At 46.1% G+C, this 48,114-nt stretch carries 40 protein-coding genes; 33 read left to right on the top strand and 7 right to left on the bottom strand.

Translation table 11 applies throughout. The features are described from left to right. Positions 1-347 precede the first annotated feature (347 nt). From A28LD_RS09690 to A28LD_RS09675, 4 genes are all read left to right on the top strand, one after another. Positions 348-989, top strand: coding sequence for a hypothetical protein (locus tag A28LD_RS09690; RefSeq protein WP_158091792.1), 642 nt, complete (start codon positions 348-350; stop codon positions 987-989). Beyond that, entirely contained in the window at positions 977-2,071 is a 1,095-nt protein-coding gene (locus A28LD_RS12025; protein ID WP_007420906.1) for a PepSY-associated TM helix domain-containing protein, read from the top strand. The genes A28LD_RS09690 and A28LD_RS12025 overlap by 13 nt, the downstream gene beginning before the upstream one ends. A gap of 11 nt (positions 2,072-2,082) precedes the next feature. Next, positions 2,083-3,690 (top strand): AbgT family transporter, encoded by a 1,608-nt coding sequence (locus A28LD_RS09680; RefSeq protein WP_007420905.1) that lies wholly within the window; start codon positions 2,083-2,085, stop codon positions 3,688-3,690. Positions 3,691-3,758: 68 nt separating this feature from the next. Next, a complete protein-coding gene (locus A28LD_RS09675) occupies positions 3,759-4,592 on the top strand; it encodes a hypothetical protein (protein ID WP_007420904.1) in 834 nt (277 codons plus the stop codon). On the opposite strand, the gene A28LD_RS09670 is transcribed toward A28LD_RS09675, so the two are convergent. Both A28LD_RS09670 and uvrA read right to left on the bottom strand, forming a co-directional pair. Further along, positions 4,549-5,490: a glutaminase gene (locus tag A28LD_RS09670; RefSeq protein ID WP_007420903.1), complete on the bottom strand. Its 942-nt coding sequence runs from the start codon at positions 5,488-5,490 to the stop codon at positions 4,549-4,551. The two genes, A28LD_RS09675 and A28LD_RS09670, sit on opposite strands and share 44 nt — an antisense overlap. A 3-nt stretch (positions 5,491-5,493) precedes the next feature. Beyond that, on the bottom strand, positions 5,494-8,328 hold the full coding sequence (gene uvrA / locus A28LD_RS09665; protein ID WP_007420902.1) for an excinuclease ABC subunit UvrA: 2,835 nt from the start codon (positions 8,326-8,328) through the stop codon (positions 5,494-5,496). Positions 8,329-8,456: 128 nt separating this feature from the next. On the opposite strand from uvrA, the gene A28LD_RS09660 reads away from it, so the two are divergent. The 3 genes from A28LD_RS09660 (at position 8,457) to A28LD_RS09650 (ending at position 12,050) form a co-directional block, all read left to right on the top strand. Next, complete coding sequence (locus tag A28LD_RS09660; RefSeq protein ID WP_007420901.1) at positions 8,457-9,827, top strand: MFS transporter; 1,371 nt, start codon at positions 8,457-8,459, stop codon at positions 9,825-9,827. Between the two features lie 19 nt (positions 9,828-9,846). Then, positions 9,847-10,431 (top strand): single-stranded DNA-binding protein, encoded by a 585-nt coding sequence (gene ssb, locus A28LD_RS09655; protein ID WP_007420900.1) that lies wholly within the window; start codon positions 9,847-9,849, stop codon positions 10,429-10,431. 164 nt (positions 10,432-10,595) lie between these two features. Beyond that, positions 10,596-12,050 (top strand): NAD-dependent succinate-semialdehyde dehydrogenase, encoded by a 1,455-nt coding sequence (locus A28LD_RS09650; RefSeq protein ID WP_040487215.1) that lies wholly within the window; start codon positions 10,596-10,598, stop codon positions 12,048-12,050. 64 nt (positions 12,051-12,114) lie between these two features. Here the strand turns inward: A28LD_RS09650 and A28LD_RS09645 are convergent, their stop codons facing one another. Continuing rightward, a complete protein-coding gene (locus A28LD_RS09645) occupies positions 12,115-13,332 on the bottom strand; it encodes an adenosine deaminase (protein WP_040487214.1) in 1,218 nt (405 codons plus the stop codon). Positions 13,333-13,645: 313 nt separating this feature from the next. On the opposite strand from A28LD_RS09645, the gene A28LD_RS09640 reads away from it, so the two are divergent. From A28LD_RS09640 to A28LD_RS09560, 17 genes are all read left to right on the top strand, one after another. Further along, entirely contained in the window at positions 13,646-14,266 is a 621-nt protein-coding gene (locus tag A28LD_RS09640) for a thymidine kinase (protein WP_050795165.1), read from the top strand. 2 nt (positions 14,267-14,268) lie between these two features. Further along, complete coding sequence (locus tag A28LD_RS09635) at positions 14,269-15,399, top strand: efflux RND transporter periplasmic adaptor subunit (RefSeq protein ID WP_007420896.1); 1,131 nt, start codon at positions 14,269-14,271, stop codon at positions 15,397-15,399. A 4-nt stretch (positions 15,400-15,403) separates the two neighbouring features. Continuing rightward, positions 15,404-17,362 (top strand): MacB family efflux pump subunit, encoded by a 1,959-nt coding sequence (locus A28LD_RS09630; RefSeq protein WP_007420895.1) that lies wholly within the window; start codon positions 15,404-15,406, stop codon positions 17,360-17,362. 103 nt (positions 17,363-17,465) lie between these two features. Next, positions 17,466-18,530: a dihydroorotase gene (gene pyrC / locus A28LD_RS09625; protein ID WP_007420894.1), complete on the top strand. Its 1,065-nt coding sequence runs from the start codon at positions 17,466-17,468 to the stop codon at positions 18,528-18,530. 390 nt (positions 18,531-18,920) lie between these two features. After that, positions 18,921-19,826 (top strand): hypothetical protein, encoded by a 906-nt coding sequence (locus A28LD_RS09620; protein ID WP_139043565.1) that lies wholly within the window; start codon positions 18,921-18,923, stop codon positions 19,824-19,826. After that, entirely contained in the window at positions 19,823-20,476 is a 654-nt protein-coding gene (locus A28LD_RS09615) for a PilN domain-containing protein (RefSeq protein ID WP_007420892.1), read from the top strand. Before A28LD_RS09620 ends, A28LD_RS09615 begins: the two co-directional genes overlap by 4 nt. Next, positions 20,473-21,138, top strand: coding sequence for a type II secretion system protein GspM (gene gspM, locus A28LD_RS12020; protein ID WP_007420891.1), 666 nt, complete (start codon positions 20,473-20,475; stop codon positions 21,136-21,138). Before A28LD_RS09615 ends, gspM begins: the two co-directional genes overlap by 4 nt. Beyond that, positions 21,125-21,583 carry a hypothetical protein gene (locus tag A28LD_RS09605; RefSeq protein ID WP_139043564.1) on the top strand — a complete coding sequence of 153 codons (459 nt, stop codon included), beginning with the start codon at positions 21,125-21,127 and terminating at the stop codon, positions 21,581-21,583. Before gspM ends, A28LD_RS09605 begins: the two co-directional genes overlap by 14 nt. Continuing rightward, positions 21,580-23,232, top strand: coding sequence for a pilus (MSHA type) biogenesis protein MshL (gene mshL / locus A28LD_RS09600; protein ID WP_007420889.1), 1,653 nt, complete (start codon positions 21,580-21,582; stop codon positions 23,230-23,232). Before A28LD_RS09605 ends, mshL begins: the two co-directional genes overlap by 4 nt. A gap of 74 nt (positions 23,233-23,306) precedes the next feature. Next, positions 23,307-24,218 (top strand): ExeA family protein, encoded by a 912-nt coding sequence (locus A28LD_RS09595; protein WP_007420888.1) that lies wholly within the window; start codon positions 23,307-23,309, stop codon positions 24,216-24,218. Continuing rightward, complete coding sequence (locus A28LD_RS09590) at positions 24,215-25,480, top strand: tetratricopeptide repeat protein (protein ID WP_007420887.1); 1,266 nt, start codon at positions 24,215-24,217, stop codon at positions 25,478-25,480. Before A28LD_RS09595 ends, A28LD_RS09590 begins: the two co-directional genes overlap by 4 nt. Beyond that, positions 25,480-27,267, top strand: coding sequence for a GspE/PulE family protein (locus tag A28LD_RS09585; RefSeq protein WP_007420886.1), 1,788 nt, complete (start codon positions 25,480-25,482; stop codon positions 27,265-27,267). Before A28LD_RS09590 ends, A28LD_RS09585 begins: the two co-directional genes overlap by 1 nt. Next, entirely contained in the window at positions 27,260-28,519 is a 1,260-nt protein-coding gene (locus A28LD_RS09580; protein ID WP_007420885.1) for a type II secretion system F family protein, read from the top strand. The genes A28LD_RS09585 and A28LD_RS09580 overlap by 8 nt, the downstream gene beginning before the upstream one ends. A gap of 18 nt (positions 28,520-28,537) precedes the next feature. After that, entirely contained in the window at positions 28,538-29,089 is a 552-nt protein-coding gene (locus A28LD_RS09575) for a hypothetical protein (RefSeq protein WP_007420884.1), read from the top strand. A gap of 113 nt (positions 29,090-29,202) precedes the next feature. Then, positions 29,203-29,826 carry a prepilin-type N-terminal cleavage/methylation domain-containing protein gene (locus A28LD_RS09570; protein ID WP_007420883.1) on the top strand — a complete coding sequence of 208 codons (624 nt, stop codon included), beginning with the start codon at positions 29,203-29,205 and terminating at the stop codon, positions 29,824-29,826. A 60-nt stretch (positions 29,827-29,886) separates the two neighbouring features. Next, positions 29,887-30,414: a prepilin-type N-terminal cleavage/methylation domain-containing protein gene (locus A28LD_RS12440; protein ID WP_007420882.1), complete on the top strand. Its 528-nt coding sequence runs from the start codon at positions 29,887-29,889 to the stop codon at positions 30,412-30,414. Between the two features lie 167 nt (positions 30,415-30,581). After that, positions 30,582-31,448, top strand: a complete 867-nt coding sequence (locus tag A28LD_RS09560; protein WP_007420881.1) for an MBL fold metallo-hydrolase — start codon at positions 30,582-30,584, stop codon at positions 31,446-31,448. A gap of 82 nt (positions 31,449-31,530) precedes the next feature. On the opposite strand, the gene A28LD_RS09555 is transcribed toward A28LD_RS09560, so the two are convergent. Genes A28LD_RS09555 through A28LD_RS09540 form a run of 4 tightly spaced genes read right to left on the bottom strand, consistent with a single transcriptional unit; the run spans position 31,531 to position 36,382 of the window. Further along, the gene (locus tag A28LD_RS09555) at positions 31,531-34,479 is read right to left on the bottom strand and encodes a DUF6701 domain-containing protein (RefSeq protein WP_007420880.1); all 2,949 of its coding nucleotides are present in this window, start codon (positions 34,477-34,479) and stop codon (positions 31,531-31,533) included. Beyond that, positions 34,466-34,945 carry a pilus assembly PilX family protein gene (locus tag A28LD_RS12010; protein WP_007420879.1) on the bottom strand — a complete coding sequence of 160 codons (480 nt, stop codon included), beginning with the start codon at positions 34,943-34,945 and terminating at the stop codon, positions 34,466-34,468. Before A28LD_RS12010 ends, A28LD_RS09555 begins: the two co-directional genes overlap by 14 nt. Next, entirely contained in the window at positions 34,935-35,786 is an 852-nt protein-coding gene (locus tag A28LD_RS09545; protein ID WP_007420878.1) for a PilW family protein, read from the bottom strand. Before A28LD_RS09545 ends, A28LD_RS12010 begins: the two co-directional genes overlap by 11 nt. Next, positions 35,786-36,382, bottom strand: coding sequence for a type IV pilus modification PilV family protein (locus tag A28LD_RS09540; protein ID WP_007420877.1), 597 nt, complete (start codon positions 36,380-36,382; stop codon positions 35,786-35,788). Before A28LD_RS09540 ends, A28LD_RS09545 begins: the two co-directional genes overlap by 1 nt. A gap of 125 nt (positions 36,383-36,507) precedes the next feature. Between A28LD_RS09540 and A28LD_RS12435 the strand changes: the two genes are divergently transcribed. The 9 genes from A28LD_RS12435 to tldD all read left to right on the top strand — a co-directional run bounded on the left by A28LD_RS12435 (position 36,508) and on the right by tldD (position 48,056). Beyond that, the gene (locus A28LD_RS12435) at positions 36,508-37,077 is read left to right on the top strand and encodes a type II secretion system protein (protein ID WP_007420876.1); all 570 of its coding nucleotides are present in this window, start codon (positions 36,508-36,510) and stop codon (positions 37,075-37,077) included. Between the two features lie 270 nt (positions 37,078-37,347). Next, positions 37,348-38,391 carry a rod shape-determining protein gene (locus A28LD_RS09530; protein ID WP_007420875.1) on the top strand — a complete coding sequence of 348 codons (1,044 nt, stop codon included), beginning with the start codon at positions 37,348-37,350 and terminating at the stop codon, positions 38,389-38,391. A gap of 3 nt (positions 38,392-38,394) precedes the next feature. After that, complete coding sequence (gene mreC / locus A28LD_RS09525) at positions 38,395-39,285, top strand: rod shape-determining protein MreC (RefSeq protein ID WP_007420874.1); 891 nt, start codon at positions 38,395-38,397, stop codon at positions 39,283-39,285. Then, positions 39,282-39,770, top strand: coding sequence for a rod shape-determining protein MreD (mreD, locus tag A28LD_RS09520; protein WP_007420873.1), 489 nt, complete (start codon positions 39,282-39,284; stop codon positions 39,768-39,770). Before mreC ends, mreD begins: the two co-directional genes overlap by 4 nt. After that, positions 39,767-40,348 carry a Maf family protein gene (locus A28LD_RS09515; protein ID WP_007420872.1) on the top strand — a complete coding sequence of 194 codons (582 nt, stop codon included), beginning with the start codon at positions 39,767-39,769 and terminating at the stop codon, positions 40,346-40,348. Before mreD ends, A28LD_RS09515 begins: the two co-directional genes overlap by 4 nt. Positions 40,349-40,354: 6 nt before the next feature. After that, complete coding sequence (rng, locus tag A28LD_RS09510; protein WP_007420871.1) at positions 40,355-41,824, top strand: ribonuclease G; 1,470 nt, start codon at positions 40,355-40,357, stop codon at positions 41,822-41,824. Further along, on the top strand, positions 41,824-45,732 hold the full coding sequence (locus tag A28LD_RS09505) for a YhdP family protein (RefSeq protein ID WP_007420870.1): 3,909 nt from the start codon (positions 41,824-41,826) through the stop codon (positions 45,730-45,732). Before rng ends, A28LD_RS09505 begins: the two co-directional genes overlap by 1 nt. Then, positions 45,725-46,588 (top strand): carbon-nitrogen hydrolase family protein, encoded by an 864-nt coding sequence (locus tag A28LD_RS09500; protein WP_007420869.1) that lies wholly within the window; start codon positions 45,725-45,727, stop codon positions 46,586-46,588. Before A28LD_RS09505 ends, A28LD_RS09500 begins: the two co-directional genes overlap by 8 nt. Continuing rightward, complete coding sequence (tldD, locus tag A28LD_RS09495; RefSeq protein ID WP_443134844.1) at positions 46,584-48,056, top strand: metalloprotease TldD; 1,473 nt, start codon at positions 46,584-46,586, stop codon at positions 48,054-48,056. Before A28LD_RS09500 ends, tldD begins: the two co-directional genes overlap by 5 nt. Positions 48,057-48,114: the final 58 nt, after the last annotated feature.

Below are 48,114 nucleotides of genomic sequence, written 5' to 3'. Positions count from 1 at the left end.
TGGTGTTGTATCTAAGATTCTTGATTAATTTTAGATAACACTTCGACAAGAAGGCGCCTTAGGGCGCCTTTTTTATTGCCTAAACCTTGTATGCGTTTTTTACATTCTCTCTATGCAGCGCTAAGTAACCTTTACAGGTTGCAGCTAGCGATTAGCTTAACAAATATCCGCATAACACGGCTGCACTACCATTTACATCGCCTTCGTGGTAAAAAGAGCCCTCCGCATACCATTAAAAAAACAAATCTAATATGCGCTTTAAAGCACTAAAAAATCGTAAAATTCATCGGTGGTTAACGTTGCTGTTCGGTATCCAGTTAATAATCTGGAGCATTTCCGGTGCCTTTATGGTTGTTTTACAATTGCCCTATATTCATGGTGATCATTTAGTTCGGCAGGCCGATCAGCGAATTTCTAATTTCGAACTTTTAGATAAAATTCCTGAGCTATCTCGAACGCTTCCGCAAGTAACTGAAGCTCGCTTAGTGAATCGATATATTAATGGTGCGTACCAACATATTTTTGTAGTAAGCGAGAGTGCCGGTAAGCGGCTAGTTAATCCTAGTGATTTTACCGATATTTCCATTAGCGAAGATGATATTCGTGAACTAGCAATACGCTCTTACAATGCACCAAACGGTGATTCGCGATCAGAAATAAAATCAGTTGAATTACTCACCGACCAAGCCCCCTCTGAACTTAGCCCAACGCATTTACCTGCCTGGCGAGTGGAATTTTCTGATCGCCGTGCAACAACCTTTTATTTGGCTAAAGACACCGGAGATCTTCTAACTAAGCGGCACAATGCTTGGCGGGTATTCGATTTCATGTGGATGATGCACATCATGGATTATGAGAACCGGTCCGATATCACCACACCTTGGATAAAGTTTTTCTCAATTATGACGCTTCTAATTGCGTTGTCCGGAACCGCTTTGCTAACCCAGAAGTTACTTTCTAGACCATGGAGGCGCATATGGGGAGATTAAGCCCGTTTGCTCGCTCTGAGGGCTATATAAACTCCACGCAACAGAGTTGGCTACAAAAGAGCTTATCAATTTCTGTTTTGAGCAGTTTACATCGTAGAGCTGGATTGATTTTATTTATCCAAGTCATTATTTGGACAGTTTCGGGTTTCTATTTCAGTTGGCAGGGCCGCGAGGCGCTCACTGCAAGCCGATATATGCATACGTTACCGGCAAAGCCTTTGAGTGTGATGGAGAGCTATATCACGCCCGATATGCAGCTAGAACGCCTTGGTGATGTGCGTTCAGTTTCAGTAAAACTTATTGATGATAGGCCTCATATTGAAGCCTATTATGTACCCTCATTGGATTTGGGGCACGAAACGCATCCTAGTACGCGGAATATTCATCGCAATGCCGTTGCATGGTTCGATGGCGAAACAGGCCACAGGTGGCAAACCTCGGCCATTATGGCTCAGCGATTGGCGGTAAACTCATATACGGGTTCCGGTATGTTTAACGGCATAAAAGATATTCATCGCAGTGCTGATTTTCCCGGATGGGCAGGGCCAGGCTTCGAAGTTGAATTCGCCGATAATCTCAATACTCGCGTTTATATTGATCAGGCAAGTGGCACAGTGCTTGGGCATCGTAACGATCCTTGGAAAATAGCTGATTGGATGTATCGGCTGCACTTTATGGATTACAGTGGGAACCGAAACTTTAACAATTTACTGATTATTGCTGCAGGCTTGTTTAGCCTTTGGTTTGTATTAACAGGCATCATCATGTTGGTAAGGGTATGGCGGCAGGGAGCATTTGTTGCCAGAGCGAGTTTACCGTACAATACTGCCCTTCGCTCAAAGCGCATTCCAGCGAATATGATGGCTTCGGATAATGATTCGAATGAATCTACAACCAAAACGCTAGAATCGAAAAATTCTGAGCTGCAAGAAAGTGCTTCGCAAGAACAAGTGCAGCAAGAACTAGAGCAACAAAAAACAGAGCAGAATACTTCAGTGCAGGGCGAATCAGAGTCAACAGAAGAACGCAAAGAAGATCCTGACGAAGATAATAATCCACCAAAAGTGGAACCGAAGAATTAAAGGAGAACGGCATGGCCGCTGCGCAAAATAATCAGAACAAGCAGAATAGCCCGAACAATGGCGAACAACGTGGTTGGTTTACTCGTTTTCTAGATACGGTTGAATGGCTCGGTAACTTACTGCCGCACCCAATTACGTTATTTGCGCTCTTTGCTGTATTCATTGTAGTAGCTAGTGGTATCGCTGCGTTTTTTGGCGTAAGTGCTGCAGATCCGCGCCCTGGTAATGAAGGTGTAATGATTACCGTGAACAGCCTCATGAGTGGTGAGGGTGTGCGTTGGATAGTATCTAATTTAGTAACTAACTTTACCAACTTCCCGCCGTTGGGTGTAGTACTTGTAGCTATATTAGGTGTGGGTGTGGCTGAGCGTTCAGGCATGTTATCGGCAATGATGCGTGGCATGGTAATGGGTGCTTCTCCGCGCATGGTTACCATCGTTGTGGTGTTTGCCGGAGTTATTTCAAATACTGCCTCTGAACTTGGCTATGTGGTTCTCGTGCCACTTGCCGCTATGATATTCCATTCTTTAGGCCGGCATCCGTTAGCTGGCCTCGCAGCTGCATTTGCCGGTGTATCTGCCGGTTATAGTGCTAACCTATTTATCGGTACAGTTGATCCTTTACTAGCTGGCTTCACCACTGAAGCTGCCCAGCTTATCGATCCAGATTATATTGTTGGCCCGGAAATGAATTATTACTTCATGGCCATAAGCACATTCTTAATCGCGGCGCTCGGTGCGATAGTTACCGAGAAAATTGTTGAGCCTAAATTAGGCAAATACAATCCAAGCGATATGGATGAGGATTACGACGATGATGGCTCGGTAAAAATGGAAAAGCTAAGCCGCACCGAAAAGCACGGCTTAGCCTTTGCCGGTTTAACTTTCCTTGGGTTGATTATTCTGCTCGCTATCACCATTGTTCCTGAGTGGGGTGTATTACGTAACCAAGAAACGGGTGGCGTAGCTCGCTCGCCGTTCTTAAATGGTATTGTGGTATTTATCTTTGTAACTTTTGCGATACCTGGTTTCGTGTATGGCTATGTTACCAAAAGCATGCAAAACGATCGTGATGTGATTGAAGCGATGTCGAAAACCATGAGTAGCATGGGCTTGTATATTGTTTTGGTATTCTTTGCAGCCCAATTTGTGGCATTTTTTGGGTGGACTAACTTCGGAACTATCCTAGCGATCAATGGTGCTGCTTTCCTTGAAACTATTAACTTAACTGGGCCATTGGTGTTCGTATTCTTTATCCTGATGTGTGCATTTGTGAACCTAATGCTAGGTTCCGCATCGGCACAGTGGGCAATAACGGCGCCGATATTTGTACCCATGTTAATGTTGATAGGGTTTGCACCAGAGCTAGTTCAAGCGGCTTACCGTATTGGTGATTCGGTAACTAATATCATTACGCCGATGATGAGTTATTTCGGCTTGATTTTAGCGGTAGCAGCACGCTATAAAAAAGATATCGGTATTGGTACCTTGATCTCAATCATGTTGCCATACTCGATGATATTCTTAGTAGGTTGGATAATCTTATTCTATATCTGGGTATTCGCTTTTGGGCTTCCAGTTGGCCCTGGAGCCGCAACCTATTACTCAATAGGGCAATAAACGAATAGGTGAAAGGTAGCTGCGAGAGCATAATCTAATGCTTTCGCAGCTCAAACAGGAACGCAAAGATGCAAATGAAACAATGGTTGTGCATTTTCAGTTTTGCTTTTTTATCTGGTTCTGTGGCTGCGAACGAAGCTTTTGTAGCTCAAACGCAGAAAAGTGAACCTATTGCTATTTATGTAGCTGCTTATGAATTCCCGCCTTACTATTCCGCGCGCATGCCAAAGCACTTTCTTGGCAACCTCGTTGCGGTATTGAATCAACGCCAAAATACTTATGAGTTTTTAATTCGCGAAGTGCGCCCGCAAGAGCGCTACGATGCAATTAGCCCAGAGGGCTGTTGTGATGTTATCTTTTTTGAATCAGAAGTGTGGGGTTGGAAACCGCAAATGAACTATGTTGCCTCCCAGCCAATTATTTATGGTTCTGATCGCTTATACTCACTACAAAGTGAATATTGGCAGCCGCTGCCACACGATAGGGTTGGAGGGGTTGTTGGTTATCATTACAACTTCACAAAATATCAGGTAGATGCTGGTAAATCTGAGCGCGATTTTATGATGTATCGGGCGGATTCTCAGCAAACGGCGCTCACCATGTTGCGAAATCAACGCATTCAGTTTGCTATTCTCACTGATGAGTTTGTTAACTGGCTAAGAGTTGAGCAGCCGCAGTTGGTAAATGGCCTTTACCCTGCACCAGAACCAGATGGTACCTATACAACGCAAATAATTATGAGCCAAACAAGTGCTGTTTCGAAATCTGAACTGATGGCCTTAATCCATGATGTGATCAACGAACCTGAAGTTCTAGCTGAGTTAAAAAGATACTCATTAACACTGGTAACTCAAAATGCTAGTGGTAGACAGACAGCCCCAGGCGCAATGCAAATTGAGTAATCATTTCAACAGCACGAGCTGGGTTGCCAAAGCGATTTAGCGGTGGGCTCCACGCGCATATAACGCCATAATCAGGCACTACCGCAATAATGCCTCCACCTACACCACTCTTAGCTGGCAAACCAACAGTAAAGGCGAATTCACCGGATTGATCGTACATGCCGCTAGTGGAAAGCAGGGCATTAATACGGTGAGCAGATCGCGCATCGCAAACCCGCTGCTCGGTGCCAGGCTGAATTCCTTTATTTGCTAAAAAACCTAAGCTACGCGCCAAATCAACGCAGCTCATGGCAATTGAGCACTGGAAAAAATAGTGATCAAGCACTTCTGGTACACTAGAATCAATGTTACCGAAGCTCTTCATCAAATACGCTAGTGCTGCATTTCGATTACCATGCTCTTTTTCAGAATTCCAAACGTCGTGATCAGCATGAATTGTTTCGTTGCCGCATAGCTGCCGCACATATTGCACGAAAGCAGTTTTGCTAGATGAGTACCGGCTGGTGAGCACATCGGCCACTACAATAGCGCCCGCGTTAATAAATGGATTACGGGGAATGCCATGTTCCCACTCGAGTTGCACAATTGAGTTAAACGCTTGCCCTGAAGGCTCCATGCGCACTCGTTCCCACAGGGTGTCGTCCATGCGATCCATAGCAAGTGCTAAGCCAAATATTTTAGAAATACTTTGAATAGAGAATGGCATGTTAGCATCACCAGCCGTGTGCACCGTGCCATCAAGCTCTACCACAGCAATACCCACATGCTCAGCATCAACTTGGGCAAGCGCCGGAATATAATCCGCTACTTGCCCGCCAGGTGATGCTTTGCGTGCTTCCGCTACCAACTGCTCAAGCAAGCTTGCACAGTTTTTGGGTTGCTGCGGGGTACCTTCCATAAATTACTCCGATTTCGCTAACAGAGGCTTCAAAAAGCGCGCTGTGTGCGAAATTTCTGATTCACAAATTTGCTCTGGTGTACCGGTAGTGAGAATTTCACCACCACCGCTACCGCCTTCGGGGCCGAGATCTACAATCCAATCGGCTGTTTTAATAACATCTAAATTGTGCTCAATGATCACAATAGTGTTGCCGTGATCCCGAAGCCGATGTAACACAGTGAGTAACTGTTGAATATCATGGAAATGCAAGCCGGTAGTTGGCTCATCAAGAATGTATAGCGTTTTACCGGTATCGCGCTTACTGAGTTCTCGCGCCAATTTAACCCGTTGTGCTTCACCGCCTGATAGCGTGGTAGCCGCTTGCCCCAAACGAATATAGGAAAGGCCAACGTCCATCAGCGTTTGTAGCTTGCGTGAAATCGCAGGTATCGCATCGAAGAACTCGCGCGCATCTTCTACTGTGAGAGCCAACACTTCATCAATGGTTTTACCTTTGTATTGGATTTCTAAGGTTTCGCGATTATAGCGCTTACCTTTACACACATCACAAGGCACATACACATCAGGTAAGAAATGCATTTCAACTTTAATAACGCCATCGCCTTGGCAGGCTTCACAGCGGCCACCTTTCACGTTGAAACTAAAGCGGCCTAGCTTATAACCACGCGAACGTGATTCGGGCACACCAGCGAACAACTCGCGAATCGGTGTAAAAATTCCAGTATAGGTAGCCGGGTTCGAGCGCGGTGTGCGGCCGATAGGGCTTTGATCAATATCCACCACTTTATCGAGGAGCTCTAAACCATGCACGCTATCGTGTGGGGCAATCGTGCCTGTAGTGGCGCCGTTGAGTTCACGATGCGCAAGTGGGAACAAGGTGTCGTTCACCAAGGTTGATTTCCCAGAACCAGAAACGCCGGTTACACAGGTCATTAAACCGATGGGGAGTTTGAAATTAACATTTTTTAAGTTGTTTCCGCGGGCGCCCTTCAGTTCCAGCCATTCTTTACCCGGCTTATTCCGTTTCTTCGGAATTTCAATACGCTTGCGGCCAGATAGGTAATCACCGGTTAGTGAGCCCTCACTCGCAACGATATCATCGTAAGTGCCTTGAGCCACAATTTCGCCACCATGAACCCCTGCGCCGGGGCCAATATCAATTACATAATCGGCAGCCCGAATAGCATCTTCATCATGCTCAACTACAAGCACTGAATTACCTAAATCGCGCAAATGGCAAAGGGTAGTAAGCAAACGTTCGTTATCGCGCTGATGTAAACCGATAGAAGGCTCATCGAGCACATACATTACGCCCACTAAACCCGCACCAATTTGGCTGGCCAAACGAATACGCTGAGCCTCACCACCGGATAAGGTTTCTGCGCTGCGAGATAGATTTAAGTAATTTAAGCCAACATTTACTAGAAAGCGTAAGCGATCATTAATCTCTTTTAATATCTTCTCAGCAATTTTTTCGCGCTGGCCGGTGAGCTTGATATCTGTGAAAAACTGCAAGGCATCGCCAATGGCTAGCTCTACAATTTCCGGTAGAGTAGTATCGTTCACAAACACGTTGCGCGCTTCTTGGCGTAATCGAGTGCCCTTACAACTGCGGCAGGGTTTGGTAGTAAGATACTTAGATAAATCGTCACGTACCGCTGCTGAATCAGTTTCCCGATAACGGCGTTGCAGATTTGGAATGATGCCTTCAAACGGGTGCTTGCGAACCACGGTATCGCCGCGATCGTTTACATAATTAAACTTAACTTCCGTGCTACCCGAACCTTGTAAAACTAGTTCGCGAATGTCTTCAGATAAATCTTGAAACGGCACGTTTAAATCAAATTCAAATTGCTTCGCTAATGAACGCAGCATTTGATAATAGTAGAAATTACGCTTATCCCAGCCACGAATAGCACCGCCAGTTAGGCTCAGTTCGGGGTTACCCACTAACTTATCGGCATCAAAATATTGCTCAACACCCAAACCATCGCAAGAACCACAAGCACCAGCCGGGTTGTTAAACGAGAACAAGCGCGGTTCAAGTTCCTGCATGCTATAGCCGCAATGTGGGCAGGCGAAGTTAGCAGAAAAAATAACCGGTGGCGTTTTATCCGCATCATCCATGGGCACTACTATGGCAGTACCGCCCGACATATCGAGTGCCGTTTCAAAAGATTCAGCTAAGCGTTGTTCTAAACCGGGGCGCACTTTAAGCCGATCGATAACCACTTCAATATTGTGCTTTTTGTGTAGCTCTAAACTAGGAGGATCGCTGAGGTCACAAACGTTGCCATCAACGCGTGCTCGCAAATAGCCTTGGGTGGCTAAGTTTTCTAATGTTTTTTGATGCTCGCCTTTGCGGCCCTGAACAATTGGGGCTAACAGCATAATTTTGCTGCCTTCGGGAAGCGCTAAAACTTGGTCAACCATTTGCGATACAGTTTGGGCTGCAAGCGCTACATTGTGATCAGGGCAACGAGGCTCGCCAATGCGCGCAAACATAAGGCGCAGGTAATCGTAGATTTCAGTAATAGTACCCACAGTAGAGCGTGGGTTATGCGATGTTGATTTCTGCTCAATCGAAATTGCTGGTGAAAGGCCTTCGATAGAATCAACATCTGGCTTTTCCATCAGGCTTAAAAATTGGCGGGCATATGCAGAAAGCGATTCTACATATCGGCGTTGGCCTTCCGCATACAAGGTATCAAACGCTAATGATGATTTTCCTGAGCCGGACAGCCCGGTGATAACCACCAGCTTATCTCGCGGAATTTCCAGGTTGATGTTTTTCAGATTATGGGTGCGAGCACCGCGAACTTCAATTTTATCCATAACATCCTTTCTTGCGAGCAAAGTGTAATCATGCATTATCGCACAAATCAGCGCGATTTCTAACTGACGTCTTACATCTAATTCTGTTAGACTTGGCCAGATTTTACGAAGTGGACAAACCGCCTGTAATGAAGCAAAACGGATTGAATCGTACCGAGAAAAAAGCTGCAGCAGCATTAGCCTCAATTTTTGGGTTACGCATGTTGGGGCTATTTTTGATCATGCCGGTATTGGCTATTTATGGCCAAACTTACCCTGATTACAGCCCTTTCCTAGTAGGGATAGCCATTGGTGCCTATGGTTTAACTCAGGCATTTTTGCAAATTCCAATGGGCTGGCTCTCTGATCGGATAGGCCGGAGGCCGGTAATCCTTGCCGGTTTAGCTATTTTTGCTATCGGTAGTGTAGTAGCTGCCCTCGCCGATACCATGCAAGGCGTAATTATAGGCCGGGTATTACAAGGTGCTGGCGCTATTGCCGGGGCTGTTCTAGCCTTGGCCGCCGATTCGGCCCGTGAAGAACAACGGCCGAAAGTAATGGCCGTAATCGGTATGGGCATTGGTTTATCTTTCGTGCTCGCGCTCATTATTGCACCGTTATTAGGTGGCGTGATTGGTATGTCGGGCCTATTTTGGCTAACAGCCGCCTTAGCGGTAGGTGGTATTCTGCTCATGTGGCGCGGTATGCCAGAAACTTACCAACAAGTGCCTAGCCGCGATGTGTTACCAGTACCGAAAGAACTTGGCCGCTTACTAAAGAATATGCAATTGCAGCGTTTGAACTCTGGCGTTTTCGTGCTGCATCTCGTGCTTACTGCGTGGTTTGTTACCCTACCGTTGCAGTTAGTAGATGCTGGCCTAGCCGGAGAACATCACAGTTGGTTGTATCTACCTACATTGCTCCTATCATTCGCGGTAATGATACCAATGATGATTGTGTTGCTGCGCAAGAAAAAACAAGTGCTGGGAATGCGCATTGCGATGCTCATGCTGATTGTTTCATTGTCAGCGATTGCTGTTTTTGAAGGGCAACTATGGGGTTTAGTGTTGTCGGTTTGGGTGTTTTTCATTGGTTTTAACTACCTCGAAGCAAGTTTCCCTGCGTTACTTACACAGCATGCACCTGCCGGAAGTAAAGGCAGTGCCAGCGGTTTATATACAACCTGCCAGTTTTTCGGTGCCTTTGTTGGTGGTGTAGCGGGCGGTTTCTTATTTCAAATTGCCGGTGCTTTTGGCGTTATGCTTTTTTGTGTTGCCCTGCTAGTATGTTGGTTGCTGTTTAGTATTGGTTTGCAACAGGTGTCTGCTACTACGCGCCTCAATTTTGTAACTCGCACGCTTACGCCTAGTGAGGCTCGTGAACTCACCAACGCGCTTACCAAAGCGCCAGGAATTGAGGAAGCCATCGTTATACCTGATGAAGGCGCAACCTATTTGAAAATTAAAAAAGATGAATATGATGCCACCGCGATTAATGGAATCGTGGCGCGTTTTCAGTAAAAAATAACAGGAGAGATTTATGGCCAGTCGTGGGGTTAATAAGGTAATTATTTTGGGTAATCTGGGCCAAGATCCGGAAGTTCGTTACACCCAAAACAGCACCGCTATTGCAAACTTTAGTGTGGCTACCAGTGAATCATGGAAAGATAAGCAAACCGGTGAACAAAAAGAAATCACCGAATGGCACCGCATTGTGTGCTATCGCCGTTTAGCTGAAATTGCTGGCGAGTATCTGAAAAAAGGTTCGAAAGTATACATTGAAGGCCGTTTGCAAACGCGTAAATGGCAGGGCCAAGATGGCCAAGATAAATACACCACAGAAATCGTGTGTAATGAAATGCAAATGTTGGATAGCCGCGGAGCCGGCGGTGGTGGCGATTTCGGTGGCCAATCACAAAACTACAATCAAAGTTCGAATCAAGGTTCGGGCCAAGGCTCAAACCAAGGTTACGCAGCGCAAGGTTCTCAGAACCAGGGGCAAGGCGGTTCGCAAAACCAAGGCGGCCAGCAAAACCAGGGTTCACAAAATCAAAACCAAAACCAACAACGCCCAGCACAACCAGCGCCGTTGGATAACGATTTTGATGATGATATTCCATTCTAGGATTTATCAAGAACAAACCGAAAAACAGAAAAGCCCCGCAAGGGGCTTTTCTGTTTTAGTTTCTGGGTGTGATTGAAAACGTGTTTGGCGCTAGAATGATAATTGTAACGATATTATTCAGAGCGTATATGTATGCGTTACCGAAATTAGCAACGGGAGTACAGATGAACATTAGCAATAAAGCGAAAGCGTTTATTTATCAAAAGTGCTTTGTTAGTGGTGAATGGGTTTCAGCTGATAGTGGTGAAACAATTCGTGTAACTAACCCCGCAAACGGTGAAGAAATTGCAACCGTGCCAAAACTCGGTGCGGTTGAAACCAAACGAGCCATTCATGCTGCGGCAGAAGCATTACCAGAATGGCGAAAAAAAACCGCAGGCGAGCGAGCAGCGATATTGAAGCGTTGGCATGCTCTGGTAATGAAAAATCAAGAGGCCCTGGGTGCGTTAATGACTCTGGAACAAGGTAAACCGGTAGCTGAAGCTGAGGGTGAAATTGCCTATGCCGCCAGTTACATTGAATGGTTCGCGGAAGAAGCACGCCGGGCTTACGGTGAAACTATACCGGGCGCGCAACAAGGCCAGCAAATTATAGTTACCCGTGAACCGGTAGGTGTATGTGCTGCGGTTACACCGTGGAACTTTCCGGCGGCCATGATCACCCGGAAAGTAGCACCAGCTCTGGCTGTCGGTTGTACCATTGTGGTAAAGCCTGCTTCAGAAACCCCTCTTACTGCATTGGCGTTAGCAGCACTAGCTCATGAAGCCGGTGTTCCTGCCGGTGTATTTAGTGTAGTTACCGGCGATGCCAAAACTATTGGTGAAACCTTTACCAGTAGCGAGCTAGTGCGCAAGCTCAGTTTTACCGGTTCAACGAAAGTAGGCTCGATGCTCATGGAAGCATGTGCCGCTTCAGTAAAACGGGTATCACTCGAGCTCGGTGGTAATGCGCCATTTATCGTGTTTGATGATGCTGATGTAGATGCCGCGGTAAAAGGTTTAATCGATAGCAAGTTTCGTAATGCAGGGCAAACCTGTGTGTGCGCAAATCGTGTATATGTGCAGCGTGGTGTGTATAAAGAATTTACCGATAAGCTTGCAAAAAAAGTGCAGGCTCTGAAAGTAGGTGATGGCTTTTCTGAAGGCGTACAAATTGGTCCGCTTATTAGTGCAGAGGCCATTGAGAAGGTAGAGGCGCATATTGCTGATGCGTTGAAAAATGGTGCTCGTATTGTGTGTGGCGGTAAGCGCCACGAGCTTGGCGGAACTTGGTTTATGCCAACGGTTATTGCCGAAGGTAATCAGAAAATGCTTTGCACTCGCGAAGAAACCTTTGGCCCTGTGGCACCATTAATTCCTTTTGATAAAGAAGAAGAGGCTATCGATTTCGCCAATGATTCGGAATTTGGTTTGGCCGCTTATTTTTACGCCCGAGATTTAGGCCGTATCCGCAGAGTAGGTGAAGCAATTGAAGCAGGTATTGTTGGTGTGAACACTGGTTTGATATCGAATGCAACAGCGCCCTTTGGTGGTGTAAAAGCTTCAGGGCTAGGCCGCGAAGGTGGCCATCAAGGTTTAGATGAATATTGCGAACTGAAATATATGTGTATTCAAAGCTAGAAAAGGCTTTTTGGGTTAATTCAGCTGGGCCTAAGCAATTGCCCAGCTGAATTAAATGTTTCGTTTAAATAAAGCCGTATTTCCGCGCTACCACATCAAAGTATTCAAGCGTGTGTTTGGCATAAGCACGTTTATCAACATAAGTGCCTGGGAAGAAGTTCTTCTTAAACCCGTAAGCCACCATATCTTTTAAGCGCTTCAGTGGAACTGGGAAATTATCCAATGCTAGCTTGTACTCATCACTTACTGTTGTGTTCGAAACCAAGCGGTTATCGGTACAAATAACCGTGGCAATGCGATGATCAAGCATGTGGCGGAAATTATGGTTTTTAATATCGCCAATAGCAGGATTGGTTTGCAAGTTACTGGTTAAACACACTTCAATGGCAATGCGGCGATCGGCGATATAAGAAGCAAGCGATTGGCTATAAGCTTCTTTATCGGTGATCTTGGCATCTTCAATCATTTCTGGTGAAAACAACGAATAACCATGGCCTAAACGATCGGCATAACAGGTGGTTAGGGCTTCAAAAATACTTTCTGCGCCATAAGCTTCGCCCGCATGAACCGTTTTTAATAAGAAATTTTGATGCGCATACTCATACACTTCTTTGAATTTATGCGCTGGGAAGCCATTTTCTTGGCCCGCAATATCTAAGCCAACAATAGGCAGGCCTTCTTCATCACGCATGCGCACGCTGGCACGAATCAGTTCCATGGCAGCAGCTTTGATAACAGCCATAGAATCGTGATCACGTAGCAAAGTGAAAAGTTGTGTGTAATAAGGTGAAAAACCTTTTTTGCCAAACGAGCGCATAGCGCAGTTAATAATGCCGTATTCGAAAGGCGGCTTTAAGCCAGCGCTAATGCCAACATCGGGGCGGCTGTTATATTCTGTTTTGGCTTTTGCTAATCCATTGTTTACTGCATGCATTACTTCATCGAAGCCAATACCAACGGTTGGGTCCATTAATAACTGAGGGGCAAAGCGAACTTCAATGTAGTTCACACCTTCTTCGAGGTTATCCATGGCAAGTTCGTAAGCCGATTGCTCCATGTTCTCTAAATCGCGAAGCACAGCACAGGTATATTGAAAACCGTTCAGGTATTCGCCAAGGTTCTGGTATTTGTCTTTGAAAACCAGTTCCTTCAAGCCTTCTACGGTGTATGATGGCAGCTCGATTTTACTGCGTTTGGCCATTTCAATTAGGCCTTGAGGGCGTAGGCTACCATCTAAGTGCAGGTGTATGTCTGCTTTTGGAATTTCACGAATGAAATCCATCGAGTAAGTGGTGTGAGCCTGATTTTTCGTGGCTCCGGTTGCATTTGTAGATGAAGAAGACAATTGCGACATAGTTTGTGACATAGAATAAATACCCCTACACGTGAATTTAACCGCGCATTATATCGCATTTTTAATGCGGTTGCGCGGTTTTGCATTGCGCGCATTCATGCGCTTGATTATTGTCGGTGCTGTTGCTACTGAATTAGTAAAATCATCGTGCTGTATGTACTGATGGTAAAGTTTACTTAACCTTTTGGTTGGTTTTTAATTAGGTTAGTAACGCACTATTCAACAAGAAGAATTACATATCATGGCATCTTTATATTTTACGTATTCAGCAATGAACGCTGGCAAAAGCACATCGTTATTGCAAGTAGCTTATAACTACGAAGAACGAGAGCAAAAAGTTGTTTTGTTAACACCGGCACTCGATACTCGAGAAGGTGAAGGCAAAATTCACTCGCGTTTGGGGTTGGCGCGTAGCGCAGAAACATTTACTGGTAAAACAAATTTATTTAAGCGCATCGAAACCTTGCTAACTCAGCAGGCTATTGATTGCATCCTGCTTGATGAAGCTCAATTTTTAACACCTGAGCAGGTATGGCAATTGGCTCGTGTGGTAGATGAACTGAATGTGCCAGTAATGTGTTACGGCATACGCACTGATGCGTTTGGTAATGCATTCCCGGGAAGCGCTACCTTGTTAGCGATTGCCGATAAATTAAATGAAATTAAAACAATTTGTTTTTGCGGCCGAAAGGCCACCATGGTGTATCGCTGCGATGAAAATGGCGTAGCGTTAAATTCTGGTGAACAAGTTGCCATTGGTGGAAACGATCGATATGTATCGTGTTGTCGTAAACACTGGGTTGAAGCTTTAGCGGATGCTGGAATAGACCAGCAGTCGTTTCCCTTAGTTGAGGATGTTTAAGAATGAAAAAATCAGGACGTGGTTGGTTGTGGGCCCTAATCGTTATTGTTATTGCAGCGGCCGCCGCTTGGTTCTTTTGGCCAAAGGATAATGGCGAACAACGAATAAATACAACTAAAGCTGAAGTACGTAATATTGAAGTAGTGGTAACGGCTACAGGCCGATTACAACCACTTGATTATGTTGATGTGGGCGCTCAGGTTTCAGGGCAACTTGATGTGCTTCATGTAGAAATTGGCGATGCGGTTGAGGCCGGTGATATTTTGGCGGAAATCGATGCTACTGTTTTGGAGGCGCGTTTAGATGGTGTGCGTGCGCAGTTGCGTTTTCAACAAGCTCAATTGCGGGAGCGCCAAGCTACCTTAGATTTATCGGAAATAAACTTAGCACGCCAAGAAAAGCTTTTTGTTGACCGCGCTACTTCAGAAGAGCTCGTGCAAAGCGCCGAGGCCACGGCCCGTGCAGAAGCAGCTCGGTTAGATGCTGTGCAAGCTCAAATTGAGCAAACAGAATCTAGCTTGCGTGCCGATGAAGCTAACTTGAACTATACCCGTATTTTTGCACCGATGTCGGGTACGGTAACCAGCATAGCAGCTCGCCGCGGACAAACCTTAAACGCGGCACAAACAACCCCAACAATCATGACCATTGCTGATCTTTCTACCATGCTCGTAGAAGCACAAGTTTCAGAGGCTGATATCAGCCGCCTGCGCAATGGTATGAATGTTTATTTTACTACTTTGGGTAATCGTGGCCAACGTTGGTACAGCAAGCTTGAGCTTATCGAACCTACCCCTGTAGTTGAAAATAACGTAGTGCTATACAACGCGTTATTTGAAATCCCGAATCCAGAGGGCGTGCTTCTCCCGCAAATGACAACGCAAGTATTCTTTGTGGTAGAAAGTGCTGAGCAGGTTGTATCGGTTCCGGCCTCAGCAGTTAGAGCTACAGGCCGAGGCACTGGTGAAGTGCAGGTGATGCGTAATGGCCGTGCAGAATCTGTTTCTGTAGAAATTGGTATTAGTGATCGCGTTCACACTGAAATTAAATCAGGCGTAAATGCTGGTGATGAAATAGTTATCCCAACCTCGGCTGGCATGCCTCCGGGCGGTGCTCGTATGGGGCGAGGCTAAGTAAATGGCTAAGCGCGAGCAGCAAGCAAACGAGCCGATGATTAAGATTCGTGGGCTCAGTAAGAGTTACCAAACAGGGCCAATTAATACTCAGGTATTACATGGCATCGATTTAGATATCGATGCGGGTGATTTTTTGGCCATTGTGGGGAGCTCAGGTTCGGGTAAATCTACGCTGATGAATCTTTTGGGTTGTTTAGATAAACCTACATCAGGAGAATATTATTTCCAAGGTCAAAGAGTTGCGGAAATGGATACCGATGAGCTGGCTAAATTACGCCGCAGTGCCTTTGGTTTCGTATTCCAACAATACAACTTACTAGGTGGTGCTACTGCGCTTGCGAATGCTGAACTACCAGCGGGTTATACATCGATGCCGAGCGAACAGCGGCATGCGCGCGCGGAGCAATTGTTAACACGCCTTGGCCTTGAAGATCGCATGCATCATAAGCCCTCCGAGCTTTCTGGTGGCCAACAACAAAGAGTTTCAATTGCCCGAGCATTGATGAATGGTGGCGAAATTATTTTAGCTGATGAGCCAACCGGTGCCTTAGATAGCCAAAGTGGTAAAGAAGTAATGGCATTGCTGCAGGATTTATCGAAGCAAGGCCATACGGTAATTCTGATTACCCACGATCATGAAGTTGCGGCACACGCCGATCGGGTTATTGAGTTAAAAGATGGCCATATTATTAGTGATACTCGGAATCGTGATGTAAGGCCTCATGTAGAACCTGCAAAAGGCCCAGGCTCAGGGCAACCAAGCGGGTTAATGGATGCTGGCCGTTCAGTGATTACTGCGCTTACCGCATTGCGGCAAAATATTTTTCGCACGGCGCTAACCTTGTTAGGTATCGTGATTGGTGTAGCGGCGGTTATTTCGATGCTCGCGATAGGCCAAGGTGCGCGCCAAGATGTTGTTGATCGCATTAGCGCAATGGGCTCGAATTTGTTAACGGTGTTTCCCGGAGCTCCAAACCAACGAGGCCGTTGGAGTGTTGCAACTTTAGTGCCCGAAGACGTTGATGCTATTAATGAATTGCCAAATATTCTTGCGGCGGTACCCGAACTTACAGGTAGCCGAACGCTTAGGCGCTCTGGTTTCGATAAAGAAGCGCAAGTAAATGCTACTTATCATAAGTTCCCGTTAGCACGGCAGTGGGATGTAGCCTACGGTAGTTTCTTTACTCAAGAAGATGAAGATTTATACGCAACGGTGGCAGTGATAGGAAAAACCGTGGCAACACAGTTATTCCCAGATCGTGATCCTCTGGGCGAAGTGATGCTTATTAATAACGTTTTATTTCGCGTTATTGGCGTGATGAGTGAACGCGGCGCATCGCCATGGGGCCAAGACCAAGATGATGTGGTGTTTGTTCCTTACTCTACCGGCTCATTGCGTTTATTTGGCCAACGCTTTTTACGTAATGTAACGGTTGCTGTTGAAAGTAGCGATCCGGTTACCATGCAAACAGCTAACGATGATGTCCATCGGTTATTACTTGAACGCCATGGTGTTGAAGATTTTCAAATACGTAATATGGCTTCGATTATTGAAACCGCTACTGAAACCCAGAACACCATGACATTACTACTTGGTGTTATTGCGGTAATTTCGCTAGTGGTAGGCGGCATCGGTGTTATGAACATTATGCTGGTTAGCGTAACGGAACGTACTCGCGAAATTGGTATACGTATGGCCGTAGGGGCAAGAGCTGCACAGATTCGTATGCAGTTTCTCGTGGAAGCGATAACGGTAGCGTTATTAGGTGGCTTAATTGGTGTTAGTTTAGGCTTAGGCATTACATGGATTATTTCTACTTTTGGTAATTCAGTAGTGTTTGCCGCTGGGCCGGTTATTATGGCGTTCGGTTGTGCATTCTTAACGGGCTTAATTTTTGGTTATATTCCGGCAAGAAAAGCAGCTCAACTCGATCCGGTACAAGCGCTTACTAGCGAATAAATAGAAAATGGCGAACAAGTAACCAGATTTATTCTGAGTTATTGCGCTCCGATGATATGCTATAGGGAAATATTTTCTCAGTGTATATCTTCGGAGCTTTTTTATGGCCAGCAATTCTTCGGCAGCAGTTTCCCCCGACACTCTTTGCATAGATCAACCCGATGATTGGCATTTGCACTTTCGCGATGGTGACATGCTGGCTATGACAGTACCAGCAACTGCGCGAGTTTTTAAGCGTGCGATTGTAATGCCGAACTTGGCGCCCCCAGTTACTACAGTTGCGCAAGCTGAAGCCTATCGACAACGCATTCTTGCGAATGTGCCGGCAGGTACTGATTTTGAACCACTTATGGCACTTTACTTAACGCAAGATACTACAGCCCAAGATGTACGTGAGGCTGCAAACAACCCAAATATTATTGGCTATAAACTGTATCCGGCTGGCGCTACAACTAATTCGAGTGCAGGTGTGCGAGCGGTAGATGCTATGGGGCCAGTATTTGAAGCGATGGAAGAATTGGGTGTTCCGTTACTAGTGCACGGTGAAGTAACCGAGCCCGAAATTGATATTTTTGACCGGGAAAAGGTATTTATTGATCGCTATTTGGCACCGATTACCGAACGTTATGGGCGCCTAAAAGTAGTTCTCGAGCATATCACCACCAAAGATGCAGTAGATTTCGTTGCCGATGCGCATGATTTAGTTGCTGCAACCCTCACTCCGCAACACATACTCATGAACCGTAATGATTTATTGGTAGGTGGGGTGCACGTGCATAATTACTGCTTACCCGTTTTGAAGCGCCGCAGCCATCAAGAGGCTCTGCAACAAGCGGCCATAAGTGGTAACGCAAAGTTCTTTTTAGGCACAGATTCGGCTCCTCACGTGCAAGCTAAAAAAGAAACGGCCTGTGGCTGCGCAGGTTGTTTTTCTGCATTTACCGCTATAGAGCTCTACGCGGAAGCCTTTTCACAGCTTGGTGCGTTGGATAAATTAGAAGGCTTCGCTAGCCACTTTGGTGCTGATTTTTATGGCAGACCAAGAAACACCCAAAAAATCAACTTACAGCGGGTAGGTTGGCAGGCCCCAGAAACCGTTAGCCATGGTGGTGAAACCTGGGTGCCATATTGGGCTGGGAAACAGCTGCAATGGCAGGTAGTTGGCTAATAAAATATATTTATATGCCTTGGGTTGCGAACACGAGATCTCAAAGGCTATGCCATGCGTAAATGTGAAATAATAACATTTAGAGCTGATGGCTATAGGGATACCAATATTCTATTTGTCATACATAGAAAGTGTGAATATTATACTAAAAAAGCTTTAAAATATGCTGGGTTAGTGCCATATTAAAAAAATTCATATGGAATTACTGGCTAGTAAATAAATTCGAATTAATCAGTGTTTTAGTTAGCACATTTTGCTTTCAATGAAGCGCTGGTGAAGAAATACGAAATGGCCAACATAATAATAATTTAAAGAGGGATTCGTTTGTTTAAGCTTTTTAAAACAAACAAAAAGAAGTTGATAGTAGCGCTGGGGATTTGTGAATCCTCTGTGCAACTGGCCATTCTAAAGGTTGTTGCGGAAGATCAAATTAATGGTTCTGTGCTGATGCATGCTGGCGAAGCGTGGCAGTTAGTGGTGAACGATGAAGTAGCAATAACAGATAATAATCCGTTACCAGCGTTGCAAAGCTTATTTGCACGCTACGAACGTTTTGACTTTAAAAAACAGCCGGTACAAATAGTACTTGGTTCCAGTTTGGTAGAGCAAGTGGCCGTTGATCGCCCAGATGTTCCCGAACAAGATATTTTACCCACCTTACAATGGACACTGAAAGATTTGGTGCCAATTCCCGCCGGAGATTTATTGCTGGATTACTATGATATTCCAGTGCAAGTTGCGGGCGCAAAAAAAATAAATATTGTTGCTGCTAGTCGTTCGAAAGTGCAGCCGTGGGTAGAGTTCTTGCACAATCAGGGCATGGTTGTTGCCGGTATTGTGAACCAAGATCTGGCCATGGTGAAATGGATAGATGAAGGGCTTCGCTCGATGGTAGTAAGCCAATCAGCCGGTGAGCGTGCACAATTGCACATTATTACTAAACAGCAATTGGTAGTGAGCCGAAGGTTATCGGCCGGCTTTGATTTAGAAGTTATTAATCCAGAAAACATGGAAGAGCTAGAAAGCCTTTCGATTGAACTACAACGCTCTCAAGATTTTTATACTGGGCAATTGCGGCAAGCTTCGTTGGCTGATATTGAACTGGCGATAAATCATAAGAATGCAAAAGCGATTGCGGAAGTTATTGGCGCGCAATTAGGCATGCAAGTGAGCATGCTGAAGTATCCAGATTTTACCAAGGAATTAGCCGCTGGTGATTATTCTGATTTGGCTGCGATTTCTGGTTTACTTTGGTACACCTCTGCTCAAGCAGCAGAGAAGGTAGTTGCCTCATGAAGCACACTATTAACCTTTTCCAACAAGATCTAATTCCAGAAGAGCAGTGGTTAACTTTATCGAAGGTGCTCATTGTAATCGCTGTTTTGTGTGGCTTGCTCGGTATTTGGAAAGCTGGGTTGATGGTGCAAGCAAATGGCATAGAATCGCAGGTGGCGGAACAACGAGTTGTTCTTAATGAACAACAGCAACAGTTGGCAACTTTGAGTGAGCAACTGCGCCTGCAAGCGCCGAATCCGGTATTACAAGCCGATGTTGGTAGGCTTGAGAACCAAATTGCAACACGCCAATACTTATTGGCTGAATTTCAGCGCCGGGGCCAGATTAAGCAACACGATTATGCAGGGCTGCTAACGGATTTGGCTTTGTTGCATCGTGATGGTGTATGGCTTACTCGCATTCATCAAGATCGCGATCAATTGAATTTACATGGGCATGCTGTTAATGCCAGTATTTTGCCGCAATGGATGCAAAGCTTTAAAGAATCAACCGTATTATCGGAACGGCGCTTTAACATGGTTGAGCTAAAGCGCGATAACCGCGAATTACTTAGTTTTGTGTTGCAGGGGAGTTCTCGTGGGGTGCAAGAAATACCACCAACCGAGAATAACGATTCTGATGCAACAAATTCAGCGGAGGGCTCGCAATGAAGCAATGGTTAGCCAATGCCGAATCGTGGTTTAACGATCGTGAAAAACGCGAGCAATATATATTTTCAGTGGTTATATTTGTTGTGATTGCTTGGTTAGGTTTTATTTTTTTGATTGAACCAAGTGTTGAGCAACGCACTGCACTGCAGCGCCAAGTGCAACAAATAACAACGCAAACACAGAGTATACAGCAGCAGGTGACCGGGATAAGAACTCAGCTGCAGGCTAACCCAGATATTGAGTTGAATACGCGGCAACGGCAGTTAGCGAGCCGCAGTAACCAGCTCAGCATGCAGCTTGATAACCTCGCTGAATTTGTGGCGCCAGATGAACTACTTGATTGGCTGCAAGCAATGCTGGTGGATTCTGAGAACGCTGCATTAACAGGCGATGAAGCGCTTACGTTGCGTTCATTTGATACTTCCGCCCCAGAACCATTTTTAGCCGATTCTCCGGGTGGAACGGTATATCAACACAACGTGCAAGTGGAGCTTGAAGGAAGTTATTTCGCCGTACGTGATTATTTACAGCGGTTACAAGATTTGCCGTTTGGTTTTTATTGGCAAGAACTTGATTATCAGGTTCGAGCTTATCCGATGGCAGAAGTTCGGTTGCGGCTATATACCTTAAGCCAGCAGGCTGGAGGTAATGATGAAAATTAATTCACCAATAGCGAAAATAAATGTTGTGTTAACGTGCGTGTCTGCTTTGCTGATTATTACCGTTTTCAGTTTTGTTGGAGTATCTAAGGCGTTTGCAAATGTTGTTCTTAGCGTGGTTGCGGTAGATAACCTAAACATAAATAATTTACAAAATCGCGTTGAGCGTGATCCAACTAGGCCTCCAGTGAGTGCCGAAAGTTTGGCGCCGGAAGGTGAGCGCGCAAGAGCGAGAACAGCAAATTTAAAACTTGAGTTTATCCGTTATAGCACTCGTGGTAGTAGTGCAGTGATTAATGGAGATACCTATTTTATTGGCGATCGAGTTGGCGGTTGGGATGTGCAGCAGATCGAAGCCGATCGTGTGGTTCTTATTCGCGGTAACGAAGAAATCGTTCTGTCGGTATTCTCCGGCTTAACGCGTAGTAGCTTCAAGGATAATTCATGACAGTGAGAATGAGCCTCAGTGCTTTAATCGGATGTATTATACTCTCGGGGTGTATTACTAAACCTCCAGAGCAGTTAGCTGATGAAGCTGATCAAGCACTGCGCACGGGTGAAATTCGTCCAGCAAGCGAGCGTTTACAAGGTTTGCCTAGTGATGTTCGTAACGAATTACGGCAGCCATTAAATGATCGTGCTGAGCGCAGCCGGCTTTTAGAAGAGCCGCGCTTTTCTGTGCAGGCACGGCAAGTGAATGCGGCTGATTTCTTTGCTCAACTAACGAATGAAAGCCCATACAGCTTGGTAGTTCACCCAGATGTTTCAGGCTTGATAACAGTAAACTTGCGCGATGTAACGCTGCAAGAAGCATTAGATGTAGTGCAGGATATTTATGGTTTTGATATTCGCCGAGAAGGGCGCATTTATCGCGTATTTCCAGCGGGCCTGCGTACCGAAACATTATCACTAAATTACCTTTCATTGCGCCGCCAAGGGCAATCACAAACCTCAGTAACATCGGGTGGTGTTGCTGATCAGCAAGGTGCTAGTGGCAGAAATCAGGGTAATTTAGGCCAGAGTAATCAGGGTAACCTAGGTTCGCAAGGCGGATTGCCTGCGGGAGGCGGTGCAACAGGGCGTAGTGGGCAAACAGGCTCAACTATTTCTTCTGATTCGGAAACTGATTTTTGGAAAGGGCTGCAAGAAATTCTTGAAGGTGTAGTAGGTACGGGCGATGGCCGCCGTGTAGTGGTTTCGCCGCAAGCTGGGCTAGCTACAGTTCGTGCTTACCCACATGAAATTCGTGCCGCTCGCGATTTCTTAGCCGCGGCTGAAAGCAGTTTGCAACGGCAGGTAATTCTTGAAGCTCGCATTGTTGAAGTATCGCTTAGCGATGCGTATCAACAAGGTGTTGATTGGAGCCGCATTACTAGCCGCATCGGCAGTGGCGTTACTGAGTTCAGTTTCAGTGGCGGTAGCGTAGATTCTTCTTCGTTAGGTGGTGTATTTGGGTTGCAGTTCCAGAACCAAAGCTTCAACGGGATGTTAGAACTGTTATCTACTCAAGGTAATGTGCAGGTGCTTTCAAACCCGAGGGTAACCGCTACTAACAATCAAAAAGCAGTTATAAAAATCGGTGAAGATGAATATTTCGTAACGGATGTTTCCACCACTACAGTTACCGGCACAGCTACTACATCAACGCCGAACGTGCAATTAACCCCATTTTTCTCAGGTATTGCGCTTGATGTAACACCACAAATTTCCGACGATGGCACCATTACCTTGCATATACGCCCTTCGGTAACGGAAACTCGTGAACAAGAGAAGATCATTACCCTAAATCGCGAAACCTTAGTATTGCCGCTTGCGCGTAGTAACATTCGTGAATCTGATACAATTATTCGTGCGCGTGATGGTGAAGTTGTGATTATTGGCGGTTTAATGCAAACCTCGTATTCTGATGAGGTGAGCCAAGTGCCATTTCTTGGAAACATTCCGGTGTTGGGCGAGTTGTTTACCAATCGCCGGCAACGGGAAGTGAAAAAAGAACTGGTGATTATGCTGCGGCCCACAGTTGTTGGTGTTGATACTTGGGATACCGAGTTGGAAGCTTCTCGCGAGCTGCTTCGCCGCTGGTATGAAAGCCAATAATGTAAAATCTTAGTGTTGTTAGAGAATGCTAACCGTTAAATAAAAGCACAACTTCAACGAGTGCAAGGATAACAATGTATTTATACCATTTCGGCTTTTCAGAATTGCCGTTTACATTAACACCAAATACCAACTTCTATTGTGGCCTTCGGGGCCACGATGAAGCGTTGCAGGTGTTATTAACGGCGCTGAAAACAGGCGAAGGGTTTATCAAAGTAACCGGCGAAGTTGGTACCGGAAAAACATTGTTATGCCGAAAGTTACTCAACGAAATTCCTGAACACTTTGCAACGGCTTATATTCCTAACCCGTATTTACCACCTGAAGAATTACGCCATGCGGTGGCCTCAGAGCTGGGTATTGAGCACCATTTAGAGATCGATCAGCATCAGCTTACCCGTGAGATTGAGAGAAAGCTGGTGAGCATTAATAAGGGTGGCCGCTCGGTAGTTATTATTATCGATGAGGCCCAAGCTTTGCCGAACGAAAGCTTAGAAGCGCTGCGCTTGCTATCGAACTTAGAAACAGAAACGCGAAAATTAGTGCAGTTGGTGATGTTTGGCCAACCTGAGCTTGATGAGCGGCTAGCTACTCGTGAACTACGGCAACTTCGGCAACGGATAAGCTTCTCTTATGAGTTGGAAACACTCACTGAAGAAGAGCTAGCGCGTTATATCCATCACCGTATGCAAATCGCGGGTTTTAAAGGCCCCTCGCTGTTTCATCCTGATGTAATTTGGTGGCTTCATAAAGGCAGCCGGGGCGTTCCTCGGTTGACGAACACCTTGTGCCATAAAATGCTTTTGCTAGCTTACGGCTCGGGGCGGCACGCCTTATCGGTAACTGATGCCAAAATGGCGATTGCCGATACAGAAGATGCGGTAATGCCAAAAAGACAAGATTTAACCTGGTTCTTCGTGGGCTTTTCTGTTGCGGTGGCGATAGCCCTTGGCGCAGCCTTTTTGTTAGGGTGGTTGCCGCTATGAGCATTATCAATCAAATGCTGAAAGATATCGATCAGCGTGAGCGTCAGGGTGATCCCGGTGGTAGAGCGAATTACGTTTATTCAGGCCGCTCTTTGCGTTCGCGAAGATGGGTATGGGCGCTGAGCGGCGTTGCTGTAGTTGTTATTCTATTTTTGCTGTTATGGGGCTTTTCATTATTGCCGAAAGCGGAAGATGCGAACCCACTACCAACGGCAGAGCAATTAAGAATTGAGCGCGTGAATACCAATCTTGCACAACGTGTTGTAGAGCTAGAAGCCGCTGAGAAACGTTTAGCGGAACGCGAAGAAGCGCTTGTAAATGAGGTAGCGCGGGCCACGGAACAAGCGGCAGCGCGTGCGGCGGAAATACCCACTACAGGTGCAGCTCAAGCGGCTTCGCGTTCACGGGCGCAGAGTTTAGCCGCGCCAGTACTAGCGCCGGTAGGTAATGAAGGTACAACAGCCACAAACACCGAAACAGTTGGTAAAGAGCCTAGTACCAGTGCAGCTACGCAAAGCTCAACTGCGCAAAGCCCAACTACACAAAGTTCAGTTACTGAAGGCCCAGCTGTTGCCGTTTTGCCTGAAACATCTATTGATCCAGAAGTAATGCATGAAGATGCTGGGCAAATGACCATTGAACGTAGTGATAGCCGTACTGCAACCGCACCAACGCTGCATCGGCGAGGCCTTGAAGCTTTAGAGGCTGGCGATTCTCGGCAGGCTATTCAACGTTTTCAAGAAGCGTTGTTGGTTAGCCCTAATTATCACGAATCACGTTTACAATTAGCCGCGTTACAATTTGGCCGTGGCTTTGCTGCCGATGCATTAGAGTTACTGCGTGATGGCCTGCAGTTGGCACCGACTAATACCGAATTTTTGCTTCTGAAAGCGCGTATCTATGATCGTATTGAACAGCCGCAATTTGCCTTAGAGCTTTTACGTGATGTAAGCGCTCGCTTACCACGCGATGCTGATATTTTGCTGATGCGTGCGAATTTGGCGAGCGATGCGGGTGATTATGCGTTAGCGATTTCTAGTTACCAGCAACTGGTAACCTGGCGCTCTGATCAAGGCTCATGGTGGCTTGGTTACGGTTATGCACTAGAGCAATTTGCCCAATTTCAGGGCGAGAATAGCACCGATTACGTTAATCTACGTGAATCAGCTGCAGAGGCATATCGAAGAGCGCTGCAAGATTCGCGTTTATCTATTTCAGGGCGAGAATTCGCACTAGATCGGCGGGAGGCACTAAGTAACTGATGGCTCGCCGTAATCGATTAAAAATGCGCTTAGGCGATTTGTTGGTTCATGAACAAGTTATTTCAGAAGACCAACTTAGCCAAGCGTTGAAAGCACAGAAAACAACCGGCCGTAAGCTCGGCGATTTGTTGATAGAGTTAGAGTACTTGAGCGAACAGCAGTTGCTCGATTTCTTGGCGCAACAGCTTAACTTACCCGTTTTAAATTTGGGCGAACGGCGTATAGATCCGAATTTATCGCGCCTGATTCCAGAAGTTCAAGCCCGCCGGCATCGTGCGCTTATTGTTGAAGCGGATGATGAGCGTGCCCTTATTGCCATGAGTGATCCCGCTGATTTAACCGCGATAGATTCGATATCGGCGATATTGGCACCGCGTGAAATCGAATTAGCGGTGGTTGCTGAACGGCAACTCTTGGAAGCTTTTGATAGCCTCTATCGGCGAACTCAAGAAATTGAACAGTATGCGAGCCAGCTGCAAGAAGAATCAAAGGATGAAGCAGAGCTTGATTTAGGTGGTTCTCTTGAAGGCGATGGCGAGGATGTTACGGTTGCGCGCCTACTAAAATCTATATTTGCTGATGCAGTGCAAGTTCGTGCCTCGGATATTCACTTGGAGCCAGCTGAACATGGTTTGCGTATTCGTCAGCGGGTAGATGGCCAGCTACAAGAAACTATTCTTGATGAAAAAGGTATAGCGGCGGCCTTGGTGTTGCGCCTTAAATTAATGGCGAGCTTAGATATTTCCGAAAAGCGGCTGCCGCAAGATGGCCGTTTTCAAATGAAAGTGCGCGGGCATCAAATTGATGTGCGCTTATCTACATTGCCTACGCAATGGGGCGAAGCTTGCGTTATGCGTTTGCTCGATCAATCTCACGGCCTACTTTCACTTGAACAAACCGGTATGCCGGCTGCAATAGCGAAAAAAATTCGTTATCACATTGGCCGCCCACATGGCATGATTTTGGTTACGGGGCCAACGGGTTCCGGTAAAACTACAACACTGTATGGCATTTTGAGTGAATTGAACCAACCGAATAAAAAAATCATTACGGTTGAAGACCCGGTTGAATACCGTTTACCACGGATTTCCCAAGTACAAGTGAATAGCAAAATCGGTTTGAATTTTGGCCGTGTGTTGCGCACAACTTTACGGCAAGACCCCGATATTCTCATGGTAGGTGAGATGCGCGATCAAGAAACTGTAGAAATTGGCCTGCGCGGTGCAATTACCGGTCATTTGGTTTTATCTACGCTGCACACCAACGATGCTATCACCAGTGCTATGCGGTTAATCGATATGGGTGGAGCGCCTTATTTAGTTGCCAGTGCATTACGGGCGGTATTGGCCCAGCGCTTAGTGCGGCGTATTTGCGAACATTGCAAAGAAGAGCACGCTCCCGATGTTCAGCAAGGTACATTGCTACGCAGTGTGGTTGCGAATGTACCGAAAGAAGCAGTTTTTTATAAAGGCCGAGGCTGCCAACGCTGCGATTTCACAGGCTATCGTGGCCGTGTGGGTGTGTTTGAATTGTTGGAAATGAATGAGCCGATGATTGCGGCACTAAGAAATAGCGATACTCAGGCATTCTCCGAAGCTGCTCGCAAAAGCAAAGATTTCCGCACACTTGCAGAAGTTGGCCTAGATTACGCGCTTGAAGGTATTACAACGGTTGATGAAGTACTAACACTTGCAGCAGGCACCCCTGTATTTTCTGATGAAGATATGGAGTTGATGGAAAACGCTGAAACGCCAGATAAGGGAATTAAGGCCGATAGCGATGGCTAATTTCTTGTATCAAGGCCGAACTCGAGCCGGTAAAACGGTGAAGGGCAACCTGAGCGGAGCAAGTGCAGGAGCGGTAGCTGATCAGCTGATTCAACAAGGCATAACACCGTTAAAAATCCAACCGCAACAGGCGCCGAAGGCGAAGAAAGCAGCGAGTAGTTCCAAGGCAGTTAAAAAAGGGTTTGAATTACCTTCCTTTCTCAAACGTGGCGTGCCACTGCCTGATTTAATTATGTTTATTCGACAAATGTATTCGCTTACTAAAGCGGGTATATCTATGTTGCGTGCAATCGAGGGCCTTGCTGAGAATGCCACGAATAAACAGCTTGGCGTAGCACTGAATGATATTTGCGAGCAGCTTGAGCGTGGCCGCGGCCTTTCAACTGCCATGGCGGAACACCCAAAGGTGTTTCCACGTTTAGTAGTTGCCGTGGTGCATGTGGGTGAAAATACTGGCCGGCTCGAGCAAAGCTTTGCACAGTTAGCTATTTATCTTGAGGGTGAACTTGATACCCGCAAGCGGATAAAAAGCGCCACTCGATATCCTATTTTTGTGAGCATTTTTTTAGTGCTTGCGGTAATCATACTGAATATATTCGTTATTCCTCAGTTTTCATCTATGTTCGCGAGCTTTGATGTCGAACTACCGCTAATTACACGGATGCTGTTAGCTAGTTCAAACTTCTTTATAAATTATACCTGGCTGTTGATATTGGTTGTGATTGGTATCATTTTTGGCACTATGCGGTGGTTGAAAAAGCCAGCAGCGCGAGAGCGTTGGGATGGCTGGAAGTTACACATGCCCGCAGTGGGGGATATTGTAGAACGTTCGCTGCTAGCACGCTTTTGCCGCAGCTTTTCGGTAATGTTGAATTCAGGCGTTCCACTTACTCAAGCCTTAGGTTTAGTAAGTGAAAACTTAGATAACCAATATATGTCGGTACGAGTAGGTGAAATGCGTAAAGGTATTGAGCGTGGTGAAAGCCTATTGCGGGTAAGCCGAGCGAGCACCTTATTCACGCCACTAGTGCTGCAAATGATAGCTGTGGGTGAAGAAACCGGTAGCCTTGATGATTTGCTGGTAGAAGCTGCAGAATACTATGAGCGCGAAGTAGACTATGATTTAAAGAATATTACTGCGCGTATTGAGCCGATTATGATTAGTGTGGTTGCGGTAATGGTTTTATTTTTAGCGCTTGGTATTTTCTTACCAATGTGGGAAATGATGGGCGCATATTCAGGCGGCATGTAACCATGCAGGCGGCAGATAATGGCAGATAAACAGCACCAGCCGAAGGACCCAAAGTTACCGATTAAAATGGTTAGTTCATCAGCCGCAAGTACTAGCTCGAACTTGGGCGTTGCGCTTGCGATTAGTATTGCCAGCTTAATTGTTGTTGCTGTGTTGATGCGCAGCGCATCGTTGCAAATGTGGTCTGATCATACCGGCGGTTGGCGCGATGCAGAGTTTGATGCGGCGGCAAGCCGATTTCAAACACATGTAATGCTTGCCCATGTTGAATGGATTCGGCAAAGCCAACCCGCTGATGTAGTTTTAGAAGTGCGTGGTGATACCTATACCATTGTGCCAATGGGAAAAAACGGTTGGCCTGTGGGTGAAAATGGCGAAACCACAGGGAACGAACTTTGCCGCTCAGTGTGGGAGTTATTGGCAGAACCAGGAGATATGCGCAAAGATCTACGAACCGAGTGGGCCGTAGAAGGAAACCGAGGCTTTTGTAAGTTCTATTACGATAATATCTTACGATTCCGATACCAGCCCTCGAACGGGCAAATATATCACGAGCCAAAACCAGCGTAATTAGGCAGGGCGAAAAACCTCTGGGTGCGCAAAATGTCGCATATAACATTCAGTATAAAGCTAAACGGAATTAAGTTGATATGATCACTAGTATTAAAGGAGCTGCGAATATAATGAAGTTACAGATACCAAACAGCGCTAACAAACTTAAACAGCAAGGTTTCACCTTAATCGAATTGATTATAGTAGTGATTATCTTGGGCTTGCTAGCAGCAAGCGCACTGCCCCGCTTTACCGATATTTCGAGCCAAGCCGAAGATGCATCACTTGAAGGGGTAGCTGGCGGCTTTACAAGTGCAGTAGGTATTGTGCGCGGGCAGTGGGAATTAGATGGCCGCCCGCAGGGTACTGATGATGTAACTGGCGCAGGTGCTCTTGTTTTAATTGATGAAATTGAAGTGTATGTTGATGGTAACCGTGGTTATCCCGTAAGCGGTTTAGATAACCCAGCAGCACACGATGAAAATATGAATGCGGAAGATTGCCGGAGCTTGTTTGCTGCAATATTGCAGGGCGCTCCGACAGCGAGCTCAGATTTCGCCGACTTAGACCGAGTGAGGTTTTTTGTAGCGGCGGAAAATAGCGGTACGAATAATATCTGCGTATATTATCAGGCTAGAACGTTGAAAAGCTTGCTTTCTGCGCCGCAAGGTAACGATTATCAAACGGTAGGTAACAATTTCGTGTATAACCCGCGTACCGGGGGAGTAAACGTTAACCTTAATAGAAGCAACTAGTAGGCAGCTACTACTGCCATGGAATATAGAGTTTAACTTAGGCATATAAAGGTGATAAACATGAAACAGCAACGTGGTTTTACATTAATTGAATTGATCATTGTGATCATTATTTTAGGCATTTTGGCGGTAACAGCAGCACCACGCTTCTTTGATTTCTCTAGCGATGCACAAACCTCGGTAGTGAAAGGAATGGAAGGTAGCGTTAAAGCGGCTTCGGCGTTAGTTTACGCAAAGAGTATCATTGGTGGTGGGATTACTACTCCGTTAACTATTGATGATGCGGGCACTTCGGTTGCGCTGACTGCAGATACTCGCTATGCGGCTGCAACGGCTACTGGTATTTTTGAAGCTGTAGAAAATGATGATTTCAGTTCTGTGGTAGCGGGCGGTGCGTTGACAGCAGCAGCAACAGCTGAAAATGTTGAAGAAGACGACTTACTTATTTTTCCAACTGATTTAGCGGTAGATGCAACAGGTGAACCACTATGCTACGTTGTTTATCGTGCGGCTGTAGCGGCTCAGACAACTCCTACTGTAGTAGCAGCGGCTGCTCCAGTTATTTTTGCAGTAACTGACGGCTGTTAATTACAAGATTAAATTTAAAAAGCACCTTCGGGTGCTTTTTTTTGGATCTAAATTTGGAATTGGTCACTATAAGTATACTCAGCCATTTTACTGCTAAACTGCTAATAAGCAGTTACTAAAAATCGATAACAATCAGCCGCAAATCTGCGGCTAAAAGGAGTTGCCAAGTGAATCAGTTACGTAGCTATTTATTCTCAGTTGTTGCCGTTGCCGCAATGATGGTTGTGCCAGCTCAGGCGCAGGAAGTAAATGAAACCAAGCTTACCGAGGGCGTTTATATGCTCGAGGGGCAGGGCGGCACCATGATGTTGGTTACCACTGAAACGCGCACGGTGTTGATCGACGCTCAGTATGCGCAAATGGCCGAACGTATTGGCGCAAAAGTGGGTGAACTTGGGCATGTACCACTTACTTATTTAATCAATACCCATTTTCATGGTGATCACGTAGGCGGTAACGGCTATATGGGCTCTGAACTTGGTGCGAAAATTATTGCCCACAAGAATGTTCGTACACGCCTTGAAGCTGATGAAGATTTCGATGCAGCAGGCTTACCCACCATTTTGGCCGATAACTCGTTAACGCTCGATTTAGGTGGGCATACGTTAACCTTAGTGCATTACCCAACTGCGCATACCGATGGCGATATGGTTATTTGGGTAGAAGGCGAGAACATCGTGCATTTAGGTGATTTGTTTTTCGTTGATCGTTTCCCGTTCATCGATTTGAGCGCTGGCGGCACGGTGCAAGGCTTTATCGATGCAATTGCTGATTTGTTAGTGTTGCTGCAAGACGATACCCAAATTGTAGCAGGCCACGGTGGCTTGGCATCAAAGCGCGATTTACAGCGGGTACACGATATGATTGTAGCTACCCAGCAACAAGTAAAAGATTGGCAAGCGGCCGGCGCTGGTGTGGATAATATGGTGGATACCGGCTTAGCAGAAGAATGGGAAAGTTGGAGCTGGAATTTCATTAATGAAGATCGCTGGATCCGCACTTTATATAATGATTTGAACCCACGCAGCGAATAAACGTTTCTTACAGCCTATTGTTTAAAAGCATAGAAATAAAAAACCAGCGTAAGCTGGTTTTTTATTGTCCGTTCACTTTGAGCTAGCGTAACTCAAGCCAATAGATAACCCGATCGTTACCACGATATTGGCCAAAGCTACCAAAGGCTCGTGGGTTCAGATATGAATCACCCTCATTATCAACCCACGGAAACTGCAGCCATGGTGGCGCTACGTATTCAAACTTAAATTCGCCTTGCGCATTTGCCGCTTGCCAGAACAAATCACCGAACACTAAATCACCATTCTCTAAGTTATTGCCATCACCGCCCGGCGCAGTGCTGAGATTATCAGGGTTGCTGATAATACCCAAAGACGAGGCTAGATTAGCGGTGCAGTTATCCAAATCATTAAGCATAAAACGATCGCCATTCCAATATTCAGCCTGCATTATTACCGCTAAATCTTCATCTTCTGGGCCAGCTATATTTTCTAATACTAAACGCCCGTAACGAAGGTTGAGTTCACCGGTAAGCATTGTAGCATCGCCCCCAAGGGTAACTAAATCTGTGGGCAGAATGCCTCTGCTATCGAGCTCATTGATAATTTGCAGGCCAACTTTTACGCTATCAAAAGGGCCATCTGGCGAGTTATCCGCTAAACGTTCAAATACAGCTTCTGGCTCATTAATTATCATTTCGCCATCAACCCATGCTGCTGGCCAATCAATGTTAAAACGGGTATTAAACTCATCGGCGGCTACGTCAACTGGGGTTGTATTTGCCGCCACAGCAGCAACTCCGGCGCTGCCAATATAATTGCCGCGGCCGTAGTTTTGGGTGAGGTCACCAAAAACATTTACCGCGTTTAAGGTAGCGGTTATTGAAATATCGGGTTGCCCCATATAAGAGAACTCATCAAGAATACACGCATCGGTAACTGCTGAATCGGTAATTACGAAACGATCGGGGAAGAACCGACCAACCGGGCTTGGTGGCCGCGAAAATGCATCGCCTCCACCTAAGTAATCATTCCCTATTAACTGAGCAACAAAGTTAACCGTGCCTACTTCACTCCAGGTTACCGAGTTGGAGCGTTGGGCCCCAGGGTAACCCGCATCTGGAACAAAGCCTTGGGTGAAGTTTAGGTTTCCGGCCTCACCACCGGTTGGAAACGCAACAGAATCAAAGGCAGCAAGAACTCCCGCTGCAGGGCTCTCGTTGCCAAAGTTTGGTGTGGCATTACCATTGGCATTTTGCGATTGAATAATGACACTAAATGCTGAACCTGCAGCTTGAAAACCTGAGCCAGAATCTGTGGTAGCGTCCCAAATATCATCGTTGCTATCGAGCGCCTGCACAATTAAAGTGTGCGGTTTTATCACGAATTCATTTAGGCTCGAGCCTTCGAGCGTAACTGGTGGATCGTTAATATCTGGGTTATTAGCATTAGGTTCAGCAGGCAAACTAAGTGATGCATGTAAACGCAGCAGGCCTACATCAGAGTAGTTATGGGGTAACAAAGCAACACCGTTAGCATCGAAGGTAAGCGATACAGGTAGTTGGTTAATGTTATTCCCCGCGTTATTTAAACCAATGTCGGTGCCACCAACCGAATATGTTTGGCCAGCAATACAGTTGGCTGGGTTTACACATTCTACTCCCATATTAACGGTTTGCGGGCCTTCTACTCGCGCTTCGCAGGCGCCGGTATTTAAATTGGTTTCTACGGCGCGCAAAGCTACCGGGAAATCAACACCGGCAAAATCATCGGGTATTGCCGAGAAGTTATTTCCCTCAACAAATAAGAGCCCAGCGGTTCGGAAATCAACAGCGCAAGCACCAGAGGTGGTTCCTGTGGAATCAAAACATTGTGTTGGGTTTACTGCGTTTGGCGTAGAGGCCGAAATAGAAAAACCAGTGTTGCCACCCGTTATATTTTGTAACCCTACAATACCAATACCATTGGTTAGGCCAACAGATGCGGTATTAGTACCGCTACCATTTATAATATCGCCATTAACCCATTCAGCACTTGCGCTCGGTGCTGAGAGTTCGACGGAGGCTGTATCTTCAAACAATTCGGTACAATCAGCATTTGCACATGCTCGGATTTCAATAGCAGCGGTATAGCAACTCACCAAAGAACTAGGGCGTCGCACCTGAAAATATAGAATCTCAGCGTCTTCCGGTGCGCAACCGAAAGCCTCTAAAATCTGTTGTTGGGTTTCTAGTGTATAGGTGAAATTTGTGTTGTTGCCCACTTCAACTTCACCTGCGCTTACTATAGAGCCTTCGATATTGTTATTATTGCCAAATTCAATTTCTGTATCTTCGTAAGGGCTGTAAATCGAGCCACTAAAGTTCAGAACTCCGCTACCTTGATTGTAGTTCCCGATATCAACTTCGGCACCGTCGTATAGGTAAATTATCAAATTAGCTGGGTTACCCCCGCTGTTTATAAAGATATTATTTTTACCTTCAATCTCATCTTTAATAAAAATTCTCACAAGCCCAGCGGGAAAGATTGTTATATAAGAATTATTAGCCATATCAATTTCTTCGATAAAATAATCGCCGGGGGCAAATTGAATAGTTGCATTGTTCCCATCAATTTCTAACTCTTCAATGTAATAAGTTCCACCGGAAAATGATGTGAACGCATCGTTCCCATCCGCGCTTATTTTGCCGTAGCTTCCGGGTGGAATATTGGTTTGGTTGGTTCGATCTGGGCCGCCAACTAAGTTGCTTGGAAATTGCAATGGCTCAAAAAGAGGAAACTCTGTAGGTACTGTGGTTACGCTGCCCGAAGGTGTGGGGGTGTTTCCTTCTCCGTCAATATTGTTGCCGTTGATGGTAGAGCCATTGCCATATTCGAATTGGGTGTCGCCAATAATCCCAAATTCACTAAAGGCCGTAACGGCTTCGCAAGAATCGTTATCTTGTGCAAAAGCGGTATTGGCGAGTAAATAAAAAATAATAAAAACTAACGCGAATACAAATTTAAACGCGGAGAAGTGTTGGCCGAAAGCGCTAGATTTAATTCCCACCATCGAAGGCCTCCAAAATCACTTGTTTCGAATATGTAGTTTCACCGGTATCGCAGATACCTTGGGTGATGATTCGAAAATGGGTGCCGTTAAATGGTGCTGAGAGTTCCAACCGATCGCAGGCTACGCGTGCTTCGCAGCCGAACAAGCCGGCTACTTCGAAGTTTTCTGTGAATTGTTCTGCTGGCGGTGTATTAATTATTCGCTCTGGGCAGGCGCTTATGTTGGTGCTTGCATCTAAGGGGAATAATTCAGTTAGAAATAATTCTGCGCCTGTGCGTGCAGAGGCGTAAGCACGTGCCCCATACACATCGCTTACGGTTGCACGGCCGAGATCACTTAGAATGCGCACCATCGCTACGCCGATAATACTCATTACCACAATAATAAATATGGCGACGGCCAGCGCGCTACCTCGCTGATAACGCGGTGTATTACTTGGTATTTTGCCTTGAAAGTTATGGAACATTTGGGATATGCACCTCGTGTGATATCTGCAACGGTTCGTTTGCCGCACTGCGGCGGAAGCGTAAATCGATTTGCACTAAGCTATTTCGCCGCAGCGTGGCCTCGAATACCCGAAATGGTAATTCATCGTTGGCTAAATCGTTACCAATATCCACTGCCATTATTTCACGATTACTGGCGAAGCTGGCTTGCAACTGAGCTTGAGTGTATTGAGTAGGAGTAAGCCCGTATCCCTGATAACGCTCAAGGGTGTTGTTAGCCATGTTGTAGCACCAACTTACCGGGCTGCCGCCAACATAAAAGCGGCGTACCGGGCTATCGGTTGGGAAAAAGCTTGGTGAATTGCTGTAACTAAAGGTGATAAGGCCATCTTCTGGGCTGTTTTCAGTAACGCTATCTATGGTTTTACGGCGTAATGGTTGAGTGCCGTAAATAAAATTTATGTTGGTGGCATAAACGAATAAATATTGGTTTTCAAGAGCTTGTGTATCGTGGGGCATTACGGCAATGAAATCGCTACCAGATGTGGGCCCCGGTTTGGCGATTTGTAGATAGCGGCTGCTGGTAACAATGGGTACGAATTCAACACAGCGCTGCAGATCGGTAGCTTGAACCCGAATGCTGCGCGGTAGCGCATTACGAAGCTCGCGGGTTAAACGCTCAACAGCAAAACGGCTTTGCGAAACAAGTTGCTCACGGCCGGTTGCATCTCCGTAAATACGTACGCCAAAATTGATATAGGTGAAAATAAAGGTACTCACAATACCTAAGAGCACCATTACAATAATGAGCTCTACCAGGGTATAGCCGCGCGCTAAGCCTATATTTTGCGAGCGGCACATTAGTAGTTACCTCGAATCGCACTAAATTGGAAATCTTGCCCCACCGGGGTAGTGATGGTTACTTCAACACGTTTAAATAAAGTGATTTCTGTTTGGCACTCGCCTTTGCTATTGCTGTAACAAACATCCACCGCGAACTCGAACCCTGAATACCGTGCTGCTAAAGTGTCACCTAAAGCATTTTCCAACTGTGGGAAATTAACTTCAAGTTGGTGATAATCATCTACATCGTTAAAGCGATCCCGAGTTTCGCTATCAGGGCCGAGGTTAGCTGGTAGCGTACATTCATCAGCATCAATTTCTCCACAGCGTATTTGACCACCAGACCGATCGCTGTTTTCATCAAATGGTTTGCTCATAATTTCATCGAGCAATGCTTGCCCCAGCGCGGCCGCGCGGGCTTGTAAAATCGGTTCGGCGCTGCGTTGAGCTTGTGGGAAAATGATTACCGTGAGTAGTACTAAACTGATACCTAGAGTAACAATACCAACAATGATCTCGATAAGTGTAAACCCCTGCTGGCGCGCCGCTCTGCAACCGCTTTTTCTAGCGGTTTTAGCAGCCTGAGCGCTATTGTGAAAATTATGTGCAGGCATTCATCTATTCCTATCGAATCGGCAGGGGTAAGGTGTTCTGTATATAATGTGATTCATACTACATTTTTTTCAGTTACACTGCATACTTAGATTATAAATTATAGTGCAAACATTGGGTTTTCCGAATGTATAAACCAACTATTACATCAATATTATTGAAGCCTTTCTCGGCAGCAGCCTCGAGCGGGGCAAAAACCTTGAGCGGGGGCTTGAGCCGCTCGAAGGGCTTTACCCTGATAGAGTTGATTATCGTGATAGTGCTCGTAGCCATCCTAGCCGTTACCGCCGGGCCACGGTTTTTTAGCGATCGGGGAGTAGAAGAAGCTACTTTAGAGCCTCGAATTCTGAGCATGTTGCGTTTGCAACAGCAACGAGCCATGCAAGATACTCTGAACCCATGTTTTGGTGTAACCTTAACTGCTACGCAGATTACACCACGGGATTGCACAGCCGCAGTAACCCAAGATAGAGTTCTTTTGCTACCCGAGCCCGCGTTACTCACTGTGGTTTCGGGTTTGCCAGCTGCTAGTTCAGGATTTTTATTCAATAGTTTAGGTTGCCCAGTTTCTAATGCTCATGAAACTAACCCTGAAGCTTGCGGTCAGAGTTCTGTTGAACTGCAAGTTGTAGGTGTTGATAATCGGCGAATTTGTATACAAAGCCAAGGTTATATCCGATCAGGGAGCTGTAACTGATCGGAAACTGTATAAATCTTGCAAAAGCGCGTTAACACGCTTGCTCGCGCGATCACAGCTTGCTAAAGTTACGGATTAAAGAATCAATTAGAAAACGTGCAGTAAATAGTAGTACTCACTCGGGCCAAAACTCTTAGAATAAAGAGTAATGGCAGCTCGAAGCGTTTTAAAAAGCGCGTTTTCACATAGATTTTGTCGGTTTTAAGCATAACAGTTTAGATTCGGTAAAATTCCAATAAACATAATGACGAGTACAGGGAACAGCCCCCCATGTTTAAGAAGTTGCGCGGTTTGTTTTCCAACGATTTATCAATCGATTTGGGAACAGCAAATACCCTCATATACGTGAAAGAAAAAGGTATCGTTTTGAACGAACCTTCCGTTGTGGCGATTCGCCAAGACCGTGCGGGCGGAAGCAAAAGTGTAGCCGCAGTTGGTACGGCAGCTAAGCAAATGCTCGGCCGAACGCCTGGCAACATTAAGGCAATTCGGCCAATGAAAGATGGCGTAATTGCAGATTTTCACGTAACCGAAAAAATGCTTCAGCACTTCATTAAACAGGTGCATGAAAACAATTATTTGCGGCCAAGCCCGCGGGTGCTTGTTTGCGTGCCTTATGGTGCTACTCAAGTTGAACGCCGTGCTATTCGCGAATCAGCATTGGGTGCTGGCGCACGGCAAGTAGTGTTAATCGATGAACCAATGGCTGCGGCGATCGGTGCAGGCTTACCGGTTTCAGAGCCTACCGGTTCTATGGTTGTTGATATCGGTGGCGGTACCACTGAAGTAGCTATTATTTCCTTGAATGGGGTTGTGTATTCTTCATCAGTTCGAATCGGTGGTGATAAATTTGATGAAGCTATTATTAGCTATGTGCGCCGAAACTTTGGCTCATTGATTGGTGATGCAACGGCTGAACGCATTAAACATGAAATTGGTACTGCATACCCTGGTGATGAAGTTCGTGAAATTGAAGTTCGTGGCCGTAACCTAGCGGAAGGTGTTCCACGCTCGTTTACGCTAACCAGCAATGAAATTCTTGAAGCTTTGCAAGAGCCTTTAATGGGTATTGTTGCAGCTGTAATGACAGCCCTTGAGCAATCGCCTCCAGAACTTGCTTCCGATATTTCAGAGCGTGGCATGGTGCTTACCGGTGGTGGTGCATTATTGCGTGATCTAGATCGCTTACTCATGGAAGAAACAGGCATTCCAGTTATTGTTGCCGATGATCCGTTAACCTGTGTTGCTCGCGGTGGCGGGAAGGCACTGGAACTGATTGATGAACACGGCGGCGATTTGTTTAGCGACGAGTAACCGGTGTCTTCTACTCTATTTATTCAAAAGGTCTCTTTAAGAGTCCGCCTAACGCTAGCCTTGTTGCTAGCGTTTTTGCTTATTTTTGCAGATCACCGGCTTGGTATCATGCAGCCTGTGCGCTCCGTTTTAAACTCCTTTGTTAGCCCTGTTCAATATCTAGCAGTAATGCCAGAACAAGCGTTTGATAACTTTATTAGCCAAGTGCAATCGCGCCGCCGGCTAGTGCGGGAAAATGAACAATTACGAGAAGATGTGCTGAATTTACAGGGGCAAATGCAGCGCTATCAATTTTTAGTACGCGAAAATGATCGTTTGCGTGGGTTGCTTTCCAGTGAATCACGAGAAGAGCGTATGCGCATGGTTGCGGAAGTAATCGCTGTGGATTCCGACCCTTTCTCGCATCAGGTGGTGGTAAATAAAGGCCGCCGAAATGGGGTTTATATTGGCCAGCCCGTTATCGATGCCGAAGGCGTTATCGGCCAAGTAGTGGATGTTGGCTTGATAACGGCTCGAGTTATTTTAATTTCGGATCAAAGCCACGCTATTCCGCTGCGCGCTGAATTTAGTGGTATTCGTGTTATTGCTCAAGGTGTAGGCAACACTAACTCTGTAGAACTAATGCATGTACCGCACTCTACGGAGCTAAATGTGGGTGATCTGCTGATGACATCGGGGCTTGGAGGGGTATTCCCTGAGGGTTATCCGGTTGCCCGAATCAGTGCTATTGTTCGTGATGAATCGTTGCCTTTTGCTCAGGTAAAGGCAGTTCCGGTAGCTAATTTAGATCGTATTCGCATGTTGCTTCTACTCTGGGATAGCGATAGTGAATCGCAGCCTATTCGAGGCGAAGAAAGTGCTACAGAAGCTGCTAGAGAAGGAGCGGGCTTATGATAATGCGGCGAATAACCCAGCGCAGTGTGATTTTAATCACCATAGTTCTCTCATTGATTCTCGCAGTTATGCCAATGTCGCTGGCGGTTGCGGTTTGGCGGCCCGAATGGCCCTTACTGGTGATGATCTATTGGATTATTGCCTTACCGTATCGAGTAAATATCGGGTATGCAGCGGTGGTGGGCCTTGCGGTTGATATATTGTTGGGCAGTACGTTGGGCTTTCACGCTGCCGCATACGCAATAGTGGCTTACCCAGCAGCGAATTATTATCAACGTATTCGAAATTTTTCGTTATCGCAGCAGGCGTTGTTAGTAGCGGTTTTGGTATTCATAGCACGCGCAATTGTATATTTATTTGAGCATTACCTGAACAACGCCCCACTAATGTTTTACTACTTCTGGCCAGCTTTAAGTTCTGCAATTTTTTGGCCATGGGTGTTTTTAGTATTGCGGAAGATACGGCGGCGGTTTCAGGTTAGATGAGTACTTTAATTCTCGCTTCGGCTTCACCTCGGCGGCAAGAATTGCTGCAGCTTTTGAAATACCCGTTCGTTACTCAGCCGGCCGATATCATTGAGCAACAACAACCGAATGAAAGCCCGGAAGCTTACGTTCAACGTTTGGCTCAGGAAAAAGCCCTTGCCGTTTTAGTAGAACATAACCAGCAGGCAAATGTTGCCGTACTGGGCTCCGATACTATTGTGGTGGTAGAAAACGAAATACTAGAAAAACCCGTTAACTACCAACATTTTCAAAGCATGATGCAGCGGTTAAGTGGCCGCAGCCATTATGTGTTAACTGCCGTATGTTTGGCTACAGCAAAGCAGCAATGGCAATGTTGTGTAGCAACTGAAGTGAGCTTTCGGCAATTATCAGCGCAGGATATTGAAACCTATTGGGCTTCGGGCGAGCCGCACGATAAAGCCGGAGGTTATGGTATTCAGGGCTTAGCCGGAAAATTTGTAACACGCCTCAATGGCAGCTATTTCGCTGTGGTTGGTTTACCTTTGTATGAAACTGAGCACTTGCTAAAGCAGTGGTTAGCAACAGATTCGGAATAATGTGAAATGAGTGCGGAAATATTAGTTAACGTTACCCCTAGTGAAACGCGCGTAGCGCTTGTAGAAAATGGTATTTTGCAAGAAGTACACATTGAGCGGCAATCAAGGCGTGGATTAGTGGGTAACGTTTACGTTGGCAAAGTAAGCCGGGTGCTTCCGGGCATGCAAGCGGCGTTTGTAGATATCGGTTTAGATAAAGCGGCGTTTTTACATGCCTCCGATATTATTACCCGTATTGATAATGTAGAAGAGCTGGATCGCGATCAATTACCGCCACCCGATATTTCTCGGTTAGTGCGCCAAGGCCAACACATTGTTGTGCAAGTGGTGAAAGATCCATTGGGCACGAAGGGCGCGCGGTTAACTACGGATATCACCATACCATCGCGTTATTTAGTGCTTATGCCGCGCTCTAACCACGTAGGTGTTTCTCAGCGGATAGAAAGTGAATCTGAGCGAGATCGTTTACGCAGCGTAGTTACCAAATTTAGCGATGAAAATTTAGGCTTTATTGTTCGCACCGCAGCCGAAGGCGCGCGAAAAGAAGAGCTTGAACAAGATGCTTTGTTTCTAAGAAAGCTTTGGGAAAAAATTCAGGAACGGAAAAAGAAAAACGCGAAAGGCGGCGTTCTTTATGAAGATTTAAACATTGCGGCTCGAATTTTGCGTGATTTTGTGGGTGTTGAAATTGAACGAATTCGTGTTGATTCGCGTCTAAGTTTCCAACAGTTGCACGAATTTGTAGAAGAGTTTGTGCCGCAACTTGCACCACGCCTCGAGTATTATGAAGGTGAACGCCCTATTTTTGATTTGTTTGATGTTGAAAATGAAATTCAACGGGCCCTTGATAGGCGTGTGCAATTGAAATCAGGGGGCACCCTGGTGATTGATCAAACTGAGGCGATGACAACTATTGATATCAATACCGGAGCATTTGTTGGCCACCGCAATTTAGAAGAAACAATATTCAATACCAACACTGAAGCAACGCAAGCAATTGCGCGGCAACTAAGATTGCGAAACCTTGGCGGTATTATTATTGTCGATTTTATTGATATGCAAAACGAAGATCATAAACGCCGCGTGTTGCACAGTTTGGAACTAGCGCTTGCTAAAGATCGCGCAAAAACAAGTATTTCTGGGTTTACTTCGCTAGGCTTGGTAGAGCTCACCCGAAAGCGTACCCGAGAAAGCTTAGAACACGTGCTGAGTTGTGAATGCCCCGTATGTAAGGGCCGTGGGTCCATGAAAACAGTGGAAACTGTATGTTATGAAATTATGCGAGAAATCGTAAGAGTTAACCGAGCATATGCCGCTGATAAATTTGTGGTTTACGCTTCTGCGGCTGTAGCAGAGCGATTATTAAATGAAGAATCGCATGCATTAGCAGAACTCGAAGTGTTTGTAGGTAAACAAATAAAAATTCAAATTGAGCCTTTGTATCATCAAGAACAATTTGATGTGGTGATGATGTAGTGAATGTAAGAAGTACCGTAAGTTTTATAATTCGAAAACTATGGCTCACTGCGGCTGTGCTGCTGGTGGCCTTAGCGGTGCTTATCAGTATTGTTCGCTTCAGCTTGCCATATCTTGATCATTATCGTGCAGGCATAGAGCGGCAAATTAGCGAACGCTATAACCAAGATGTGCAAATTGGTAGCTTGAGTGCAAGCTGGAGTGGTACTGGGCCTGCTTTGGTGCTGAAAGATGTTGAGCTAATTACAAATGAAGGTACTGAAGCAAAAGTTACTGTACGCGATTTAAGCTTAGGTTTTGATTTTTGGAACAGCCTGCTGCAACGGCAGATTTCGCTAGATCACTTTGTTCTTACCGGTATGGAACTGGATATTTATTATCAGGGAAATTCTGGCCAAAATATTCTGCAAGAGCTTCAGGGATCACTCGAAACGATACTTTTTCAGCAGTTAGAGCGTTTCCAGTTGCGCGATAGTATTGTGCGAGTTCATATCGCCAATCAAGAGCCTCGTGCTGTGGAGATCGAGGAACTCCGTTGGTTCCGAGATGATATTCGAAAACAGGCTACAGGCTTGTTTCGCGTTCCCGGTATAACCGCAAACTCGTTGGATTTTGTAATCGACCTTTATGGCGATTCTTTCACTGAAATGAACGGAAGTTTGTTTGTGGAAGCACAGCAGCTTGATATTTCCCCATGGCTGCAACAAGTAACGAAAACCTCATCGATTAAACGGGCAGAGTTTAACTTACAGGCGTGGTTAGATTTTGCCGACGGCCAGTTTGGTGATGGGCAAGTACGCTTTGAAGAAAATACACTTGAGTGGACAAAAGCAGGTGAGCTTCATCGTTTAGTAACAACTCCAACGGTATGGACACTATTTCCCGAATCGAGCGGCTGGATATTAAACTCCAACCCAATGGTAGCGCGGCTTGATGATCAAGAATGGCGGCTTGAGCAAGTAACGTGGCAATACGCTGAAGGTGAGCACCTGTGGAACTTAAATGATATTGAGTTAATTGATTTCGGCCCAGTTTGGAATCTATTTGGGGCGCCGGGAGTTGCGCTTGGAGATTGGGCTGATGGTTTGCAGTTTGGCGGGCAACTCGATTCTTTGCAGGTGCGTTTAACCCAACAACGAGAGTGGCAACTTTACGGCCATGGTAGTGAATTGGCTTGGCAACCACACCGAGGTGTTCCTGGCATTAGTGGCCTGCAAATGGAAGTTTGGAGCACATTGGCGCAAGGAAAGTTTTTAATTCAAGGTGATTCGGTAAGATTAAGCTCTCCTGCCACCTATAATGATGCAAAAGTTCTCAACGAAGTTTTGGTAACCGGTGATTGGTTACAAAACGGCGGTAGCTGGGAGTTGGATGTTGAGCAAGCGTTATTTAGCTTGCCGGGGGCGGATATTAGCCAACAAATGCGCTTCAGTGGGCAGCAAGGAAAGCCGGTTGAAGTAGATTGGCTACTAAATGGCGGCACACCAGGAATGGATGTACTGGATGTGGTTGCGCTGTTACCTCTGCAACTGGGTGAGCGATTGGGCAATTATTTAACTGGTTCACTGTTAGAAGGTGATGTTGATAGTTTAACCATGGTTTGGCGCGGGCCGATTCAAAATTTCCCGTATTCTGAAGGCGAGGGAGTTCTGCAGGCGCAGGCGTTGATCAACAACATGGATTATCGATTCCAACCAAATTGGCCTGCGGTTGTGGGCACACGTGCGGAGCTTACGTTCGCGGGTGATGAATTGAACATAAGCGCCCGTGGCGGCAGTTTGTATGATATTCCATTAACTAAAGTTGATGCGAAAATCTCTGCTATTAGTGGTAGTGAGCGGCATTTACATATTGCGTCAGATGTTCAGGCAACTGGGCCACAGTTACACGAACTATTTATGGCTAGCCCTCTTGTGAACTCTGTTGGGGCAGCACTTTCAAATGTAGTGCCAACGGGAGATTTGCTACGTGGTAATTTTACACTTGATATTCCCTTGGCCGGTGATGATCGTAGAGTAAGTGCAAAAGGGCGGGTTGATTTGAACGGGCAAGATATTCATATTCAACCTGTTGATTTATGGCTACAAGATGTGGAAGGTTATTTTACTTTTGATAACGCTGAAATTAACTTTGTAGCAGAACGTTCGTTGCTCTTTAACATGCCTGTGAGCTTAGATTTAAAGGGCGCTCCGGGAGAAAATGGTTATGCATTGCAATCTGATATCAAGGCCAGCTGGCAAGCGGCTCGGTTGCAATCTGTGCATGCTGGAATTCCACTGATTCAACAATTAGAGGGGAGCCTGGATTGGCAAGCCAACTTCGCTCTTGAATTAGGGAAAGGTGCTTATCAATACAGCTGGCTTATGGATGCAGATTTATCTTCTTTAGCCATGCTACTTCCGGAACCATTTGCAAAAAACACTGATGAAGCGCGGCAGCTTAAAATCGAGGTTACCGGGAATCAAGATGTTTTGCGGGCAAGCGCAAATAGCCCAGAAGTATTTAATGTACGCGGTGATATGCGAATTGGCTCGGGTGCATTTCAAGCATTAGAATTACAAATTGGCGATAGCCCCTATACCGTTGGCGCACGCCCTGAAAGTGGTTTCCGTATAATGGCGGGAATGCAAGAAGCAGAATTAGGCGATTGGCTTCCGGTAATTGTTTCGCTAAGCAGTGCGATTCCGGAAAAGAATAATAACGTTGCTGATACGAGCTCAGAGGCTACCGCTCGCTCACCGATACCACCGCTTTCAAGGGTTGATGCCACGATTGGCAGCTTGCAGTGGTTCGGGCAAGATTTCAATAACACCGAGATAGAAGGGCGCAGCAGTGGCGATGGTTGGTTGCTCGAGGTGAACGCTGATAATGGGCGCGCACGAATTGATTGGAGTACCATTGGTGCTGGCCAGCTCACCGTAGCTGCCGATTTTCTCGAATTGAATAGCCCCCCTTCAGCAGATAGCGATAAGCGCGTAATTGAAGATCGCTCATGGCTAGATAACATGCCGCCCATTATATTTACCTGCCGAATTTGTCGTTTTCAGGGGCGAGAATTAGGCGAAGTTGCAATGCGCTTAGAGCCCGCAAATAAAGCAGAACAAGTTCGCCAGTTTGAAGTACGTAAAGGCAGCACAGTTCTGCAAGCTCGTGGCGGATGGGCCGGCGAAGGCCAAGCTCTGCGAACATCGTTACAAGGTAGTTTAACGAGTAATAACATTGGTTCTTATATCAGCGAATTAGGCTTCAATTCGGTGGTGAGAGATTCCTCGGCTGATTTCCGCTTTCAGTTAGGATGGGATGGTGCACTGCAAGATTGGAACAAAGAAACGTTAAGAGGTGAGGTTAATTGGTCGTTAGGAGCAGGTTACCTGCGCGATGTTTCTGATGGCGGTGCCCGGCTGCTTTCAATTCTCAGTTTAGAGAGCGTGCTGCGTAAACTAACCTTAGATTTTCGTGATATTTTTGCTCGCGGTATGTTTTATTCATCATTCAATGGAACCCTTAGTTTAGATCAAGGCGTTATTAGCACAGATAATACAAGAATGAATGGTTCAGCGGGTGATATGGCGGTATCGGGGTACACCAATTTAGTTGATGAAAGCCTACATTATCGTTTGAGTTATGTGCCTAAAGTAACCTCAAGTTTGCCGGTATTATTGGCGTTTATGGTGAACCCTCCGAGTGGTATTGCAGCCTTGGTACTCGATAGAATGCTACACGATGCGCAAGTAATTTCGCGATTGGAATACGAAGTTACCGGCACCATGCAAAACCCAGTGGTAACCGAAGTAAAACGTGATAGTGCCGAGGTGGAGCTACCAGAAATGGCTGAAGATGTGCTGCCGCCAGAACTACCAGCAAATACCGAAGCAAAGAGAGAAAAAGGATCCGGGCAAAATGAGTAACGCAAATATTTCACCGCTAATCACCTTATTGCAATGGACATCGCGCTCGGATTGGGAAGCCAACAAGGCTTATTTGCTTAAAGCGTTCGAGGAAGTTAAAGCGAGCAATGCGGCGGCTTGTACTAGTGGGCCTCATCTGGTTATTTTACCCGAAGCTTTTGCACGCTTTGGTGCCGGTGAAGCCGCGCAAGGTAAATTTGCCGAAGAACTTGAGCATGGCCCGGTGCAAGATTTTATTGCTGATTGTTGCCGCCGTTTTAATTTCTGGATACTAGCGGGAACAATAGCCGTTCGCGGAGGCGAGCGTTATGCTGCAGCCTCGCTGTTATTTAATGCTGATGGGGAACTTGCAGCGCGTTATGATAAAATCCATTTGTTTGATGCCAGCGTAAACGATAACACCAAAAGTTATCGGGAATCGGCATTCACTAAACCGGGTAACAAGCTAGTAGTAGTGGAAACACCGTTTGGAAAAATAGGTTTAGCCGTTTGCTACGATTTACGGTTTCCTGAAATGTTTCGTGCATTACGAAAAATGGGCGCACAGCTCATCACATTGCCTTCGGCCTTTACTAAAGTTACGGGTGAAGCGCATTGGCAGCCATTGTTGCAAGCTCGCGCCATTGAAAATCAGGTTTACCTGTTGGCACCAAATCAAACGGGAACTCACGATGATGGCCGTGAAACTTGGGGCTGTAGTATGGTGGTTGATCCGTGGGGAAAAATTGTGGCTACGTTGGGTTCTGAGCCCGGATTCATAAGTTTTACACCCAATTTCGAAGAATTAGAACAACTGCGTGGGCGCATGCCGGTGCAGCAACATAATCAGTTTGAGGTAACGTTTTTAAATGATTAATACTCAAGTGGCCGACCACTTATTGCATAACGCTGAGCTCGATTACAGCGCGTTGCAAAATAGCTTGCAAAGCATTTACAGCGGCAGCGTTGATTACGCTGATATATATTTGCAAAGCAGTATCCATGAAGCTTGGGTATTAGAAGATGGCATTGTAAAAAGTGGCAGTTTCAATATTGAGCGTGGCTTAGGCGTGCGGGCAATTAGCGGCGAAAAAACCGGTTTTGCTTATGCTGATAGCATCGACCCTGCTGCCCTTAAGCGGGCATCGGCAGCTGCACGTGGCATTGCGGATCATGGCGAAAATCGAACCGTAGCGGCTCTAAATGCAGGTAATGCAAAGCCGCTTTATGGGGTGGATAATCCGCTCGATAGCTTCTCTGAGCAAAAAAAGATTGAATTGCTGCAAACAATGGATAAATACGCCCGCAAGCTAGACCCGCGTATTCATGAAGTTTCAGTAAGCCTTACAGGTACTTACGAGCACATTTTAGTGGCGGCAACTGATGGCACGTTAGCGAGCGATATTCGCCCACTAGTGCGTTTGAATTGTAGTGTGTTAGCCGAACAAAATGGCCGCCGTGAGCGGGGTTCTTCAGGTGGTGGTGGGCGCGTTGATTATCATTACTTCATGCAGCCAGTATTTATTGATACCGATTCGGCAAGTAAAGGCTCGGATAAGCTGCGTTATTTGAGTTATGTAGATGAAGCTGTGCGCCAAGCTTTGATTATGCTTGAAGCAAAGCCGGCACCAGCTGGCACAATGCCTGTTGTATTGGGTGCTGGTTGGCCAGGTGTGTTATTGCACGAAGCGGTAGGCCACGGTTTAGAAGGTGATTTTAACCGGAAAGGGGCTTCATCTTACAGTGGCCGCATTGGTGAACAGGTTGCCGCAAAGGGCTGCACAATTGTGGATGATGGCACTATTGCCAACCGCCGTGGTTCGCTAAGCGTAGATGATGAAGGCACGCCGAGCCAATACAATGTGCTAATTGAAGATGGCCGCCTAGTGGGCTATATGCAAGATAAACTGAATGCACGGTTGATGGGTGTAGCGCCTACTGGAAATGGCCGTAGGGAATCATACGCGCACTTACCTATGCCGAGAATGACCAATACCTACATGCTGGGTGGTGATAAAACGCCGGAAGAAATTATCGCTTCGGTTAAGCGGGGCATATACGCACCACAGTTTTCTGGTGGGCAAGTAGATATCACTTCTGGCAAGTTCGTGTTTTCGGCATCGGAAGCGTATTTAATTGAAGATGGCAAAATTACGGCGCCATTAAAGGGTGCCACGTTGATTGGCAACGGCCCGGATGCAATGGCGGCGGTTTCTATGATTGGTAATGATTTATCACTGGATACCGGTATTGGGGTGTGCGGTAAAGATGGCCAGAGCTTGCCGGTAGGCGTAGGGCAACCAACATTGAAGATCGATAATATGACAGTGGGTGGAACCGAATAGAGATTGATTCCTTTGCGCCCAAGCTATGAAAGCAATATTTGGGCGCAAACGAAGGTTT

Source organism: Idiomarina sp. A28L, from assembly GCF_000218785.1.
GTDB lineage: Bacteria > Pseudomonadota > Gammaproteobacteria > Enterobacterales > Alteromonadaceae > Aliidiomarina.
This window is presented reverse-complemented; position numbering and strand designations above follow the sequence as displayed.

Excerpts from the sequence above, each read along its gene's own strand:
- ssb (WP_007420900.1), top strand. The coding sequence starts at position 9,847 with ATGGCCAGTCGTGGGGTTAATAAGGTAATTATTTTGGGTAATCTGGGC.
- A28LD_RS12435 (WP_007420876.1), top strand. The coding sequence starts at position 36,508 with ATGTATAAACCAACTATTACATCAATATTATTGAAGCCTTTCTCGGCA.
- A28LD_RS09660 (WP_007420901.1), top strand. The coding sequence starts at position 8,457 with ATGAAGCAAAACGGATTGAATCGTACCGAGAAAAAAGCTGCAGCAGCA.
- mshL (WP_007420889.1), top strand. The coding sequence starts at position 21,580 with ATGACAGTGAGAATGAGCCTCAGTGCTTTAATCGGATGTATTATACTC.
- A28LD_RS09640 (WP_050795165.1), top strand. The coding sequence starts at position 13,646 with ATGGCATCTTTATATTTTACGTATTCAGCAATGAACGCTGGCAAAAGC.
- A28LD_RS09690 (WP_158091792.1), top strand. The coding sequence starts at position 348 with ATGGTTGTTTTACAATTGCCCTATATTCATGGTGATCATTTAGTTCGG.
- A28LD_RS09670 (WP_007420903.1), bottom strand. The coding sequence starts at position 5,490 with ATGGAAGGTACCCCGCAGCAACCCAAAAACTGTGCAAGCTTGCTTGAG.
- A28LD_RS09530 (WP_007420875.1), top strand. The coding sequence starts at position 37,348 with ATGTTTAAGAAGTTGCGCGGTTTGTTTTCCAACGATTTATCAATCGAT.
- A28LD_RS09605 (WP_139043564.1), top strand. The coding sequence starts at position 21,125 with ATGATGAAAATTAATTCACCAATAGCGAAAATAAATGTTGTGTTAACG.
- gspM (WP_007420891.1), top strand. The coding sequence starts at position 20,473 with ATGAAGCAATGGTTAGCCAATGCCGAATCGTGGTTTAACGATCGTGAA.
- A28LD_RS09585 (WP_007420886.1), top strand. The coding sequence starts at position 25,480 with ATGGCTCGCCGTAATCGATTAAAAATGCGCTTAGGCGATTTGTTGGTT.
- A28LD_RS09615 (WP_007420892.1), top strand. The coding sequence starts at position 19,823 with ATGAAGCACACTATTAACCTTTTCCAACAAGATCTAATTCCAGAAGAG.
- A28LD_RS09630 (WP_007420895.1), top strand. The coding sequence starts at position 15,404 with ATGGCTAAGCGCGAGCAGCAAGCAAACGAGCCGATGATTAAGATTCGT.
- pyrC (WP_007420894.1), top strand. The coding sequence starts at position 17,466 with ATGGCCAGCAATTCTTCGGCAGCAGTTTCCCCCGACACTCTTTGCATA.
- rng (WP_007420871.1), top strand. The coding sequence starts at position 40,355 with ATGAGTGCGGAAATATTAGTTAACGTTACCCCTAGTGAAACGCGCGTA.
- A28LD_RS09540 (WP_007420877.1), bottom strand. The coding sequence starts at position 36,382 with ATGCCTGCACATAATTTTCACAATAGCGCTCAGGCTGCTAAAACCGCT.
- A28LD_RS09500 (WP_007420869.1), top strand. The coding sequence starts at position 45,725 with ATGAGTAACGCAAATATTTCACCGCTAATCACCTTATTGCAATGGACA.
- A28LD_RS09650 (WP_040487215.1), top strand. The coding sequence starts at position 10,596 with ATGAACATTAGCAATAAAGCGAAAGCGTTTATTTATCAAAAGTGCTTT.
- A28LD_RS09555 (WP_007420880.1), bottom strand. The coding sequence starts at position 34,479 with ATGGTGGGAATTAAATCTAGCGCTTTCGGCCAACACTTCTCCGCGTTT.
- A28LD_RS12010 (WP_007420879.1), bottom strand. The coding sequence starts at position 34,945 with ATGTTCCATAACTTTCAAGGCAAAATACCAAGTAATACACCGCGTTAT.
- A28LD_RS09635 (WP_007420896.1), top strand. The coding sequence starts at position 14,269 with ATGAAAAAATCAGGACGTGGTTGGTTGTGGGCCCTAATCGTTATTGTT.
- A28LD_RS09590 (WP_007420887.1), top strand. The coding sequence starts at position 24,215 with ATGAGCATTATCAATCAAATGCTGAAAGATATCGATCAGCGTGAGCGT.
- A28LD_RS09675 (WP_007420904.1), top strand. The coding sequence starts at position 3,759 with ATGCAAATGAAACAATGGTTGTGCATTTTCAGTTTTGCTTTTTTATCT.
- mreD (WP_007420873.1), top strand. The coding sequence starts at position 39,282 with ATGATAATGCGGCGAATAACCCAGCGCAGTGTGATTTTAATCACCATA.
- A28LD_RS09515 (WP_007420872.1), top strand. The coding sequence starts at position 39,767 with ATGAGTACTTTAATTCTCGCTTCGGCTTCACCTCGGCGGCAAGAATTG.
- A28LD_RS09575 (WP_007420884.1), top strand. The coding sequence starts at position 28,538 with ATGGCAGATAAACAGCACCAGCCGAAGGACCCAAAGTTACCGATTAAA.
- A28LD_RS09645 (WP_040487214.1), bottom strand. The coding sequence starts at position 13,332 with ATGGATTTCATTCGTGAAATTCCAAAAGCAGACATACACCTGCACTTA.
- A28LD_RS09580 (WP_007420885.1), top strand. The coding sequence starts at position 27,260 with ATGGCTAATTTCTTGTATCAAGGCCGAACTCGAGCCGGTAAAACGGTG.
- A28LD_RS09680 (WP_007420905.1), top strand. The coding sequence starts at position 2,083 with ATGGCCGCTGCGCAAAATAATCAGAACAAGCAGAATAGCCCGAACAAT.
- A28LD_RS12440 (WP_007420882.1), top strand. The coding sequence starts at position 29,887 with ATGAAACAGCAACGTGGTTTTACATTAATTGAATTGATCATTGTGATC.
- uvrA (WP_007420902.1), bottom strand. The coding sequence starts at position 8,328 with ATGGATAAAATTGAAGTTCGCGGTGCTCGCACCCATAATCTGAAAAAC.
- A28LD_RS09570 (WP_007420883.1), top strand. The coding sequence starts at position 29,203 with ATGAAGTTACAGATACCAAACAGCGCTAACAAACTTAAACAGCAAGGT.
- A28LD_RS12025 (WP_007420906.1), top strand. The coding sequence starts at position 977 with ATGGGGAGATTAAGCCCGTTTGCTCGCTCTGAGGGCTATATAAACTCC.
- A28LD_RS09545 (WP_007420878.1), bottom strand. The coding sequence starts at position 35,786 with ATGTGCCGCTCGCAAAATATAGGCTTAGCGCGCGGCTATACCCTGGTA.
- A28LD_RS09595 (WP_007420888.1), top strand. The coding sequence starts at position 23,307 with ATGTATTTATACCATTTCGGCTTTTCAGAATTGCCGTTTACATTAACA.